Genomic DNA, 56,880 nt, shown 5'->3' with positions numbered 1-56,880 from the left:
ATTGTCTGTAGGTGCATTGTACCAAGGTACAGGAGGGGTCGAGGCGCTGACTGAGAACCCGTCAGAGTGTCTGTCAGATGATGCGGCAATATGCCGACAACGGACGCTTCGTTCCCGGTTGTGGCATCCCAATTGGGCTGCTTTGCTCAGGCATCAACGGCACGTCTAGTCTTTCTGCATTTGAAGTACCGAGGGAAAAAACTTGTCCGGCTTCGTATATGTCGTGGACGACGACGCATCCTTCCGGATGGCGATTCAGCGTCGGCTCAAACTGGCTGGGTATGAAGTTGTGACCTACGCGTCCGCCCAGCAGTTGCTGGATGATCCGCCAGGGTCCGACCATCCGGGATGTATCTTGCTTGATGTGCAGCTTCCTGGCCTGAGCGGGCCGGAGTTGCAAAGCTCGCTCATCCAACGCCGTTCGCCGCTGCCGATCGTCTTCCTGACCGGACATGCCGATACCGCGACGACGGTTCGTGCAATCAAGGCCGGCGCGGAGGATGTCCTTACCAAGCCGGTATCGTCTGAGCAGTTGATCGATGCGATTGAGCGGGCAATGGCTCAACAGGAGGTGGCGCGGAGCCAACAGAGCAAGCTCGATTCGCTACGTACTCGCTTGAGGTCTCTATCGCGGCGCGAACGACAGGTGTTCGACCTGATCGTACGCGGTAAAATCAACAAGCAGATCGCCTATGAGCTCGGAACGACCGAACGCACGGTGAAGGCGCACCGTCACCAAGTGATGACAAAGATGCAGGTACTATCGTTTGCCGAACTGGTGTCCGCTGCCGAGCGGCTCGGCCTTCTGGATTCGGCAAAGGTGTGAACCTCAGGCCGGCGTCGTTACTTCGCCAAGCCTGCGATCAGACCTGTACGATGGGACAATATGAAATGTTATTGACATAATTCGCCCTGGGCCGCCTACATACCGGCGTCGTTAGCCGTCGGATTAGCGCAGGAACCTTTGCCGCGTAGCGTCGTTGCGACGCGAGTGCCAGGTTTCCAATCAGAAAGACGGGTCCATTGTTTGCACGTAAGCCGATTTACGTCGTGGATGATGATTTATCAATGCGCCGAAGCTTGGAGCGGCTGCTTCGAAAGCACGGCTTTGATGCTGTTGCTTTTGAGTCCGCCGCTGCGCTGCTTAGTTATGGCTGCATTGAAGAGGCGTGCTGCATCGTTCTGGATATCAATCTGAACGGAGAGTCGGGTATCTCACTCCGCCGCACGCTCGCGAGCGAATGTGCCAGTGTCCCCGTCATCTACATTACCGGCAACGACTGCCAGGCAAATCAGGCTGCCGCGATTCAGTCCGGGTGCGCCGCCTATCTGGCCAAGCCCTTCGCAGCAAGCGCTCTCATCGATTCCATCGAACGCGCCTGCGCCGACCATGGCTGACCCCGCCGCTGCTCACTCCTCGATGTCCTGCTCCAGGGTCTGTGCGGGGGCGCCATTGTGAACCGAACCAAACTTCGCCAGCGGCAGCGATGTTGTCAGAGACAAAAGGTTGGAATCGGTGACCTCGAGCACCAGCGCCTTGCCGGCTTCCATGTCCTCGATGAACTTGGGATCGGCGGCGTCGGCGGCGATACAGGCATTGCTCAGGCACCAGGTGTAGGGCAACGACCGGGAATTTCCCTGATCAACGGTCAGCTTGGCAGGCTGTTGCAGATACATGCCGACAGGGACAAACACTTGCAGCCGGGCAGTGCGGTCGCCGTCGCGCTCGATCAGGTCCATGCGCACCGCCATCTGGCCCGTTGCAAACTTGCCGGTGATCGAGGTCCGGCACAGCATCGGCGCACCGCCGGGCTTGACGCAAAGCTTCCGCCAGTCGCCATAGGTGATGTCCTTGGCTTCGCGCTGTCCGCGAGGCGCGATTTCGGCGGGTCTGGCCTCGTGCGCGCGCTCCTGCGCTGCCGCGTTCTGGGCTGAAGCCGGTCCGACAAGGGTCGCTGCGAACAAAATCGATAGATTGGCGACCATCTGCCTGAGCCATGGTGTCGAAGCTGCGCTGATCATGGCAGTGTCTCCAGCCGCGCGTCCGCCGCGGCTATTTCTGTGCGTCGAGGAACTGTTCAACGAGCGGTGACCACGTCGGGATCGTATCGGGCGAGCCGATGAAGAAGTGCCCTTCGTTGCCAAAGGGTGGCATCAGATGATATTCGGCCCTGCCGCCGGCAGCGGTGAAAGCGTCGTGCATGCGCTTCGACAAGGCCGGGCCAAAAAACGTGTCATTCTCGATATAGAACCACAGCATTGGCACTCGCGAGGTTCGGCCGAAATCGGCGGTCGCTTCGACCAGCTTGTCCGGTGCGCAATTGCTGTTGGGTTTGCCGTCGACGCGGCCGCCGCGTCCTGCTGCGAACGTGATGATTGCCTTCACCTGTGGCGGGTTTGCGCTCGAGAGCGCAATGGAAGCCCAACCGCCCGCGGACTGTCCGATGACGATCACGTCCTTCGGCAGAACGCGTTTCTCGGCCACCATGTAGTCGATGATCCAGAGATCGACTTGCGCAACGGCACGTCCGGCGTCGTGAAAGTTGGGACTAGTACAGCTTCCGACCTTGGAGAAGAACGGCCCGTAGAGACCATGCTCGGGAACGTCGATGGCGGCTGCACCATAGCCGGTGCCGACGGGGGCCACGACGAAATAGCCGCGCTTTGCGAACCATTTGGCGGCGTCTCGGAATTCCACCAGCGGAAAGAAGCTCCGGTCGACGGGCTTGAGCGACACGCCATGGTTCATGATCGCCAGCGGGAAGGGGCCTTCGCCGACGGGCCGCACCACGTAGGCGAACATCGGCAGCGGTAGCGGCAGCGCCCAGATCTCCTCCTGGAGGCGGGCGTTCTCTTCGGCCCGTGCAGGAGCAAGAAGGCAGGCCAGGATGCTCAAAGCAGTCCATATCCCTTTTAGGTCCAAAGCATGCCGGGAATTCACGTGCGCCTCCTTCAACCGGCGAAAGTGCTGGCGACGATGATGGGGCCAAGCACGGTCAGGACGACGTTGCCGACAGCGTAGGGCACCGCGACCCCGAGCACCGGCGTCTGGCTTTCTGCAACTTCGCAGGCGCCGGTCACGGCTGCGTCGACCGTCATGGCCCCGGCCAGGGCGCCGCAGATGATCACGGGGTTCATGCGGAGCACGCGATGGGCAAACAGGGTCGTCACGATCAGCGGCACGAGCGTGACCACCAGGCCCATGCCCACCAGCAGCATGCCGTGCGACTGGATTGCGACCCAGGCCGCGTGGCCGTTCCCGAGCCCGATCGCGGCGATGAAGCCGCCAAGGCCGAGATCGCTCAGCGTCTGCTGCGCTGCAGGCGGCATTGCGCCCATGGTCGGCCGCCGCGAGCGGAGCCAGCCGCAGAAGAGCCCCGCAATCAGGGCGCCACCGCCACCGCCCAACGTCAGGGGCACCGACCCGATCTTGACGCTTGCGAGACCGGCGAGCAGACCCACGGCGATGCCTGCGGCAAGGAATGCGATGTCGGTGCGGTCTTCGGAGCTCAGGATCTGTCCAACCTGCGAGGCGGCGCGCTCGATGTTGCGGGTGCTGCCGACCAGCGTCATGACGTCACCGACATAGACGCGGGTGTCGGCGCTCAGGGGGACCTCGCGTCCCATCCGCGTCAAGGTGCGCAGGAACACGCCGCGCGCGGCGTCGCCGACACGGTCGGCCATGTCCTTGACGGAGCGGCCGTGGAGCTTGCGATTGTCAACGAGGACGTCGACCACATTGCCTGGAAGAGCCTTCAGGATCTCATCGGCATCGATTTCTGTGCCAACGATCGGCTTTGCGGCGACAATGGCCGCCGTGCGACCCGCGATGACGATGTCGTCGCTCGCTTCAAGCACCGTGTCGCGATGCGGCTCGACGTCAGCTCCCCCGCGTACGATCCGCTCGATCACGCTGCGGCTGCCGATCTCGTCTTCGACGGCGCCGACGGTCCGACCGGCCGCGGCCGACACTCGATAGGCGCGGGCCTGGAATTTGCGATAATGCAGATTCTCAGTTTGTGGCGGGTTGCCACCCGAAAGCTCCGCCTCGAGCTTTGCAGCTTCCGCTTTCAGATCGATCCGCATCAATTTCGGCGCGACAAACGGCACGTACAGGAGCGTGAGGATATAGCCGAGCACGTAGGTGACGGCGTAGCCGGCGGCGATATTGGCGTCCTGCTGCTGCAGCAACTCTTTGGGGAGTCCGAGCTGGGCTAGTGCGCCAGATGCGGTGCCGATGACCGACGATTGTGTCAGGGCTCCCGCAGCAAGACCGGAAGCGGTGCCGGGACCGAGCGCGAACACATGGGCAAATACGAGAACGATGACGAGGCCGGTGCCGCCAAGCACGAGTGCGAGCGCAACCTGCGCCAGGGTCCGGATGCTCAACGAGGCAAAGAACTCGGGTCCGGACCGGTAGCCGATCGTGAACACGAACAGGCTGAAGAGAATGACCCTGAGCAGGGACGGAAACGTGAAGGTGCCGAGCTGCCCGATCAGGACGGCAACGATGAGCGTGCAGGCCGTGGTGCCGATCGAAAAACCGCGGACTCTGACGCGGCCAAGAATGGTGCCGAGCGCGACGGACAGCAGCAGAAAAATTTCCGGAGCGGCGGAGATGATCCATCTGACCGTGCTCATGGTGCAGGCCCTCCAGCCATTTGCACCAAATCTGGTTGGTGATAGCCGGCGATGCTTGATCCAGATCAATCCTCGCGGTCAGCCAGTCGCTCCCTGTTGAGCCGCAGGATTCCAAAGCCGACGTTGGGACATGAGCACGATGGATACCGCCGTTGCTTCGTCGATACGCCGCGACGAAACGGTGCCAGTCGCGCTGTTGCTGGCGTTCGCGGGCGGCTATCTCGACGCCTATACGTGGATCATGCACAGCGTCATGGCTAACGCCCAGACTGCAAATCTCGTGCTGCTGTGGGTCTATGGATCGATCGGCGACTGGACGAAAGCGCTCCACTTCGTCCCACCGATCCTTGCGTTCGCGGTCGGTATTGGCGTCGCGTCATGGCTGCGCCGGGCGGCGCGACAGCGCGCCAGTGCCATCAGCACGCTGGTCGAAATCCTCCTGCTGGTCACCATCGCCATCCTGCACAACCGCTTGCCGGATCTCGCCGGAACACTCGGCATTTCCTTCGTCGCCGCCGTGCAGAGCGCGGTCTTCACGAGGGTCGAGGGCGTGCTCTACAGCTCCGTCATGATCACGGGCAACATGCGGCAGGCGATTGAAGGGCTGTTCGCTGCGGCCTCCGGCAATGGGACGCTCCGTCCCCCCGGCATTTTCGTCACCTTATGCGTCACCTTTGGTCTAGGGGCGGCTGTGGGCGCCTTCGCGACCAAGCAAATCCCAATTCTGGCGCTCGGTCTCCCCGTGATCGCACTGCTGGTCGTGCTGTTGCTCTGCGAAGTCTCAAGCGAGGAGGGCAGGCTCTGATGTCTTCCGGGCGGAAATGGCGCTGGATCTTCCTGTTCCCGCCCGCAACCTGGTTGGCGCAGTATCACCGCGCCTGGCTACGTTCGGACACCATCGCCGGCATTACGCTTGCGGCTTACGCCATTCCGGTGTCGCTGGCCTATGCCACGCTGGCGGGCCTGCCGCCCCAGATCGGAATCTACGGCTACATGCTCGGCGGCATCGGCTATGCGCTGCTCGGGTCGTCGCGCCAGCTTGCAATAGGTCCGACCTCGGCGATCTCGCTGATGATTGCGGCGACGGTTGGGACATTGTCCGGCGGAGACGCGGCGAAATACGCCGAGATCGCAAGCCTGGCCGCATGCGCGGTGGCGCTGCTTTGTCTGATCGCGTGGCTATTCAAGCTCAGCGTTCTCGTCCGCCTGGTGAGCGACAGCATTCTCGTCGGCTTCAAGGCCGGCGCGGGACTCACGATCATGATGAGCCAGTTGCCGAGCCTGTTCGGCGTCGCCGGAGGCGGTCACAATTTCTTCGATCGCGCCATCAAGTTCGCCGGTCAGCTCGGCGGCATCAATTGGCTGGTTCTGGCGATCGGAGCCATTGCGCTCTTGTTCCTGCTGGTGGGAGAACGGCGGCTGCCGGGAAGGCCGGTCGGGCTTACGATCATGGCGTTGTCGATTGTCGTGGCGACATTGCTTGGCCTTCCGTCCCTTGGCGTGCCGGTGACCGGGAAAATCCCAGAGGGATTGCCGGCTATCGGGTTGCCGAGTTTTGGCCTATTGGAGCCCGACGAGCTCTTCCCGCTGGCTGCGGGATGCGTGCTGCTGGCTTATATCGAAGGCGTCTCCGCCGCCCGCAGCTTTGCTGCCAAACATGGCTATGCCCTTGATGTCCGACAGGAGTTTTTGGGGCTCGGCGCGGCGAACCTCGTCACCGCCTTCGGCCACGGCTATCCCGTGGCCGGGGGACTGTCGCAATCTGCAGTCAACGACAATGCCGGGGCGCGCACGCCGTTGGCCCTGGTGATCTGCTCGGCAACGCTTGCGCTATGCCTGCTGTTCTTCACGGGGCTTTTGACGAATCTGCCAAAGGCAGTGCTGGCGGCGATCGTCTTTGCCGCCGTCTACAGGCTGGTGGACATCCGAGCGCTGGTGCGGATGTGGCAAGTCAGCCGCATCGACTTTTACGCTGCGACAATTGCCCTCCTATCCGTGTTGCTCCTGGGGATCCTGCAGGGCGTCCTGCTCGCGGCGGTCGCTTCGATCGTCCTCCTCCTGGCGCGAGCTTCACGCCCGAACGTCGCTTTCCTCGGTCGCCTCCCGGGTACCGGCCGTTACTCCGACGATGCGAGGCACGAAGGGGTCGAGCCATTGGTCGGCATTATCGCCTTTCGACCAGAAGCCTCGCTGCTTTACATCAATGCCGAAACAATCCTGGAAACAGTGTCGGATGCCTTGCTGAAGTCAGCCGATGTCAGACTGGTGGTCTGCGATCTCTCCGCGTCGCCGTACATCGATCTGGCTGGGGCGCGCATGTTGCACGACCTTTACGACAAACTCGCCTCGGCGCATATCGCCTTCTGCATTGTCGGCGCGCACGCACAATTGCGCGATCTGCTGCGGGCTGAGGGATTGGCGGAAAAGACCGACAGTGCGGCTTGGCTTCGCTCGGTCGACGACGTGCTCGGTGAGAACAAGCAATCGTCTGATCCGATATCGCTATTGCCCAGCCAGCTCTGATCCGATCTCCCGCCCGAAACCGGACGCCGGCAGCCACTTTGGCGATATTGCATCGCGAGGTGCATCGCACCTTCTTCAAGATGCGCGTCCGTTGACTTGGATCAATAGACCGACGTGAGCGGGCACCACGATCCCGGCCGAGACGTCGCAAAGAGATCCGGAGAGAGACATGTCCAAGGACGCCAAGGCTGCAGAAAAGCGCATCGATCAGTTCATTTCCGGGCCCGGCGGACGGGCGGACGACTGGCGCGATCTGGTCGAAGCAGCCAAGGTATGGGCGCGCGGGGGCGACCGCGCAAAGTACGATGCGGCGCTGGCCGATCTCTCCGTCATAGAAGAGTTTCACGGCTATCCCGGCCTGCAATTGATGGCAGCGTTGAGGGAGGCGGCGTCGGCTGGGGATGCGGCGGGTTCACTTGGTCTTGCGACGCGGATTACGCAGGCCCTGATGACAAGATCCTTCCGCCAACATGCCGGCGATTGGGATCCCAAGGACGACGGCAGTGGCGATGCACCCGAGCTCGTGTCCTCGACTTTCGGCTCACATGCAGCCCGGCGACCCTATTTCGAAACGCTGGTCGTCACCGGCGTCTCCTCCGAGAAGTGGCCGGCGCTCGCCGCCGAATGGCGCAAGTTGCGCCGTCCGGTCGATTCTTTCGTCTATGAGCCGGTGATCGTCGGCAGTCTTGAAGACGCCTTCTGCGCGACGATGCTCAACCCCAATATCGCCGCCGTCGTCATCAACGAAGGGTTCGGGCTGCGCTCGCGTCACGACGCGCCGGTATTGCGCACCATGACCGCCGCCGCGGGGATCAATGACGAGTCGGACGCGTCCGCTCTCCGGCTCGCACACATCATCAAGCGGGTGCGCCCCGAACTCGACCTTTATCTGATGTCGAATCGCGACGTGGAGGAAATGGCGGGGAACCCCGAGGCCAATGTGGTTCGGCGGATATTCTACTCCATCGAAGAGCTCCTCGAACTCCATCTCTCTATCCTCGAAGGTATCCAGGATCGCTTCGATACGCCGTTCTTCGACAATCTCAAGAAATACGCGCAACGCCCGATCGGGACGTTCCATGCGCTGCCGATCGCTCGCGGCAAATCTGTCTTCAGGTCGGACTGGATCCGCGATATGGGCGAATTCTATGGCTTGAACCTGTTCCTGGCCGAAAGCAGCGCGACTACCGGCGGCCTCGACAGCCTGCTGGAGCCGACCGGCACCATCAAGAAAGCACAGGACAAGGCGGCGCGGGCGCTCGGCGCCGATCGCGTGTTCTTCGTGACCAACGGCACCTCGACGTCAAACAAGATGGCAGTGCAGGCGCTGCTCGGGCCAGGCGACATCGCGATCGTGGATCGAAACTGCCACAAGTCGCACCATTACGGCATGGTGCTGGCCGGCGCCCAGCCGATCTATGTCGAAGCGTTCCCGATGACGGAATATTCGATGTATGGCGCGGTGCCGCTGAAGACCATCAAGCAGGCGCTGTTGAACGCGAGGGCCGACGGCCGGCTGGACCGCGTCAAGATGCTGGACCTGACCAACTGCACCTTTGATGGCCACATCTACAACACCCGCCGGGTGATGGAGGAATGTCTCGCGATCAAGCCCGATCTCATCTTCCTGTGGGATGAAGCCTGGTTCGGCTTCGCGCGCTTCTCGCCGTTCCTGCGTCGGCGGACCGCGATGGGCGCCGCGAATGAGATCGAGACGTGGATGCACGACCCGAAATCGGTCGCGGCTTACGAGAAGCAGCAGGCCGAGCTCGGCAAGACTCCCTCGGACGACGTGCTGCTCAAGACCCGTCTGATCCCGGATCCGCGTCAGATCCGCTTGCGCGTCTACCAGACCAACTCGACCCACAAGTCGATGTCGGCGATCCGGCAGGGCTCGATGCTGTCGGTCAAGGACGTCGAATTCCACACCGTCGAGCAGCAGTTCAAGGAGGCGGTGTTCACGCACGCGTCGACCAGCCCCAACCAGCAGCTCATCGCCAGCCTCGATGTCTCGCGGCGCCAGATGGAGCTCGAGGGCTACGGTCTCGTCGCCAACGCGATCGAAATTGCGTTCGCGATCCGGAGGGCGGTCAACAGCAATCCGCTGATCTCGAAATACTTCCGGATTCTCGGTGCGGACGCGATGGTGCCGGCGCAATATCGCCAGAGCGGCTTCACCGACTATCTCGCAACTGGCATGAACTGGGCGAACATCCTGAAGAGCCTGGACGACGACGAGTTCTGCCTGGATCCGACCCGCATGACCTTGGTGTGCGGCACCGCAGGTTACGACGGTACGCAGTTCAAGGGTATCCTCGCCAACGACTACAATATCCAGATCAACAAGACATCGCGCAACTCGGTGTTGTTCCAGTCGAACATCAACAACACCCGCAGCGACGTCGCGCATCTGGTGAGGGTACTGGCCGAGATCGCGGGAGAGGTCGACCGCGGGTTGGTTCAGGGCGGCGCCAATGCGAAGAAGACCTTCGAGGCGCGGGTCAAGAGCCTGATGACCGATGTGCCCGACCTGCCGAACTTCTCGCAGTTCCACGACAGTTTCCGTGGCGATGCCGGCACCAGGACCAACGAGGGCGACATTCGTAGCGGCTTCTACTCGGCCTATGATGCGGCGGGATGCGAATATATCCGGCTCGGCGATTCCGAGATCGACCGTCGCCTCAAGGCCGGTCCCGACCTCGTCTCGGCCAGTTTCGTGATCCCGTATCCGCCGGGTTTCCCGATCATGGTGCCGGGGCAGGTCATCACCCAGGAAACCATCGACTTCATGCGCAAGCTCGATGTGAAGGAAATCCACGGCTACGACGCCAAGGAAGGGCTGAAGCTCGTGCGTGCCGAGGCCCTGGCGAAGATTGGGCGGCCCAAGCCGGGCGCTGCGCCGAAGCTGAAGGCGGCATCGTAATAAAAGGGGACGGATATGCAGAGCTTTTTCACGTTCTTGCAGCAGAACCCGTTTCTGTTGCTGTTCTTCGTCGTCGGGCTCGCCGTCTGGATCGGCCGGGCCAGCATCAAGGGTTACGGCCTCGGCATGGTCGCCGGCGCCATCGTGGTGGGCGCAGCCCTTTCGGTTTGGGCGTCGGTCTACGGCGTGAAGCTTGAGCTGAACGCGTTCGCCAAGAGCCTGTTCTACTATTTGTTCATGTATGGCGTCGGCTTACGTGTGGGACCGTCCTTCATCAACAGCCTGAAGGGCGATGGTCTCAAGTTCTGCATCCTGGCGCTGGTGTCGAGCGTTCTCGGTCTGGCGCTTGTCGTTATGCTTTCGAAGCTCTTTGCGCTGCCAATTGGTGCTGCCGGCGGCATGCTGGCAGGATCGCAGACCATGTCGGCCGCGATTGGCTCGGCTGAGCAGGCCATCACCTCGGGCGTCGTGAAGCTTCCCGAAGGCATGAAGCCCGAGGACGCGTCGGGCATGATCGCGTTGTCCTACGGCATTACCTATATTTGGGGCACCGTCGGCATCATCCTGATCTGCAAATACTTGCCGCGCTGGTGGGGCGTCGATGCCAAGGCGGCTGCCAAGCAATACGAGCAGGAGTTTGGCGTCAAGGATCTCGAGGGTGGCGGCTTGACCGGCTATCGGCAGTTCGGCCTGCGCGCCTACCGGCTCGAAAATCCGGGCCAGGTCGGCATGAGCATTGCCAAATTCCGTGTGATGAATCCCGAATACCGCATCGTCAACGTAGCGCGCGGCGGAGAACCGCAGGGTGCCGATCCCGAATTCGTCCTGCAAAAGGGCGACGTCGTCGCGCTCGGCGGCTCGACCGAGCATCTCACCGACAAGATGGGCCTGCTCGGTCCGGAAGTTGCCGACGCCAAGGCGCTCGGCATTCCCATGGATCAGGCGGACATCCTCGTCACCAACAAGGCGATGGCCGGGCGGACCTTTGAATCCTTCCGCGAGACGGCCATTGCCGGGCAGTTGCAGGTCACCAAGGTCGAACGTGGCGGCGTGCAGATTCCGGCCGGTCTCAAGACCGAGTTGCAGCGGATGGACATCGTCTCGGTGGTCGGCATCAAGTCGGCTGTCAACGAGCTCGGCGAGATGTGGGGACGCATTGCGCGGACCAACACCTCGACCGATCTGTTGACGCTCGCCGCCGGCATGATCATCGGCTTCCTGATCGGGATGATCGAATTCCCGGCCTTTGGTGCCAAGATCGGCCTCGGCAACGCCGGCGGTCTGTTGCTGTCGGGCGTGATCGTCTCATCGCTGGTCTCCCGGCTGCGCTTTTTCGGCAATACGCCGAACGCGGCACGCAATGTGCTCGAAGATCTCGGTCTCGTGGTCTTCGTCGCCATCGTCGGCATCAATGCCGGCGCGGGACTATTGGCGCAGCTGACCGGGGCCGTGGCGCTGAAGATCTTCGTTGCCGGCTTCATTGCCTGCACGATTCCGCCGTTCATCGTCTGGGCGATCGGCTTCCACGTCTTCAAGATCAACCCGGCCGTGTTGATGGGCGGCGTTGCCGGTGCGCGGTCGCACTCCGGTCCATGCCGCGAAGCCGCGGTGGAGATCCAGAGCTCCGTGCCCTGGATTGGGTTCCCGGTTGGCTACGCCGTATCGGGCATTCTGCTCACCGTGTTCGGCTATTTCGCAATGATCCTGGCTCAATAGCTCGGCGTCACAACCAGAGGAAAGAAAAGTCATGAGAAAAGTTGCCATCTATGCCGCCCTGGTCGCCTCGCTGGCAGGAGTCGCCGGATTCAGCACGCCATCGCGGGCAGAGACCGGCCAAGTTGCCGTTGTCTTCACCAAGGGCGGTTTCATCGTTGGCGTCGGTGGCGGCGAGGGCGTTCTGCTGTATCGCGGCCACAAATATCCCTTCACCGTCTCGGGCATGAGCGTCGGCTTTACGATCGGCGCCTCGACCACCAAGCTGGTCGGTCGTGCCCTCAACCTGAGGGGGCCGGAGTCGATCGAAGGCTCCTACGCTGTCGGCGGTGCGGGCGGTGCTATCGCTGCCGGCGCAGGTGCCGTTCAGCTGCAAAACGGCAATGGCGTGATTCTGCAGCTTAGCGGGCCGAAGGTTGGTGCGGAGCTGTCAGCCGCTGTGGGGGGCGTGACGATAGCTTTGAAGCGGTAGAGCGGCAGTCGCGCCGCTTCGGCGGCCGCGGCGCTCTAGCTGAATGGCGGCTGCTTTTCTCATGCACGTAAGTCAGTGAAGCCGCCGCAACTCAGTGCCAGGTTCGGGTGCCAATCGCGTTCCGCGAGGCATCGTCGAAAGCGGATCACGGCGCCCATATCGAGGGAGGACATGCCATGCTTCGTTATCTTCTCGCTCTCGCTGCGGCCGTCGTTCTTCTCGCGGCCGCGCTCGTTCCCGATGATGCCTATGCCCGCCGCGGAGGTGGCGGTGGAGGCTATCGCGGAGGTGGAGGGGGCATGCGCGCCGGAGGTTTCCATGGCGGCGCCGTTCACGCCGGACGGATCCATGGCGGAGGCGGACGCCATTACGCAGGAGGTCCGCGGCCGAGCCATCCCATAGCCGGTCGTCCGGGCCGTCCAGGTTACCCCGTTGCGGGCCGTCCCGGCCGTCCGGTCGCCGGCTATCCCGGCGGCTATCCGCGATATGGCTACCGAGGCGCGGCTTACGGAGCTGCTGCCGTCGGTGCGGCCGCCGCGGGCGCCTACGGATACTACAATAACAACTACAACAACGGCTGTTATCAGGACACGTACGGCAACTGGGTTTGCCCCAACCAGTATCCTTATTAAAGGAAAGTGCCGCTGACGGGCCAGCGGACCCTCAGCAGCATGGTCAGGTGATCGGGCCGAGCCGGGAGCGCGGCCCGATCACCTCGTCAATATCGCTCGGCGACGAAGTTCATTCCGCGCAGGCCGGCCTGGTCATTGTAGCGTCCTTTGTCGGAACGCTTCGGCAGCCTCACCTTGTCCTTCTTGATCCGCTTGTGGGGGATCGCCGCCAGGATGTGCGCGATGCAGTTCAGCCGCGCCCGCCGCTTGTCGTCGGAGCGAATGATGTACCAAGGCGCGTCGTTCGTGCTCGTCTTCTTGAGCATCAGGTCGCGCGCGCGCGAATAATCATACCAGCGCTTGAATGATTCCAGGTCCATCGGGCTCAGCTTCCATTGCCGCACCGGATCGTCGATGCGGGCGTTGAAGCGGCGCTCCTGCTCGTCCATCCCGACCTCGAGCCAGATCTTGATCAGGATGATGCCGCCGTCGATGGCGTACTTTTCCACCTGCGGGCAGAGCGACAGGAAACGATCGTGCTCGGCGGGTGAGCAGAATCCCATGACATATTCGACGCCGGCGCGATTGTACCAGCTCCGATCGAAGATCACGATCTCGCCGCCGGCCGGAAACTGCTTCATGTATCGCTGGAAGAAAAGCTGCGTCTTTTCGCGATCCGATGGCGCCGGCAGCGCCACCACCCGGAATACGCGCGGGCTGACCTTTTCGGTGATCGCCTTGATCGTGCCGCCCTTGCCGGCCGCGTCGCGGCCTTCGAACAGGACAATGACCCGAAGCTTGTTTTCCTTTACATAATCCTGGAGATGGCAAAGCTCGATCTGGAGCGTTTCGAGCTCCTTCTCGTAGTCCTTGCGTTTCATCCGCTCTGAGGCTTCGTCCTTTGCCATGCCGCTCCGCCTTCTCTTAACTCGGCCGAAACGTGATCAGTCGCCCCAGGAAATGATGACGCCGATGTCGCCGGGCACGCCGTCAGGAAAGTCGACGACCTGGTAGCCGATGCGATAGCCGCGCGGCTTGAGGTATTCGGTCCAGAGTTCGAAGATCTCTTTTGGAATTCCCGTCAGCGTTTTCTCCCAGCCCGCCTCCATTTGGTTGATCGCGCGGCCCTTGTCCGTGCACAGCGTATTCGGGAAGCGATAGACCTGCACTTCGGTCAGGCCGTTGCGAACCGCGCGCTGGATGATGGTCGAGGCGAGCTTGATTTTCTCCTCCTCGGATTTGCCGGACGGTTTGCTCAGCCGTTCGATCAGAGCGCGTTTCTCGGCTTCGGCCGCGGCGGCGAGGCGAACATATTCCTCGGCCTTTCTGGCTTCCTCGAGCGCAGCTTCCTTGCGAATTTGCAGTGCGTTGGGAATGAGCTCATCGATGCCGGGCATGATTGGTGCGTTCCTGGCTTGCTGTGGGATCGGAGTCAGGGCTAAGCTAAGTTTCGCGCCGTTCGGACCTTTGATTCATATCAAGCAATTTTCTCACCTGCGCGGCCACAGTGACGAGCCGGCGCGCAGACCGCCCTGATCCCTTCCGTGGAGGCGACCATTGAGCGAGCAACTTCATCCGATGGCTCCGCATCATCTGCCGTTCTACCTCGCGCCGGGAAGCGGCACGGACGTTCTGATGGTGGTGATGGGGATCTTCCTGATCGGCACCGTACTCTGGGTTGGCACGCTCTATTGGAAGCTGCACAGCCTGCCCGAACGAATGGCGCACAAGTCGCAGAAGCTGCAATTCGAGATCGTGGCCGTGCTCGGCATCATCTCGCTCTTTACGCACATGCACATTTTCTGGGTGGCCGGCCTTCTGCTCGCAATGATCGACTTGCCGGATTTCGGCACGCCGCTGCGGAGTATCGCAGGCTCGGTCGAGAGGATCGCCGACGCCGCGCCCGGCGAGAGCCGCGAGCCAGAACTCCCCAGCTTGCCGCCGGTCGAAAAGCCGATCGTCAAGGGAAAGGAACACAGCCATGTTTGAGCTCATGTTCTGCTCCCTCCTGACCATCCTGCCGGACTACCTCTACCGCCGCTATGCCCAGGGCAAACGTTTCGGCAAGGAAATCACCTTCTTTTCCATCTGGTATGAATTGCGATGGGGCATCACCGGCTGCCTGATGCTGACGATTTCGCTGATCACCATGATCTTCTACTTTCACCCGTCAACGACCTCGGCCGCGCTCTATTTTCGGACAGTCCCGATCCTGCCTGAAGGCTCCGGCCGCGTCGCGGAAGTCAATGTCGGCTACAGCGAGGCAGTGAAGAAGGGCGACGTGCTGTTCAGGTTGGACAGTTCGAAGCAGAAGGCTGCTTTGGAGACGGCCACCCGCAAGATCGCCGAGGTCGACGCCGCGATGACAAGCGCCGAAAACGACGTGGTCAAGGCCGAAGCGCAGATCCAGGAAGCCAAGGCCAGCCTTCAGCAGGCCAAGGACGAGCTGGACGTCAAGACGGAGCTGCAGCGCCGCAATCCCGGTATCGTCCCGCAACGCGATATCGAGAAACTACAGGTCGTGGTCAACCAGCGGCAGGCTGGTGTGGACTCGGCCACCGCGTCCAAAACGTCGGCGATGTTGCGGCTTTCAACGCTGTTGCCGGCCGAAAAAGCGAGCGGCCAGGCGGCGTTGGCTGAAGCGCAGGTCGATCTCGACAAGACCTTCGTTCGCGCCGGCGTCGACGGGCGGGTCGAGCAGTTCCTCGTTCGGACGGGCGATCTCGTTGCCCAGATCATGCGACCAGCCGGCGTGTTGATACCGGCGGATGCCGGCAGGGGTAGGCTGCAGGCCGGGTTTGGACAGATTGAAGCGGGGGTAGTGAAGGTAGGGATGGTCGCAGAAGCGACCTGCATCTCCAAGCCATGGGTGATCATTCCGCTCCTTGTCACCGATGTGCAGGATTACATCGCCGCCGGCCAGGTGCAGGCTGGCCAGGAATTGATTGAAGCTCAGAATGCACGCAAACCGGGTTCGATCCTCGCCTTCCTGGAGCCGCTGTACAAGGGCGGACTTGAAGGCGTGACGCCGGGCAGCAGCTGCATCGTCAATGCCTATACCAGCAATCATGAGGAGATCTCAGCCAAGGAGACCAGTACCAGCCGCGCCATTGCGTTGCATGTCGTGGACGGTGTCGGCCTGGTGCATGCGCTGCTGCTGCGCATCCAGGCGCTGCTGCTGCCGATCAAGACGCTGGTGCTCAGCGGGCACTGACTGGGTTCGATCTCGGCTTGGATCGCACTCCGGTTCAGCAACAGGCCGCAGTTGAGCCGGGCGGGGCGTCAATGAGCCCGTGCGCGGCCGCCGGACGTCCGATTCACTATGAGCGCCACATGGCCCCTGCGAAAATGCCGATCTGGCTTCGTTCCATCATTGTCGCCAGCGCTGTCGTGCTTGTGCTTGGAGCTGGCCTGTTCGGCTACCGGTGGTATTCTCGCCCGACGACGCTGACCATCGCGGTCGGATCGCTGGATGGCGAAGCCACACGGCTGGTATCGGCATTGGCAAGCCGGCTTGCCGCCGTGAACGCCCCGGTCCGGCTCAGACTGGTGGAAACCACCAACGCGGTTGATGCTGCCGAGCAATTTGCGGCGGAAAAGGTCGAGCTTGCTGTCGTCCGCGGCGACGTCGGCGACCTATCGCAGGCGCAGGCTATCGTGGTTCTCGCCCATGCCGTTGTCCTGCTGGTTGCGCCGCCGGGCTCCTCCATTACCGAAATCGCTGGTCTGAAGCGCACCAGCGTCGGCGTGATCGGCGGCGAGATGAATCGCAAGGTCGTCGACGTCCTCAGCGACGAATACGGCCTTGGACGCGCCAACGTGACATTCCGCAATCTCCAACCAGCAGACGCGCGGCGGGCACTCGATGCCAAGGAGGTACGGGCGATTCTGATCGTCGTTCCCCTTGCGGAAAAGTATCTGGCCCTCTTGCGCGGCCTCTTTCTGCAAACGCCGAAGACCGCACCGGTCCTCCTTCCCGTCGAGGCGGCTGGTGCCATCGCGGAAAAGCAGCGCGCCTTTGAAAGCTTCGATGTCCCGAAGGGCACGTTGCGCGGTTCGCCGCCTGTCCCGAGCGAGGATCTCACCACGCTGCGGGTGTCGTTCTATGTGGTCGCGCAAAAGCAGCTCAGCGCAGAGGTGGCGGGCAGCCTGGCCGACGCGCTGATGAAGGCGCGCAGGGACCTGCTCGGGGAATTGCCGATCCTTTCGCAAATGACTGCGCCGAGCACGGATTCGGACGCCTTCCTCCCGGTCCATCCTGGCGCCGCAGCATTCTACAACGGAACACAGCAGAGCTTTCTGGACGAATGGGGAAACGCGATCTTCCTCGCGCCCATGATTTTCGGCGGCCTCATCTCCATATTGGCGGCGGCTTGGAAATTCCTTCAGGTGCGTGATCCCTCTAAAGACGAACGGGGCCTGGACTTGCTGTATGCGCTGGGCGCGCGGATACGCAGGACGGAGGCGGAGGCCGAACTGTCCGATATCGAGGTCGAGATCGACCGGGTGCTCCAGGGCCAGCGCGCCAAGGCCGCTGCAGGAGACGAGAATGCGCTCGATGTCACGACGTTGAATGTCGCTGCGCATCGTCTTCAGAGCCTGATTCACGACCGTCGGATCCTGCTGTCCGCGAACGGACATGAGCAAGTGCTCGGTCAGCCAGTTGACCGCACCTGATGGTGGTCACTCCAGACCAAGCCGAATCACGGCCGAACCCAAGCTCAGCGACCTTGATCTTGATCAAACCCTCGGGCCGCCAACCCCGTTTCCTTCGGTAATCGCGTCATGCGAAGGGTGCGGGACATCAGGGGGATAGCGGACGGGCAATGAAGCGTCGTGAGTTCATGGCCTTGGTCGGGGCTGCAGCCGCTTGTCCGGTTTTCGCGCACGCTCAGGACGGGGCACCGCGGCCGATGCCGTCGGTCGGCGTGCTGACTGGCAATGTGGTGGGCGATGGCGGCGCTCAGATGCGCGTCAATGCCTTTCAGCAGGGTCTCGCCGACCTCGGCTGGATCGCCAATCAGAACTACCGACTCGATGTGCGCTGGCCGGGTTCCAATCCGACATGGCAGGAACGTGAAGCTCGCGAACTTGTTGCCACCGGACCCGACGTGCTGTTTGCGACCAGCACGGCGACGACACGGGCGCTGCGGGCTGCAACGCAGGTCATTCCGATCATCTTTGTCGGGCTCTCGGATCCGGTCGGGACAGGCCTCGTCGTCGATCTGGCAAGGCCGACCAGCAATCTTACCGGCTTCTCGCTTTACGAGCATGCCATGAGCGGGAAATGGCTGAGCCTGTTGAAGGACATGGTGCCCGGCATGAGCAGTGCGATGCTTCTGTACAATCCCGAAACCGCGCCATATGCGCCGCTTTATCTTCAGGCCGCACACCAGGTGGAAAGTCGCCTGCGTATGACGGTTGCCGGCGCCTCCGTCCGCAGCGGCGCCGAGATCGCGGGGGTCATCGAGACGGCGGCGCGGAATGGCAGCGGGCTCGTCGTGCTGCCGGATGGCGGTTTCTTCAGTACTCAGAGCGCCATGGCAATCCCGTTGCTGGCCCAGCGCCGCGTGCCGGCGATCTTCGCCGTCCGCTTCTATGCTGTGAATGGCGGGCTGATGTCTTATGGCGCCGACCTGACGCAACAGTTTCGCGACGGCGCTGGGTATGTCGCTCGCATTCTTCGCGGCGCCGAGGTTCGCAGTCTTCCGGTGCAATTCGCCACGAGGTTCGATCTCGTCATCAACATGAGAGCCGTCCACGCCCTCGGACTGGCGATCCCGGAACGATTGCTGATGGAGGCTGAGCTGATTGACTAGCTTGCTCGGGCGTCGCGGGGGATGAGGCAGCGTTTCGTTGATCTCGATCAACAAACGCCAGCTCTCGGGTCTGATGATCGCCGGAACATGTGTATGGAGGATCTGATGTTTTGCTGCGGCAGGACCTTGATGGCGCTTGCGCTCGTGATCGCGGTTCCGCTGGCGGCGGCGGCGCAGACCGCAGATAAGGCGCCCGCCTCCAGCCCGCAGCAGGCAAATCCCCCCGCGCAAGCCGCAGAGCTTCTGAAACCGGAGCAGCTCGAAGCTCTGGTCGCGCCGATTGCGCTCTACCCCGACGAGTTGCTTGCCAACGTGCTCGCGGCTTCCACCTATCCTCTGGAAGTCGTTCAGGCCGATCGCTGGCTGAAAGAGCGCAAGACTCTGAAGGGTGATGTCCTGAAGACTGAAGTCGAGAAGCAGCCGTGGGATGACAGCATCAAGGCGCTGGCCTCGACTGCTGAGGTCTTGGCCATGATGAGCGACAAGCTCGACTGGACCAAGGCGCTCGGCGACGCCGTGCTGGCACAGCAGCCGGATGTGATGGATGCGGTCCAGCGGCTGCGGACCAAGGCTTATGACAACAAGAAGCTGGTGACCACCAAGCAGCAGAAGGTGAGCGTCAAGACCGAGGAAAGCAGGCAGGTGGTCGTGATTGAGCCTGCGGTTCCCGATACGATGTATGTGCCGTATTACGAGTCTGCGACAGTCTACGGCGCGTGGCCCTACACCGAGTATCCACCATATTACTTCGGCTACCCGTCCTACATCGGCGCAGGCGTCGTCGCGGCGGGTCTCGCCTTCGGCACGGCCTGGGCCATCGGTCGCTGGGGCAATTATTGGGGCGGCGGCTGCAACTGGGGCAACCGCAACGTCTATATCAATCACCGGACCACGAATATCGGAAATGGGTGGCAGCACAATCCCTCGCATCGCCAAGGGGTACGCTACAACAACGCCAACGTTCAGCAGCGCTTCGGCAATAGCAATCTGAAGGCCGGCGCCGCCGACCGGATGGATTTCCGCGGCCGCGACGGACAGCAGAAGCCGGGACAGGATCGGCCAGGTGCGGGAGATCGCGCAGGAGATCGTGCCGGCGACCGCGCAGGTGATCGAGGTGGTGACCGACAAGGCGCGGGGGATCGTGCCAAGGCGGGAGGCGATCGTGCCAAAGGTGGCGGCGATCGCGCGGCCAAAGGCGGTGGTGCCAAGAATGCCGGCGCAAAGAGTGCTGGCCCTAAAGCGGGCGGTGCCAAGGGCGGCGGCACCAAGGCCGCGAACCGCGGTGGTGGCGGCGGCGCCCTGAACGTATCGTCGGGCCGCTCGGCGGCCGCAGCGTCGGCCCGTGGCCAGGCGAGCATGGCGAGCGTGGGACCGCGCGGTGGCGGCGGCGGAGGTGCGAGCTTCGCCGGCCGAGGTGGCGGCGGAGGCTTCCAGGGTGGAGGTGGCGGAGGCCGGGGTGGTGGTGGTGGCGGCGGCGGACGGCGTTCCGATATCGCGCTGAAGCACGATGTCGTTCTACTCGGCCATCTCGCAAGCGGCCTTGGTTATTACCGCTTCAGCTATATCGGCAGCGACAGGGCCTATGTCGGGGTCATTGCGCAGGAAGTCCAGGAGGTGAAGCCAGTAGCCGTTACCCGCGGAGCCGATGGTTATCTCCGGGTCTATTACGAGAAGCTCGGTCTAAAATTCCGTACGTATCGGGATTGGCTCGCCGGCGGCGCGACGATTCCTGCGCAGGTGATGCCATGATGAGCTTCAAGTCGCTTCATCGCGTCGCGTTGCCGGCCATCATGGCGCTGGCGCTCCTGAATTCGCCGTCCTTGGCGCAGCGGTCCTATCCGACACCGGAGGATGCGGCAGCGGCGCTCGCTGCCGCCGTGAAAAGCGGGCCGGACCGGGCCATCCTGAAAGTGCTCGGCAGCGCTGCCGAGGACATCGTCTCGTCCGGTGATGAGGTCGCCGACGTCGACATTCGGAAACGCTTCACCTCGATGTACGACGCCAAGCATTCGATCAAGGCGGAGGGTAACAAGAAGGCAATGCTGATGTTGGGTCCGGACGACTTCCCGTTCCCGATCCCGCTCGTCAACACCAGGACCGGCTGGGAATTCGATGCCGCCGAAGGCCGCATCGAAGTGCTGTATCGCCGCATCGGCCGCAATGAGCTCGACGCCATCCAGACCAGTCTCGCCTTTGTCGATGCCGAGAACGACTACGCCGACAAGGATCGCGGCGAAGGGGCCGGCGTGTACGCACAACGCATCGTCAGCAGCGCGGGCAAGAAGGACGGGCTGTTCTGGCGTGACGACAATGACCAGAGCCCGCTCGGCGCATTGGCAGCGCAGGCTTCGGCTGAAGGCTACAAGGCCGAGGAGGGGGCGGCGCCCTACCACGGCTATTATTTTCGGATCCTGAAGGGGCAGGGGTCGAACGCGCCGGGCGGCGCGCTCAACTATGTGGTCAAGGGCAAGATGATCGGAGGTTTTGCACTGGTCGCCTGGCCTGCCGAGTACGGCAATTCCGGCGTCATGACCTTCCTGGTCAACCATGCGGGCGTTATCTACCAGAAGGATCTCGGTTATCGGACCAATGTTCTCGTTTCCCGCATGACTGCATTCGATCCGGACCAGACCTGGAAGAAGGTCGATGGTGCAAAACCCTGAGCGACGCACGCAGATAGTGCGTCTGGCACCCTCGTATCGGTCGCCAACCTCAGCACGATCATGATCTCTATGAAGTGAGCGAAGGCGGAACGATCGTGACGGTCTCGTAGTGTCATTGCGACGAAGCGGGAGCGGAGATTGGCATCTCTAACTCGAAAACGGAGCCCCTGACGTCCGATTTGATCAGCCTCAGCTTTCCTCCACACCTTGCAACCAGGTTGGAGGAGATGGCCAGTCCCAACCCCATACCGCCTTGCTTCGTCGTGAAGAAAGGGTCGAAGATGCGCTCTTGATGACGCGGTGTGATGCCGGTGCCCGAGTCCTCGACGGACAAATGAACCGCTGAGCCACCATCGAGGGCAGTTTTCAGACGGAGCTCTCGTTGGTCGGCGGGGACAGAGCTCATTGCGTCAATCGCGTTTTTGCAGAGGTTCAGGACAATCTGCTGAAGCTCAGTGCCGTCCAGTGCGACTGGAGGTATGTTGCCCTGAAGCTCCGTCGTCACTGATACGCCATTGGCCAGGAGATCGTGCTTCAACAGTCTCAGCGTGAGCTCCGCGATATCCTCAACGTTTGCCGAAGCGCCGCCGCGCGCCGTTTTGATTGTCATCTCGCGAATGCTCGATATGATGTCAGCCGCCCGATCGCCGTCGGCTTCGATGTCACAGAGGATGTTCTCGAGTTCCTCGAGTTCGGGGGAGGCAGCTCGCAAGTGACTCAACCCTGTCGCAGCATTGAGCGAGATGGCCCCCAATGGCGATCTCAGCTCATGGGCGATCGCGCCAGTGACCGCGTCGATGCTGAGAAGCCGGTTCGCTCGTTCGCGTCGCTGTAGGGCAATGACGCTGGCAAGGCGCGAATAGATAAACATCGTTTCGATGAGCAATACGGTCAGCAACATGCAACTGCCGACCAGAACGAAACCGCGTGCTGCGTACCAACCGATGGTGAAGCGAACCGAGCTGCCGATGATCGCTACCAGAAAGTTCGGCAAGTAGGCGAGCAAAGTCACCATCAGCCAAAGGTCAAGAATGGTGCGCATGCGCGCAAACAGGACAGTGAGAGCAGTCACATTCCAAAGCAAAAGTATCAGGTTGACCTGATTACCGAGAGGCGTCTGATGCCTGACGTCGTTCACGTAGAAGCTAGGGAGAAATTCGGTTTTCGCGGTCACCATCCACGTCAGTGCTGCCACGGTGGCAGCGATGCAGCCGAAGGCTAGTACGATCGCGGCTATTGCGGGTCTGCCTGGTCGGCCTGCGGTGGAGTGATCCTTTGTGAATCCGTACACCAGGATAGCCGCGGGAAAAGCCGTGTGCCAAAGCACGTAAAGCCAAGCGGGGCTATCCAGTCCATTTCCAATGACACCTGCGGTAGCGTATCCGTTCGGAAAGGCGAGCGTTTGCAAGAATGCGAACGATCCGCTGAAAACGTATCCACTTGCGAGTGCGAGAAGTGCCCGTTGGGGCTGGATCGAAAATTGAGCAAACAGCAGGGCTGCCGTGATAAACTCGGCCAGGGCCAACGCGGTCTGCAATACTGGAACGAAACCATTGATCTGGCCCAATTGGATCCGGGCGAACGGCGCGATGGCCGCTGCAAGGACGATGAGCAAGACGGCGACACCCACCGCCCAGGCCTTTTGGCGAGGGGTTGCGGGCATGTTCGCGATGATCAATGGGAATTCTTGCTCATCATCGTAGGGGGGCTCGGCGGCTGCATTGGCCGATCGCTGGCTCGCTCGCGCAATGCCCGGCCCTGATGCTGTCGCACCGCCGCCAAGTCCCATGAACTTGCGCTGGCTCATTCCGCCTCCGGGACCACGAGACAGCATCTTACTCGTCCCCGCGCCCGTTGAAAGCCCATAAGCGGGATCGGCGTGTTCGGAAGAGACATCTGACGGCCGGACTTATGTTCGCAACATGGCCTCGATCTCTTGCGCTGCTTCAAGCAGCGTGCGGTCTTGTCCGCGCGCGGCGATGACCTGAAGGCCGAATGGAAGTCCGCACCGATCCGTTCCGCACGGTATCGAAATCGCCGGCAGGCGGGCATGATTGACAAAGGGAGTTAACGCCGCGTGCGCGCGCGGACTCGCCACGCGGCCACCGATCGTGTCGGGTCCGGACTGGGTGAATGGCCAGGCGACACAGGGCACGGTTGGCGCCAGCAGCAGATCGACCTCCGTGAAGAATGCAGCGAAAGCATTGGCGATCGCGGCGCTTGCCAGCAGCGCACCGGCAACGTCGGCGCCCGACCACGACAGCCCTCGCTCGATCTGCCTGGCGATGTCAGGATCGAAGACGGCCGGATCCTCGCGGAACGCGTCTCGGTAGAGTGCGGCGAGCCCGGCGTGCTGAAGCGGCATGATGGCCTCTTCCGTCGCGCCCGCCGGCCAGACGGGATCGCGCTGCGCGATGCTGAGGCCTGCGGCGGAGAGACGCGCGATTGCGAAAACGAGCCCGTGAGCGACAACATCATCAACGGCGACGTCGAGCCCAAGCCGTGGCGAGAACGCGATGCGCAGACCGGCGATGTTTTTGGCCTCTTGAGCGATGGGGGCGGAATCCGGGTCGCGCGGATCGATACCGGCCATCGCCTCGAACGCCAACGCGATATCGGCGATAGCGGTGGCGATCGGCGCGATGACGGAGAGGCCGAAGAACGGTTCGGCGAAGCCGGGCCCATAGGGGATCGCGCCATACGACGGCTTGAACCCGGCGATGCCGACATGAGCCGGCGGCCTGCGGCTCGATCCGCCCGCATCGGTGCCGATCGCCAGCGGCACGAGGCCGGCCGCAACCGCGGCAGCAGGGCCGCCCGACGAGCCGCCGGGCGTCAAGGTGGGATCGAGTGGATGCCGCGTTGGCCCATACAGCGGCGAGGTTGTCACGCCCTTGCAGGCGAATTCTGACGTTGCGCCGATGCCGACGACGACGGCGCCGGCCTTGCGCAGCCGCTCGATCGCAATCGCGTCCCGCGGTGCGACGAATTCGGCGAACAAGCGCGAGCCCTGTGTCACACGCCAGTCGCCGACCCAGATGTTGTCCTTGACGATGACGGGGACACCGGCGAGCGGCATCGTCTCGCCGGCACGCAAGCGATCGTCGACCGCTGTGGCATCGGCAAGCGTACGTGCGGGAGCGGTCGTCACCACCGCGTTCAGCGCCTTGGCGGCCTCGATGCGCGTAAGCGCGGCCTTGGCAGTCTCGACCGCACTCGTTCGACCGGCAGAAACGTCGGCCGCAATCTCGCACGCGCTACTTTTTCCCTTTGTCATGGCATCCCCAGATCAGTGCCAATGTGCCGCAGAGGGCGAGGCACGCCAAGGCGACGAAGGCGGCACCGAGACTGGCTGCGCCGTCCAGGAGCGACACCAGCGCCGGCGCCGCCAAGAGGCCGGCATAGGATGCGGTCAGCACCGCGCCGGTCGTTTCGCCAATCCTGTCCTGCGGGGCGAGGCGTGCGATCTCGGCCACGAAGACACCGTTCCAGCCCGAGGCCGTCAGGCCGAACAGAGTTGCAATCGCAAACTGGCCCGTCCGTCCGAGCGATGCGCCGTCGAGGCCGAGCAGCGCGGCGCAGAAAGTCATGCCGAGGCCGATGACGACGAGAACTCCGCGTGAGGCGTTGAGGCGCATTGCGACGAGGCCCCAGCCGAGCCGGCCGACTAGCCCGCCGGCCTGGGCGCAGGCAAGCGCCATGCCGGCCTCGACATGGCTGAGGCCGAGTTCGCGGGTGCCGAGCGTGACGAAGACCGTATTGAGCGACACCTGCATCGCGCTGAACGGCATCGAGGCCAGCGCCAGCATTGCGATGCGCCGGTCCGCGGTCACCAGTGCCAGCCGCGTTCGAAGGCCAAGCTCCGGCAGTGGAACGACCTTCACGGCGTAGGCCGGCCGCAGGCGCTCGAACCATGCTGTCGCCAGCAGCGCACAGGCGCCGACGACTGCGTAGCACCAGGCCGCTCCCAGCGAGATTGCGATCACGGGCAGAACCAGCGAGCCGCAGACCGCGCCGATCTGGTTTCCGGTCTGGCGAACCGAGAACACGAACGCGCGCCGCTCGGCCGTCACGAGCCGCGCCAGCAGCGCCGCGCTTGCGGGGGTCTCCGGTCCGAAGGCGAGGCCAAGACAGAGGCCGGCTGCGAGCAGGGCCGCCGTCGAGCCGAGCGAAGCCAGCGCCATGCTAGCGATGATCGCCGCCGCGCAGAGGCTCGCGATCCGCAGCGAGCCCAGGCGGGCGATGAAGCCGCCACCCCAGAACGAGGCGGGAATGCCGACCGCGAACACGGCGCAGGAGAACATCGAGAGCTGCCAGACCTCGATATGGGCGCGCGGTGCCACCACGCCGGGCGCGAACAGAGCCAGCGCCACCAGCGCCTGCAGCGAGGTCATGGCGCCAAGCGCCGGCAACAATGCGGGCGCTGGCCGAACGGCCGTGTTTGCGTCTACCATGGCGCTGCGTTCATTGGAGGAACATCGTGGCAGGCGGCATTTCCATTCACGCGGTCGATGTGGCGAGCGGACGCCCGGCGCAGGGTCTGCGTGTCGAGATCTGGCGGATCGATCCGGACTCGCTGCGCGTCGCCGACGGACGGCTTGCTGCCAACGGCGTGCTCGATCATCCCGTTGCGCAGGGCGCGGGCGTGACGGCAGGCGAGTACGAGGTCCTGTTTCATCTCGGCGAGTTCTTTGGCGAGCGCGACGGGTTTCTCACGGTGACGCCGTTCCGCTTTCGCATCGAGAATGTTGACGAGCATTTTCACCTGCCGCTGAAATTCACGCGCTGGGGCTATTCGCTGTTCCGCGGCGCCTGATCAGTTGGTCAGCCGCCGCGACAACCCCGTGACGCGCTCCATGATCGCGACCAGCGCGACGGTCGCAATGATCAGCACGCCCGACAGCGCGGCGATGGTGACGTCGAGCTTGCCCTCGAGGTCCTGCCACATCCGGATCGGCAGCATGTCGGTGGCGGCATCGCGCAGGAACAGCGACACCGGCACGTTGTCGAACGACGACATGAAGGCGATGAAGGCGCCCGCGATGATGCCCGGCCGGATCAGCGGCAGCACGATGCGCCGGAACGTGTAGATGCGGCTGGCGCCCAGCACGGCCGAACTTTCCAGCAGGGTCGGCTCGAGCTGGGCCAGCGCCGCAATCGTGTTGCGCACGACATAGGGAACGCACACCACGGTATGGCCGATCACCAATGTCAGCGGCGACACCGGCAGTCCGACCAGAGAGAACAGCATCAACGCGGCGAGACCGAAGGCCAGCGCCGGCAGCACCAGAGGGGACATGAACAGGGAATCGAGCAGCCGCGCCGACAGCTTCGGCGAGCGCGAGATCGCGAGCGCTGCGGCAACGCCGAGCACCACGGACAGTCCCGTCGCCCATACCGCCACGATGAGGCTGTTCTTGGCCGCGAAGTGCAGCTGCCAGGCGTTCCACAATTCGGCGTACCAGCGCAGCGAATAGCCCGGCGGCGGGAAACGCAGCGAAAAGCCGCTGGTGAAGGAGACGGTCAGCACCACCAGCGACGGCGCGATGATGATGACCAGCGCGACGATCGCGACCACGGTCATGACCAGCTCGAAGCTAAACGCCTCCAGGGTACGCTTGCGCCCGCTCATCACGCACCTCCATAGCCGCGCGACAAGCGGCCGAGCGTGGTGAAGATGGAGACGACCGCGAGAACGGCCAGCAGGAAGATGATCGAGATCGCGGAGGCAAACGGCCAGTTTTGCAGCGTGGAGGCCTGCTGGTAGAGATACATTGGCATGAACAGCATCTGCCCGCCGCCGATCAGCGACTGGGTGATGAAGGCTGTGATCGCCGCGGCGTAGGTCAGCGTGCAGCCGGCGATCACGCCGGGCAGCGACAGCGGCAACACGATCCGGAAGAAAGTGCGCCAGCTCCCGGCCCCGAGCGAGCAGGAGGCGTCGTCGAGATTGGGATCGATGCGCCCGAGCGCGGTGATCAGGGGCAACGTCATCAGCGGCATCTGCACCTGCGCCAGCGCGAGCACCACGCCGAACTGGGTGTAGAGCAGTCTTAGGGGCGTATCGATGATGCCGAGGGATTGCAGCGTCGCGTTGATGATGCCCTGGCGGCCGAGAATGACGATCCACGCGAAGGTCCGGACCACGACGCTGGTCAAAAGCGGTAGCAGCACGATCAGGATGATGATGGTCTGAAGCCGCGGCCCGACCCGCTGGTAGAGCCAGGCGATGGGAAAGCCGAGCACGAGGCAGACGGTAGTCACCTCCGCCCCCAGCAGCAGCGTCGAGCCGAGCACGCTGAGGCTGAAGGGGTCGGTGAGGAAGTGCAAATATTGGCCGAGCCCCCAATGAAGCGCGGCCGTGTCGTTGTGGAGCGACAGCCAGAGCAGTTGCAGCAGCGGCGCCACGAAGAACACCAGGAAGAACAGCGCCAGCGGCACTGCCAATCCCATCCCGTAGGAGGTCACGTCCCGTGGTGCCGGTGCTGCGCCCATGGTCAGGTCCCTGAAGCTCTTAGATCTTGATCTCGCGGTTGAAACGCTCGATCCAGGCCGAGCGCTGCTCGTTGATCTTCTTCCAGTCCTGGAACACGAATTTCTGCTTCAGCTCCGCGGTGTCCTTGGCGAGCACGCGCGCGATCTCGCCGCCCATCGTCACCTTGGAATTGGTCGGCACGATTAGATAGGGCGGGTTCATCAGCGTGGTCTGCACCTCGGGCGTCAACGACGCCTCGATCAGCTTGAAGGCGAGCTCGCGGTTGGGCGAGTTCTTGACGATGTGGATCGTGGTCTTGAAGGCGATGGCGCCTTCCTTCGGGGCCACGAACTCGACCGGCACGCCGCGCGCTTTCAGGATCTGGATGGCGTTGAAATTGCCGGGCGAGATGTCGATCTGGCCCTGCTGGAACAAGGTCGCGAGCGCGCCGGGATTGGCGGCGACCGCGGCGAGATTGGGCTTCAGCTCCTCGATCGCCTTGAAGCCTGGATCGACATTGGCTTCCGAGCCGCCGCGCATCTTGGCGATCTCGACCAGCCAGCCGGTCCCGAGCGTCGAGTTGAGGTTGGTGATGCCGACGCGGCCCTTGAACTCGGGCTTCCACAGATCGGCCCAGGAGGTCGGCGGCGTCTTGACGGCCTCCGGATTGTAGGTGAGGCCGACGACCTGGAAGAACGGGGCGGGGCCCATCGGCTCCTGTGCCTCGGCGATCAGGTCCTTGTAATAGGCGCTCTTCTCGACCGGATAGGGCTCAACCAGGTCCTGGCCGATCGCGACCAAAGCGGGGCCGGGATCGTGCAGCATGACGTCGATCGGCGGATTGGCCTTGGCGGCGTTCACCTTGGCGATCTGGTCAACCGAGAGCATGGGGTCGAGCACCATCGCGGCGTCCGCGTTGGCCTTACGGAAGGCCGGCACTAGCACGGCCTTGTGCGCCTCCTCCCAGCTTCCGGTGAAGGTCGCAAACACCAGCGGGCGGGCCTGGGCATAGCTCAATCCGGGAAACGCCTTCATGGCACCGAGTGTGAGTGCGGTCGTCATCAGGCTTCGGCGGTTCATGATCATGGTCGAACTCCCTCTGGACAAAGACTGGATCTAAAGCGTTGCAGGAAAAGCGTTGGCCAGCGACGGGGCGAGCGGCGCGAGGCGCACCGCGGCGCCGCTCTCCAGCGTGCGCGTCTCGCCGATGCGCGCCTGCGAGATCTTGACGCCGGAGCCGTCGGCGGTGGTGACCTCGTGCACGACCGTGGCCCCGAGCGGCAGCGACATGCCGACCACGCCGGCAAAGCCGGTCTCGTCGCCAACGAATTGCAGATGCTCGGGTCGGATACAGACGGTGACGCGGCCGCCTTCGGTGAGAGCGCCGCCGGCGGGACGCGCGATGATTTCCGCGCCGGCGTCGAGACGGACTTTTGCTGCCGTCCGATCCGCCGAGACGACCACGCCGGGCATGCGATTGCTGGCGCCGACGAAGGTGTTCACGAACAGCGTCTGCGGCCGGTCATAGACGTCGGACGGCGATCCGAACTGCTCGAGCTTGCCGTGGCTCAGCACCGCGACGCGGTCGGCCATCGACAGCGCTTCTTCCTGGTCGTGGGTCACGATCAGCGTGGTGATGCCGGAGACGCGCTGGAGCCGCTTGACCTCGATCTGCATGTCGAGTCGCAAATTTTTGTCGAGCGCGGCAAAGGGCTCGTCGAGCAGCAGGATCGACGGCTTGATCGCCAGTGCGCGAGCGAGCGCAACGCGCTGCTGCTGGCCGCCGGAGAGCTGCCGTGGCAGTCGTTCCGACATGGTCGGGAGCTGCACCAGATCCAGCAGGCGCTGCGCTTCGCGCTGGCGGGTCGCCTTGTCGATGCCGCGCGCGGCAAGCCCGTAAGCGACGTTCTCGCTGATGCTGAGATGGGGGAATAGTGCGTAGTTCTGGAACACAATGCCGACCGCGCGACGGTTCGGCGGCAGCGCGTCGACGATGTCGTCGCCGATGATGATCCGCCCCTGCGTCTGCGCGATGAAGCCGGCGATAATGCGCAGCAGGGTGGTCTTGCCGCAGCCGGAGGGGCCGAGCAGGGCGATGATCTCGCCACCCTTGATGTCGAGATTGATGTTCTCGACCGCGAGCGCGCCGCTCGGATAGCGGTGGGTGACGGCGTCGACGACGAGGGATCGGCCGCCTTGCGCTTCAGCCATGATGTTGCCTCCCATTGTCCCGAGGAAGAAAGCAAGTCTCGTGCCCGCGCCGGTCGCTTTTCGCTGCGAGGTTTGGCATTGTGGGGCGATGACATCGATTTGCGATCTCACCGCCACGGCCCTCGCGCGCGCCATCGCGAAGGGCGAGCTGTCGTCGCGCGAGGTTGTCGAGGCGCATCTCGAACGGATTGCGCACCGAGACGTGCAATTGGCGGCATTTATGACTGTCGATGCGGAGGGCGCCCACCGTGCCGCGGAAATCTGCGATGCCGCGCCCGCGCCGTTCGGTCCGCTGCACGGTGTGCCCGTAGGGATCAAGGACCTCACGGACACGGCGGGGCTCGCGACCACCTATGGGTCGGTTCTGTTTCGTGATCACGTCCCGGCCGAGGACGATCTCGTGGTCGCGCGGCTGCGGCGTGCCGGCGCGATCATCCTGGGCAAGACCAACACGCCGGAATTCGGCTTCGGTGCGGTCTGCACCAACAAATTGTGCGGGCCGACTCGCAATCCGTTCGATTCCGCGCTGACCTCGGGCGGTTCGTCCGGCGGCTCCGCTGTCGCGGTCGCGGCCGGCATGGTGCCACTGGCGCACGGCACCGATTTCGGCGGCTCGGTGCGCACGCCTGCGAGCTTCTGCGATGTCGCCTCGATCCGGCCGACGGCCGGCCGCATTCCATCGCCGCGCCGCCCGCTCGGCTGGGACATGCTGGCCTCCCACGGTTTTCTGGCCCGCGGCGTCGACGATCTCGAACTTGCGCTGTCGATCTGTGCGGGAGGCGATGTGCATGACCCGCTCTCGATGGGCGTCGTCAATGACGAGCGGCCGGTTGCAGCACGTCCCCGGATCGCAGTGACGCCCGATTTCGGTGTCGCGCCCGTTGCGCGCGACGTCCGTGCGCGTTTCGCCGCGGCCTGCGAGGCGCTCGCGGGCGTTGCCGATGTCATGCCGTCCGCGCCCGATTGCGGCGGTGCGATCGCGACATTCCGGACGCTGCGCGCCGCGCACATCGCCAACAGCCATGGCGAGCTGCTGAGGACGCGCCGCGCCGAGCTCACGCCCACCGTGATCTGGAACATCGAGGCGGGCGCAAAGCTCTCCGCGGAGGACTATCTCAACGCCGAGCGGCGCCGCACCGACATCTACCGCAGCTTTCGCGAGCTGTTCACCCGCGCCGACTTCCTGGTCGCGCCGGCGGCGTCCGTCTTGCCCTGGCCGAACGAAATCAGCGATGTCACCGCGATCGACGGCGCAGTGCTGGAGACCCCGATCGACTATCTCGCCGTCACTTTCATCGTGTCGCTGGTCGGTTTCCCGGTGCTGACCCTGCCGGCGCTGCGAGCGGAGAGCGAGCTGCCGTTCGGCATCCAGATCATTGCCCCACCGGGATGCGAATCCCGTCTGTTTGCCTTCGGCCGTGCCATCGAGAACGAACTCGGTTTTTCTCATCGCTGGCCGAAGCTCCCCTAGCTGTCGCGATGCTCGAGCCGGGCGGCGAGCGCGTCGGCAAGGCCAAGGGTGGGTTTGGCGGCGGGGCGGCGGTATGTGCCTGCAGTTGCCTTGCGCAGGCGTAGCGCCACCAGCGCCTCCGCTTGCTTCACTGCTGCGACGACCTGATCGACGACAGGAACGGGGATCCGTTCGGCGACGCGCTCGGCAAGGCCCGAAAGTGGCGCGCCCGCGAAAATCAAAACATCGGCGTCGTTCTCGACGATCGCACGCTGAGCAAGTCCGACAAGCACATCTTCCTTCTCGGTGCCGACCTCCGAGATCGCCTGGAACGGCGTATCGAGCATGCGGATACCGGCGCAGCGCTCCCACAGCCCGTGGGCGCGGACGCATTCCTCGTACCAGGGGCCGAGCGCCTGGGCGAAGGTGACGATGGCAAAGCGGCGCCCGGCCATGCAGGCCGTCAGCATTGCCGCTTCCGCCATGCCGACCACGGGAATGTCGAAGGTTTCGCGCGCGGCGAACAGGCCGGGATCGCCGAAGGCGGCGATGATCGCGGCGTCGACCTTGCGGTGCTGCTCGGCCAGCATTTCCAGTGCGATAGCGCCGCCGATCTGCGCCTCGGTGCGCGTCGAGATGTAGGGCACGCCGCGGGTCGCGGTGCAGGGGATCAGCTCGGTCCCGGGCGAAGCCGCGCGCTGCCCGACATCCGTCATCAACTGGGTGACAGCGGTGCTGGTGTTCGGGTTGAGCAGCAGCAGCTTCATGATTACGCCGCCGTCTGCTTAGCTTGGGAGGCTGCGATCACTTCGAGCAGAGCTGTGCCGGTGCGCCGGACATGGGCGCCGAGCAGGCGTCCTGCGGTTTCGCTATCGCGCGCCTCGAGCGCGGCAAGGATGCCGGCGTGCTCGTCGACCGAATTGCTCCAGCGGCGGTCGGCGCCGAGCGCGAGGTAACGCGCGCGTTCGGCGCGGGAGATTAGCGTCTCGTGCGCCTCGCGAAGCGGCGTGTTGCGCGCCATGCGGACGATGGTGTTGTGGATCTCGCCGTTGATAGCGAAGTACTCGTCGAGCTTGCCGTTGCGATGATGACCTTCCATGCGGGTCTGGAGCGTGCGCAGGCGGGCGAGATCGCGCACGGTGGCGCGCTCCGCGGCGAGCTCGGCGGCCAGCCGCTCGATGCCGGCCAGCGCCTCGAACAATTCCGAGATGCCTTCGACCGCGAGGCTCGCGATGCGCGGGCTGCGGTTGGGGCGCAGCTCGATCAATCCCTCCGCAGCCAGCACCTTCATCGCCTCGCGCAGCGGCGTGCGCGACACGCCGAGCTCCTTCGACAGCCTGGTTTCCTGGGTCTGCGATCCCGGCGGCAGCTCGCCGCGAATGATCATCGTCCGCATCCGCGCGGCGGCGCGCTCGTGCAGGCCCATCCGCTTGAGTTTGGGCGACTTTCGGCCTGGAATCGGTTCGGATTTCTGCTGCACGCCGACCTTCCTGCTGACGTGCGATCGTAGCCAATTTCCTTTGTGTGAGGTGCCCAAATAGAAGACGTATATGGCTCAAAACACATGCATATCGAATAAATTGTATGCAGCATGCAGATTGCGGGTTGCGTGGACGGATGCGGACGCGGATGATCTTTTGAGGAAGCGGAGGAGCGCTTTCGCCGCAACGGAGCGACTGCGATCGATGTCAATTATGCGCAAACGCCTCGGCATGATCACGCCCTCCTCCAATTCGGTGCTGGAGCCCGTCACCAGCGCGATGCTCGCCGGCGTCGACGGCGTCACTGCGCATTTCTCGCGCTTCCGGGTCACCGAGATCGCGCTCGACACCGCCGCGCTGAACCAGTTCGATGCCTCGGTGATGCTGCCGGCGGCGGACCTGCTCGCCGACGCGAAGGTTGATGCCGTCGCCTGGAACGGCACGTCCGCAAGCTGGCTCGGCATCAGCCGCGACCGGAGCCTTTGCGCGGCAATCACGGCGCGCACAGGCGTGCCTGCGACAACGTCGACGCTTGCCTGCATCGATGCCGCCCGTGCGCTCGGCGCCAAGCGCGTTGGTCTCGTATCGCCCTATACCGACGACGTGCAGCGGCGTATCGGTGACGTCTGGGCCGAGGAGGGGATCGCCCCGCACGCGGAGCGGCACCTCGGACTGCGCGACAATTTCTCTTTCGGCGAGGTGGCGCCTGCGACGATTGCTGGCATGATCCGCGCGGTGGCGGCTGACGGCGCTGATGCTGTCGTCATCCTCTGCACCAACCTCGATGGCGCCGCGCTGGCGGCCTCGCTCGAACGGGAATTGAATGTCGCGGTGCTCGATTCAGTCGCGGTCACGCTGTGGCGAATCCTGGAGCTCGCCGGCGGCGGCGCCGGGGCTCTTGCCGACTGGGGGCGGATCTTCCAGACATCGACGGTCATCAAGTGATGGAGACTCCTGTGACGCAGCTCGATCTCGCTATTCGCGGCGGCACCATCGTGACCGCCAGCGACGAGTTCCGCGCCGATATCGGCATTCGCGACGGCCGCATCGTCAGCATTGCCGATCATCTCGATAGCGCAGCGCGCGAGATCGACGCGACGGGTCTGCTGGCGTTGCCGGGCGGGATCGACAGCCACGTCCACATCTCGCAACCGTCCGGCCCTGACGTGGTGATGGCCGACGATTTTGCATCCGCAACGCGTGCGGCTGCTGCCGGCGGCAACACCATGGTCCTCCCGTTCGCGCTTCAGGAGAAAGGCACGTCGCTGCGAGCCTGCGTCGAGAACTATCGCAAGCTCGCCGAAGGCGAGTGCTATATCGATACGGCGTTCCATCTCATCATCTCCGATCCGACCGCGGTCGTGCTCGGGCAGGAACTACCGGCGCTGGTCAAGGACGGCTACACCTCATTCAAGGTGTTCATGACCTATGACGACCTCGTGCTCAGCGACAAGCAGCTGCTGGAGGTCTTCGAGGTCGCGCGCCGCGAGGAAGCGCTGGTGATGGTTCATTGCGAAGGCTACGACGCCATCCGCTTCCTGACCAACAGGCTGGAACGCGAGGGCCATATCGCGCCCTATTATCACGGCGTGTCGCGGCCACAGGCGGTCGAGCGCGAAGCCACGCATCGTGCCATCAGTCATGCCGAGGTGATCGGCGTTCCCATCATGATCGTGCATGTCTCCGGGCGGGAGGCGATGGAGCAGGTGCGCTGGGCTCAGCAGCGCGGATTGCCCGTGCATGCCGAGACCTGCCCGCAATACATCACGTTGACGGCCGACGACATGAAGGGCCTCAACATGGACATCACGGGCGCGAAATACGTCTGCTCGCCGCCGCCGCGCGATGCCGAAAGCCAGCAGGCGATCTGGGAGGGCATCACGTCAGGCGTGTTCCAGACCTTCTCGTCCGATCACTGCCCGTTCCGCTACGACGATCCCAAGGGAAAGCTGACGCCGAACGGCCGTACCTCGTTCCGTTGGGTGCCGAACGGCATTCCGGGTGTCGAGACCCGGCTGCCGATCCTGTTCTCCGAAGGCGTGTCGAAGGGACGGATCAGCCTGCAAAAATTCGTCGAGCTGACCGCGACCAACCATGCGCGCATCTACGGCCTCTATCCGCGCAAGGGCTCGATCGGCGTCGGCTTCGATGCCGATATCGTGCTGTGGGACCCCAAATTGAAGAAACCTATTCGGCAGGCCGATCTGCATCATGGTTCGGATTACACGCCATGGGAAGGCTTCGACGTCACGGGATGGCCGGTAACGACGATCGCCCGTGGGCGGGTGGTGTACGAACACGGCAGGATCGTCGGCGCCAAAGGTGCAGGCGACATTCTCAGCCGCGGCAGGTCGAGCCTGATCTGATCGAGCTCAACACATTGCTGCTCAACTGTGCCGCGCGTGCGCGGGCGCGATGGCTGTCTCAAGTCCGGTCATGCTGAAGTCGGAAAAGAACCCGGGGTGGGCTGCCGATCGAGGTGTTCGACGGATACCTTCTGTCTGCGCCATGACCTAGTATCCGCGAGGGCTCCGATTTGATCTTTCAATCCTGTCCTTCTAGCCTCACGGTGACGTCTCCCTCGCACGGGTGGTGCGAACGCAAGGGCTTGTTCAGTGAGGATTCTGATTGTCGAGGACGATGCCGCCATGGCGCGGGGCCTTGCCGAGCGGCTCAAGCTGTCCGGGTTCGCCGTCGATATCGAGGCTGACGGGGCTTCGGCGGCGCAGACCGCGTTGCTGGAACCCTACAGCCTCATCATCCTGGACATCAACTTGCCGAACGTGTCGGGTTTCGGAGTCCTGCACAAGATACGGCAAGCCGGGTCGACTGTTCCGGTCATGATTCTGACTGCCCGTTATACAGTCGGCGACAAGGTCAGCGGGCTCGATCTCGGCGCTGACGATTACCTCTCCAAGCCGTTTGATATCGCCGAGTTTGATGCCCGCGTCCGTGCGCTCGTGAGAAGAGGGCAGGGGCTGCCCAATCCGACCTTGATCTGTGGCCCGCTCGCGTACGACCGCGCCGCGGGCACGATTACGCTGAGCGGCCGGCCGCTTGAGTTGCGACGGCGCGAGTTTGCCGTGTTGGAAGTGCTGATGACCCGCGCCGGCAAAGTCGTGTCCAAGGAGCGTCTGATCGCGGAGGTATTTGGCTTCGACGAGGCGGTAGCGCCGAACGCGGCGGAACTCTATGTTGGTCGCGTTCGCCAGAAACTCGGTCCCGACGGGCCGCGGATCCGCACCGTCCGCGGGCTAGGGTATCTGCTGGAGGTATAGTGATCGCCACCTGGCGGCCGTCGTTGAGGCGAACGCTCCTCACCAATCTGGTGGCGCCCGCCATTGTATTGGCGATCGTGCTTGGAATCGGCGGCATGTTGCTGATCCAGCGCGTAGTCCAGACAGTCCATGACCGGTTGCTCGATGGGTCGGTTCTCGCCATCGCCGAACGTGTCGGCGTGGAAGATGGCGAACTGACCGTCGACTTGCCGCAGGTTGCGCTCGGCATGCTGGAAAGCCAGTCGCACGATAGCATTTACTACAGCGTGACTTACCTCGGCGAATTGATCACCGGGTACAAGGATCTTCCATTGGCCGGCTTCGATCGATTGAAGGCTGGCGAAACCGGCCATCGAGATGGTGCGTATCGCGGCAAGACGGTTCGTATCGGCGCGCAGGCGCGGCAGGTCTACGGCAGGCCAGGGCTGGTCCTCGTCGCAGTGGCCGAAACGGTGCAGGCGCGCCGCGTCGTCGAACGTGAAATGCTGATCGGACTGGCGATGCTCGAGGCCGGGTTGATTAGCCTCATCGCTTGCCTCGGCTGGTACGCGGTCGATCGAGGCCTGAGGCCGCTTGGCGAACTCAAGCAAGAAATCGACGCGCGCGGTATTCAGGGCGGTCCAAATCTCAGTCCGCTCGACCTTTCCCGGGTGCCGCAGGAAGCTTTAGCACCGGCGCTCGCGGTAAATTCCCTGCTACAGCGGCTGGATCTGGCCATTGGACTGGTGCGCCGATTCACCGCCGATGCCTCGCATCAGATGCGAACGCCGTTGGCGATATTGCGGACGCATCTCGATCTGGTGCGACGCCTGGGCTCGGAGACGCCGGCGGGCCAATCTGCTCTCAACGAGGTCGATAACGCCATCAACCGCCTTGAACGGCTGCTCGGGCAGCTCGTGACACTGGCGCGGGCCGACGAGCAGAACATTGCGCAACCGGCCGCGGAGAACGTTGACCTGAACGAGGTCGCCTTCAATGTCCTGTCGGAGCGTGCCCCACAGGCTTTCGCGCGCGACATCGACGTCCAGTTCGATCGATTTGACGGTCCGGCGGTCATCGCCGGCAATACCGTCCTGATTGGCGAATTGCTGGCAAACCTGATCGACAATGCCATCCGCTACAACCGCCCCGGGGGGATGCTCCTGGTTCGCGCGGTTGTTGACGCCACGACCGCGCGAATTGAAGTCGAGGATACCGGTCCGGGAATTCCGGAGGCCCATCTGGCCCGTGTCTTCGAGCGTTTTTATCGGATTCCGATGGCGAACGGCCCTGAGGGCAGCGGCCTTGGACTGGCCATCGTGAAAGCGTTGTCGGACCGTCTCGGGGCTCATATCGTGCTTGCACCTGGCCCGGAAGGCCGGGGCCTGCGGGTTTCCGTGAGCTTTCCTCTTGCCAAGCGTGATGGTGAAAGCTCAAGTTAGGCCTGATTGTGCGCTGCTGTAGAAGTGGCTGCAGTCCTGAACAAACTAAAGTCCGCAAAGCGGCTCATGGACGAGGAAACGTCACGATGGGGGCTGCCAAAGCCTTGGCCTTGTGCGTTGGAATCTTGCTGGCGTGGCCTGCCATGTCGGAGCAAGCGCAGCTCGGCCCTCGCAAAGGGCAACCATCCGCTACCGCCGGAGCTCGAGAGCAACTCAACATCGTATCGACGACCCAGGACGCGGACGTCGCCGACCTGCTTGCCGATTTCCGGGCAGGCCATCCGGACATCGAGATCGTCCATACAAAGATCAACTCGAACGATATCTACAATCAAGTCGTGGATCCCTCGACCTCCAGCGCAGCACCCGGAGACATTGTCTGGAGCTCCGCAATGGATCTGCAGATCAAGCTCGTCAATGACGGCTATGCGCAACCCTATGTGTCGAAGGAAATTGCGCATATCCCGGATTGGGCAATTTGGAAAGACGAAGCCTATGCCATCACGGCGGAGCCGATTGTCATTGTTTATAACAAGAACCTCGTTGCGGAGTCCGACGTTCCCCGAACCCGCGCTGATCTGAAGAGCCTTCTAACCCGAAAGCCTGATACCTATCGGGGCAAGATCGCAACCTACGACCCGGAGCAGAGCGGGACCGGATTCCTGTTCATCACGCGCGATGCCGGAATCACCAGGACGACGTGGGATTTGGTCCGTGCCTTCGGCGGCGCCGGTATCAAGCTCTACTCGACCACCGGAACGGTGCTGGATCGGATTTCATCCGGCGAACATCTGATTGCCTATAATATGATAGGGTCTTACGCGATCGAACGGGCCAAGGAAGATGCCTCAATCGGAATCGTGTTTCCTGCCGACTACATCACGTTGATGTCGCGCATAGCCTTCATACCGGTCGCCGCGCCGCACCCAGAATCCGCGAAACTGTTCCTCGATTACTTGCTTTCGGAACGCGGTCAGAAGTTTCTCCTGGCCCGATCGGTCGGTCCTGTGCGCCTCGGCCTCGGTGCAGAAGGTGTCATACCTGCGGATCGCAGCAACGCAGTCAAACCAATCCATATTGGTGCGGAATTGCTCACCTATCTCGATCAAGCAAAACGAGCGAGCTTTCTCAAAGAGTGGCGCCGCGCATTGCAGGATCCATAGAGATCCACGGATTTGGATTTCGAACGGAATAACATCCGAGAGAAACCCCATATCTGCCGGCTCGCCAAGCGCACCGTCTTCACTCCGACTTCGACCAGATTTTCCTGCAGGGTGCATCAGCGACAGGTTGATGACAGGCAGCTGATATACGGTGAGGCAGCCTAGCTTGAACGATAGCGCCTCGCGTATCGGTCAATCCGGCCGCGATCAAGTTTGCAACACCTGCCAGACGGGTGAACAAGACAAAGAATCACAAACGATAAAAAGGGAGGACGGCATGACGGCTACCACCGGACAGTCGAAGCTTGGCATGGTGCTCCGCGTCACCAGTGGCAACTTTCTTGAGATGTTCGATTTCTTTCTGTCAGGCGTCTACGCGTCGTACATCGCCAAAGCATTCTTCCCGCTGGAAAATGAATACGCGTCACTGCTGCTGACCTTTGTCGCGTTTGGCGCAGGCTTTCTGATGCGTCCGCTCGGCGCCATCATCCTCGGCGCCTACGTGGATCGGATCGGCCGGCGCCAAGGCCTGATCGTTACATTGTCCATCATGGCTGCCGGGACGGTGCTCATCGCGTTCGTGCCAAGTTACGCAACCATTGGCATATTGGCCCCGATTCTCGTCTTGATTGGACGCCTGCTGCAGGGCTTCTCGGCTGGCGTCGAGCTTGGTGGTGTTTCCGTCTATCTCTCGGAAATGGCCACACCGGGAAAGAAGGGTTTTTACGCCAGCTGGCAATCGGCAAGTCAACAGGTCGCGATCATCGTCTCGGCCTCGCTGGGTTTCGCTCTGAATGCCTGGCTTGCACCGGCGCAGCTTGACGATTGGGGCTGGCGCATTCCGTTCTTCATCGGCTGCCTGATCGTTCCTTTCGTATTTTTCATTCGACGCTCGCTGCAGGAAACCGATGAGTTCCTGGCGCGGAAGCATCATCCGACACCCCGCGAGATCTATCGCTCCATCCTCGCAAATTGGAGCATTGTTCTTGCCGGGATGATGATGGTGATCATGACCACGGTGTCGTTCTACCTCATTACCGTCTACACGCCGACATTCGGCAAATCGGTCCTCAAGCTGACCGCGGCCGATGGCCTGATCGTGACGATTTGCGTGGGAATATCGAACTTCATCTGGCTTCCCATCATGGGCTCGTTGTCCGATCGGATTGGTCGTCGGCCGATCCTCATCGCCTTTTCGACTTTGGCATTTCTGACTGCATATCCCGCGCTTTCCTGGTTGGCCGCAGGCCCGACGTTCCCGAAGATGTTGACGGTCCTGCTTTGGTTGTCTTTCATCTACGCCAGCTACAACGGCGCGATGATCGTCGCATTGACCGAAGTCATGCCGGTAGGTGTACGAACGTCGGGATTCTCCCTCGCATATAGTCTGGCAACGACGTTCGGTGGGTTTACGGCAGCGATCTGCACCTGGCTGATCGCTGCCACTGGTGACAATGCGTCGCCGGGATATTGGATGAGCGCGGCAGCACTCTGTGGTCTGGCCGGGACGTACCTCGTTTACAGGCCGCAGGAACGACGCGCGCTATCCGGGGCCAATTCGGCCGAGACGGTGATAGGGACGTGACCACCAAAGTACTCGATGACGTCGATCGTCATCGAGCAAGCACAGTCCCTGAATAATTGCATCGAAGGAAATTGCCGATGACGATCGTCGTGCGCAGGCTAGTTGCGCTGAGCTTGCTGATTGTTTTGACGGCCGCGGCGGGACTAGCCGGGGCGTCCGAGGTCAGGGTCATGATCTCGGGAGGCCTGGCGACGCCTTATAAGGAACTCGTACCGCAATTTGAACGCGCGACGGGAAACACGGTCGTCACGGCCTATGGCCCTTCGATGGGTAGGACGGAGAATGCCATCCCCGTGCGACTGGCACGCGGGGAGGCAGCGGACGTGCTCATCATGGTCGGCGACGCGCTTGGCGAAATGATCGAGCAGGGCAGGGCGGTCGGAACCAGCCGGGTCGACCTGGTACGCTCGCCGATCGGGATCGCGGTACGCGCCGGCACGCCAAAGCCTGACATCGGTACGCCTGATGCATTGAAACAGGCACTGTTGAACGCGAAGTCGGTCGCGTACTCCGATAGCGCCAGCGGCGTCTATGTCGGCAACGAGCTGTTCAAGCGTCTCGGGATTGCCGCCGAGATGAAGGCCAAAGCCAAAATGATTCCGGCTGAGCCGGTCGCGAGTGTTGTTGCGCGCGGTGACGCCGAACTCGGCTTTCAACAGATCAGTGAGCTTCTGCCGATCGCTGGAGCCGATCTTGTCGGGCCGCTCCCGCCAGACGTCCAGAAAATCACGATCTTTTCTGCAGGCATAACCTCCAGTGCCAGTCAGCCGGAAGCCGGACGGGCTCTCATTGCCTTCCTCGCTTCAGCTGCAGCCGCTCCGACCCTGAAAAAAGCGGGTCTCGATCCCTTCGCGGCATCGGAAAAATAGACCGGCTTCAGATCTGCGGGAGGAGAGAGGACGCCATGACTTCAACTGCTGCGCGGCCATCGCACATTGAAAAGGAAACGATGCGGAAGGTGACGTTCCGCATCATTCCCTTCCTGATGGTCTGTTACTTCATCGCGTTCGTCGACCGCGTCAACGCCGGTTTCGCCGCGCTGCAAATGAACCAGGATATCGGCCTCTCGTCGGCCGCGTTCGGCCTCGGAGGCGGGCTGTTCTACATCACCTATGTCCTTTGCGAGGTGCCGAGCAATCTGGCGATGGAGAAGGTGGGAGCCCGGCTCTGGATCGCGCGGATCATGATCACATGGGGCATCGTCGCCGCATGCATGGCGCTGGTGGTGGGGCCAAACTCGTTTTATCTCGTGCGAATGCTGCTGGGGGCTGCCGAGGCAGGGTTCTTTCCGGGCGTCATTCTCTACTTGACCTATTGGTTTCCCGCCGAATACCGCGGCCGGATCGTCGCGATCTTCATGGTTGCGATTCCGATCTCGAGTTTCCTCGGCTCGCCGATTTCCGCCTCGTTGCTGCAGCTTGAGGGATATCTCGGCTATCACGGCTGGCAGTGGATGTTCGTGCTGGAGGCAGTACCTGCGGTACTTCTCGGCATCGCCTCGTTCTTCGTGCTGCCCAACGGGCCTGCCAATGCGCGATGGCTCACCGATGCGCAGCGCAACTGGCTGGCCAATCGACTGGCCGCCGACACTTCTTCGCCGAAAAAGGCCGCGGCGCATTTGTCGCTTTGGCAGGTCGTGTCGAACAAATATGTTCTCGCCGCCTCGCTGATCTATGCCGGCGCGTCCGGCTCGAGCCAGGTTCTTTCGCTGTGGCAGCCCCAGATCATCAAGTCGTTCGGCCTGAGCAACATGGAAACCGGATTGGTCAATTCCATCCCGTTCGGAATTGCATCGGTGCTGATGGTGCTCTGGGGCCGGAATTCGGATCGCACGCGCGAGCGAACCTGGCATACAGCGATTCCGCTGCTGCTATTGGCGATCAGCCTTTCGGTCGCTCCATTCACCAGCGCGCTGCTTCCGGTTGTCCTGTTGCTGTGTGTCTCCGTCACGGCCACCTACATCGTCAAGGGGCCGTTCTGGGCCCTTGCCACGGAATGGATGTCGGCTGGCGTTGCTGCCGCTGCGATCGCGCAGGTCAACGCGATCGGAAACATCGGCGGATTCCTGGGGAGCTATCTTCTCGGCGTCATCAAGGATGCCACCGGAAGCTACTCACTGGGGCTGTTGCCGCTTGCCGCTCTGTCCGGCGCGGGGTGCATCATGGTGCTGGCGCTCAGCCGAAATCCACAACGCGACGCTGTGACCGTGCAGGAGCCGGTCCATTGAACGCGGGGCCAACGTTTCGAAGGACGCCGGCTGAAAACGCCGTTTCATTCAAGGGGATTTGCGATGACCACAGCTAGATCACTGCAGAAGCGGCCCGCTACGCTCATTCCAGGCGATGGTATCGGCCCCGAGATCCTGAAATCGGCCGTCGACATTCTCGAAGCGCTCGGCTCTCCATTCGAATGGGACATCCAGCAGGGTGGCCTGGCAGCGATCGAGGCAAGCCGTGATCCGCTGCCGCAGGCGACGCTGGACAGCATCCGGCGCACGCGGCTCGCCCTGAAGGGCCCGCTAACGACGCCGGTGGGGGGAGGATTCCGGTCGATCAATGTTCGTCTGCGCGAAGAATTCGGCCTATACGCCAATTTGCGGCCGGTTCGAAGCATGGTTCCCGGAGGACGATTCGACGAAATCGATATCGTGCTGGTGCGAGAGAATCTCGGCGGGCTCTATGTCGCTTTCGAACATTATATCCCGATCGGGGAAGATCCGCACGCGGTGGCTATTTCGACCGGGGTCAATACCCGCGAAGGATCGCGCAAGATCATCGAATTCGCATTCGACTACGCGCTCAAAAACGGTCGCAAGAAGGTGACCGTCGTACATAAGGCCAACGTGCTGAAGGCGCTGACCGGCATCTTTCTCGAGGTCGGTCACGAGGTTGCAAAGAAATACGAGGGCAGGGTCAAAATGGACGATCGCATCGTCGATGCCACGGCGATGCAGCTCGTCATGAATCCCTGGCAGTTCGACGTCATCGTCACCACCAATTTGTTCGGCGACATCCTGTCCGATCAGCTCGCCGGGTTGGTCGGCGGTCTCGGCATGGCTCCCGGTGCCAACATTGGACCGGATGCGGCCATCTTCGAGGCCGTGCACGGCTCGGCGCCGGATATCGCCGGCAAGGGAATCGCCAATCCGCTCGCTTTGCTGCTGGCGGTCGGGCTGATGCTGGAGCACATTGATCAGCCTGATCTTGCGAACCGTCTCAGAACGGCGATTGATCAGGTTTTACGGAAGGACGGAGTTCGTACTCCGGATCTTGGGGGTAAAGCATCCACCACCGATTTCACCCAAAGCATCATTCGTCGGTTGGGATAACCGGCAACTGGGAGAGCCGTCCTCGCTTGAGCACGATTGGTGCCACCTCGTTACCGCAAGATCAGGAGAATAAGATGCCGAAGGGTTCAGATTTATTGGTTGCCGCACTCGAGAACGAGGGCGTCGACCGGATTTTCGGCGTTCCCGGTGAAGAGAACCTCGATGTCGTGGAAAGCCTGCGCAACTCGTCGATCAAGCTGATCCTGACACGCCATGAGCAGGGCGCGGCCTTCATGGCCGCGACTTATGGACGACTGACCGGCAAACCCGGCGTGTGCATCACCACGCTGGGCCCGGGCGCATTGAACCTGACGACTGGCGCCGCCTATGCGCTGCTCGGCGCCATGCCCATGATCATGCTCACGGGCCAGAAGGGCATCATGAGCAGCCGGCAGGCCAAATTCCAGATCGTCGACGTGGTCAGCGCTTTCAAGCCGTTGACCAAGCTGTCGCTCCAGATTGTCAGCACGACCAGCATTCCGACGATCGTTCGCGATGCCTTCCGGATCGCCATGGAAGAACGCCCGGGTCCGGTGCTGCTCGAATTGCCGGAGGACATCGCCGGCGAAGAATCCGAGGACGTCGCGATGGTGGCGCCGCATCCGATCGAGATCCCGGTCGCCCATCGTGCCTCGCTGGATCGCGCTGCCGACATGATCCTCAAGGCCAAGCGGCCATTGATCATGCTCGGTGCCGCGGCATCCCGGCCGCGGAGCACGGTGGGCATCGGCGGGTTTGTCCGCCGCACGCAGATTCCGTTCTTCACGACGCAAATGGGTAAGGGGACCGTACCCGGGGGCGGCAATCTCTATATGGGGACGGCGGCGCTCAGCGAACGTGACTACGTTCACGAGGCCGTTGATCGTGCCGACCTCATCATCGCGATCGGCCACGATACGATCGAGAAGCCGCCGTTCATCATGGGGCCGAAGGGTCCCCAGGTGATCCACGTCAGCTACACGCCGGCCAATGTGGAGCGGGTCTACTTTCCGCAATGCGAGGTGGTTGGCGATGTAGGGCCCAGCCTGGAACTGCTAGCGGATCGCGTGGAGGGTCGGCTGCACAACGCCGGCGCGTTGCTCGGGCTTCGCGAAGGCATTTTGAAGCGGATCACCGACCGCAATACCGAGGATCGCTGGCCGCCGACCCCGCAACGCATCGTGCACGATGTGCGAAAGGTCATTCCTGAGGACGGCATCGTCGCGCTGGATAACGGGATGTACAAGATCTGGTTCGCCCGCAACTACCGCACCTATGTGGCGAACACGCTGCTGCTGGACAATGCGCTGGCGACAATGGGCGCCGGGCTGCCATCCGCCATGATGGCGGCGATGCTGCATCCGGAACGTCGCGTGCTCGCGGTCTGCGGCGATGGCGGCTTCATGATGAATTCGCAGGAAATGGAAACCGCGGTTCGCCTCAAATTGAATCTCGTCGTGCTGATCCTCGAAGACTCTGCTTATGGCATGATCCGCTGGAAGCAGGCGGTCGACAGTTTCCCGGACTTTGGCCTCACGTTCGGCAATCCGGATTTCGTCAAATATGCCGAGAGCTACGACGCGAAAGGCTCGCGGGTCGAAAGCACGGGTTCATTGATTCCGACGCTCGAAAACGCCTTCAAGGGTGGCGGTGTGCACCTCGTCGTGGTGCCGATCGACTACAGCGAAAATACCCGAGTGCTGGTGGATGAACTTCGCGAGAAGCTGAAACAGGTCGTTGAGCCGACCGCGTGAGCCGTCGGCAAGGGCCGATTGATGAGCTGAGCGGAAATTGGCGTGGTCGCAAACGCCGGCAATGGAGAGTGCAATGAGTGAGCAGATCAGCGAGCAGGCCGAGAAGATGCGCGAAATGGCGCAGACCACGCTCGATAAGGCGAAAGAGGCTGTGTCGAAGTACATAACCGAATCCCAGAAATTGAGAGAGAAGGCCGATTCCAGCGTTCGCTCAACCTATTCGGCGGCGAAGGAGATGAACGAAAGGGCAGTCGCGTTCGCCGAGGAAAATGTGGCTTCGGGCTTCGAGCTTGCGCAACGGCTGTTGCAGGCCAAGGACCCGCAGGAAATGGGCGCAGTTTATCAAAGCCATCTCAAGGAGCAGATGGAAAAAATGAACGCGCAGTTTCGCGAGCTTGCGAGTGCAATGGGCCAGCCGCCGACGGTTGACCTGAATAAGTAGGGCCGGTCGCCTCAGAGCGAAATCAAATCGCTTGATCACGGGATGCTGCCTGGACGCGGTCCGAGCGCGGACGATCTGCGCCGGCTGATCGTCGAGGCGATCGCGCGGGCAAAGAGCTGAAACCGAGATATGGGCAACGATATGAGACTGGTTCTGTTGGGGCCGCCAGGCGCAGGCAAGGGCACGCAGGCGACGAGGATCGTCACTCGATTTGCCATCCCGCAATTGTCGACCGGCGACATGCTGCGCCAGGCGGTCGCGGAAGGCACGGCTGCGGGATTGCGCGTCAAGCACATCATGGATCGCGGTGAACTTGTGCCCGACGACGTTGTGGTGTCCGTGATCGCCAACCGTATCGATCATTCCGACGCGGCAAACGGCTTTGTCCTTGACGGCTTCCCGCGCACGGTCGCCCAGGCCGAAGCGCTCGATCGGGAACTCGCTATCCGGGGCATCAAGCTCGACGCGGTACTCGAGCTCGAGGTCGACGAAGATGCACTGCTCGAGCGCATCAAGGGGCGCGCCGACGAGGCGGCAAGCCGAGGCGAGCCGGTGCGCCGCGACGATAATCCCGAGGTCTTCAAGACCCGGCTCGACGTTTATCGCGAGCAAACTGCGCCGGTCACGGAATACTACCGGTCGCAGGGACTGCTCAATCTCGTCGACGGTTTGCAGCCGATTGACGCCGTGACCGAACAGCTCGCCGCGGCGCTTGCGGCAGTAACGTCCGATTAGATCAGGAGTGATGTCAGATGAAAGCTTTTACCTTCCAGGCACCGCCCAACATTCTGTTCGAGGCAGGCGCATCGAAGAAGCTGGCGGAGTTGGTCGCGGGATACGCGGCAAAACGTGTCCTGCTGGTTACGGATAAGGGCGTACGCAATGCCGGCCTTACGACAAACGCCGAGGCTGGCCTGATTGCCGGCGGCTGCGAACTGACAATATTCGAAGATGTGGAGGCGGATCCGCCGTCGCATATCATCGAGCGGGCGGTCGCACTTTGCCGTGACAAGGACATCGAGCTGGTTGCCTCGATCGGCGGCGGCAGCGCGCTCGATACCGCGAAGTTGGTGGCCTATCTGGCCAAGACGCCTGATCGCCTCGAAGATATCTACGGCGTCGGTCTTGCGAAGGGCGAACGCCTTCCGCTGCTGCTGGTGCCGACAACGGCCGGAACGGGCTCGGAGGTGACACCGATCGCGATCGTCACCACGCCGACGACCGAGAAAAAGGGCGTCGTTGCGCCCCGCCTGCTTCCGGACTGGGCCATCCTTGATCCGGAGCTGACGCTCGGCCTGCCCGCGCCTGTCACCGCGGCGACCGGCATCGACGCCATGGTCCATGCGATCGAAGCCTATACCAGCAAGCACCGGAAGAATCCGATGTCGGACCAGTTGGCGCGGCAGGCTCTCGCCCTGCTGTCGGCGAATGTCCGGACGGTCTGTACGGACGGATCCAATCTGGAGGCGCGGTCGCAAATGCTGCTGGGCTCGATGCTGGCCGGCATGGCCTTCGCCAATTCGCCGGTCGCCGCCGTACATGCGCTGGCCTATCCGATCGGCGCGCTGTTCCATGTCCCGCATGGCTTGTCGAACGCCTTGGTCCTGACGCAGGTGCTGCGCTTCAATTTGCCGGAAGCGGAAGGGCTCTATGCCGAGCTGGCGCCGATCGTGGATCCCAAATCGCAGGGAATGAACGTCGGTCAGCGGGCGCGGATCTTCGTCGACGCCATCGCGGCGATCTGCCGGGATTGCAATGTTCCGGCCTCGCTGGCCGATGTCGGCATTGCGAGGGGCGACCTGAAGAAGCTTGCCGAGGACGCGATGAAGCAGACGCGGCTTCTGGTCAACAACCCGCGCGAACTCAGCTTTGACGATGCGCTGGCGATTTACACCGAGGCGTTCGGCAACCGCGCGGCGGCCTGAGCGGCACAAAGAGTGAGTAGCATGAGCGATAAGGACAAATCGGCTTCCGCGGATTCCGATCCCGGCCTCGAATGGGCGAAGCTATGGCAGACGATGGCCGAATCCTCGAACCGCATGGTCGAGGCGTGGTCGGGGTCGATGGCACCGTTCATGCTGGCGCGTCTGTCGGAAAAGCCGGGTGGTTTTGGCGACGGCAACGAGTTGTCGGCGGCGATCGAGCGAATGGCGCAGGGGCCGCGGCTTGCCGACGTCTGGGACATCGACCGGAAAATGGCGTTGGCCTTTGGCGCCTGGATCGAGATGCGTCAGCGGCTTGCGAGCTACAATGCGGTCGCTGCCGCGCCTTGGCCTGAAGCGTCGAAGCGATTTTACGAGACGATGTCCGCAAGCGGTAGCGGTGGCTCCCCGCATCCGGAGTGGCGCGAGGCGTTCGCCAAATGGAGCGAAATCTCCAACGAGGAACTGATCCGTAACCAGCGCACCGACGGATTTTTGCAAGCTCAGAAAGAGTTGCTCCAGGCGGGCCTCAAATTACGGAGCCGGCAGGATGACGTGGCTGAAGCGGCGTCAGCCATGTTGGGTCTACCGACTCGCAAGGATTTCGACGATGTGACGCGGCAATTGACCGAACTCCGCCGTGAAGTCCGCACGCTCACCCGCCAGATGCGCGACCAGAAGAGCGAAGGCACACGATGAGCGACCAGGAGAATCAGACCTCGCGCTTCGCCCGCGACATGGCGGCCAACGCCGAGAAAATGTTCAAGGCGACACAGCTGATCGCCAACACGCGGGATGAAGACGTCGCCATCGGTACGACGCCGAAGCATCTGGTCATGCGCCGCGACAAGGTCGAGCTGTTCCATTACGAGCCGATGGCGCAAGCCAGTGCGAAGACGCCCGTCCTTTTGGCCTACGGCCTGATCGGGCGGTACACCATGGCTGATTTACAGCCCGACCGCTCGCTGGTGCGCAGCCTGCTCGCAAAAGGACTCGATCTCTGGCTGATCGACTGGGGTCAGCCGGGCCGAACCGAGCGATGGCTGAAAATCGATGATTACGTCGATGACTACATCGATGCCGCAGTCGACCGCATCGCGCAGGAAACCGGCGATGACAAGATCACGCTGCTCGGCATCTGCGAAGGCGGCGTCTTTACGACGTGCTACGCTGCTTTGCACCCGGAGAAGGTGAAAAATCTCGTCATCACCATCACGCCGATCGACTTCCATGCCGATGTCAAGGACAAGGCCGTGCACCACGGCTTCCTCAACCTCTGGACCCGCAGCCTCGATCCTGATGACATCGACAAGCTGGTCGACACCTATGGCGTGCTGCCGGGCGAGTTCATGAGCTCGGTGTTCTCGATGATGACGCCGATGCGCTCACTGACGAAGTACAATGTCGATCTCATCGACGTCGTCGATGACGAGGCGAAGTTCATGAATTTCCTCCGCATGGAAAAGTGGCTCGCGGACCGTCCGCATCATCCCGGCGAAGCGGCAAAGCAGTGGCTGAAGGATCTCTACCAGGAGAACCGCCTGGTCGATGGCAGTTTTGAATTGTCCGGCCGTCGGGTCGATCTGAAGTCGATCGCGGCTCCCGTGCTGAATGTTTTTGCGCTGGACGACCATATCATCCCACCGGATTGCTCGCGCGCGCTCGGAGCGAAGATCGGCAGCACGGATTACACCGAAATTCCGCTGCCCGGCGGCCATGTCGGCCTGTTCGTCTCCAGCAAATCGCAGGGCAAGCTGAGCCAGAGCATTGCCGACTGGCTGGTCGCCCGCGACGCCAATGCCGGAAGTGAAGCCTGATGCGCAACAAGATCGTCGACGCCGCGGAGGCGGTGGCCATCATCCGTTCCGGTGACACCGTCGCCTCGTCCGGCTTCGTCGGCGTGGGAACGCCTGACGAAATTATCAAGGCGCTGGAGCGACGCTTCGTCCAGACCGGAGAGCCGCGGGATCTTTCGCTGGTGTTCGCGGCGGCGCCCGGGGACGGCGCCGATCGCGGCCTCAACCGGCTGGCGCATCCCGGCCTGATCAAACGCCTGGTCGGCGGACATTTCGGCCTGGTTCCGAAGCTCGCCCGGATGGCGGTCGACAATCACGTCGAGGCCTATAACTTGCCGCTCGGATGCGTATCGCATCTGTTTCGCGAAATTGCGGGGCGCAAGGCCGGACTTCTCTCCAAGGTCGGGCTCGGCACCTTCGTCGACCCGGCCAATGGCGGCGGAAAGCTGAATGCGCGCACCACCGAAGAGCTGGTGCGGTTGATCGAAATCGACGGCGAACAATGGCTCTTCTACAAGGCATTTCCGATCAACGTTGCGATCATCAGAGGTACCACCGCCGACCACAATGGCAATATCTCGATGGAGAAAGAGGCGTTGACCCTCGACAATCTGGCGTTGGCAACGGCCGCCAAGAACTGCAAGGGATTCGTCATCGCGCAGGTGGAGCGCATCGCCGCCTCCGGCTCGCTCAATCCACGTCATGTCAAGATTCCGAGTGTCTTGATCGACTGCGTCGTCGTTGCCCAGCCCGAAAACCATGTTCAGACCTATGCCACCGGTTACAACGGGGCATTTTCGGGCGAATTGCGCGCGCCGGCCGATCGCAATGTTCCGATGGCGCTGGACAACCGCAAGATCATTGCGCGCCGCTGCGCCCTGGAATTGCCAATGGGCGGCGTGGTCAATCTCGGCATCGGCATGCCCGAGGGCGTTGCGTCGGTTGCCGCCGAGGAGAAGCTGTTCGACTTTGTGACGCTGACTGCCGAGCCCGGCATCATCGGCGGTATTCCACAAGGCGGCCTCGATTTCGGTGCTTCGATCAATGCAGAATCGATCATCGACCAGAATCAGATGTTCGATTTCTACGACGGCGGCGGGCTCGATCTGGCCTGTCTCGGCATGGCCCAGGTCAATGGCCGCGGCGACGTCAACGTCAGCCTGTTCAACGGCCGCCTGGCCGGCGCCGGGGGCTTCATCAACATCTCGCAGAACGCGCGGCGGCTGATCTTCGCAGGCACCTTCACCACGGGTGGGCTCAAGACATCGGTCGCGGATGGTCAGCTCAAGATCCTCAGCGAAGGCAAGTCCTCGAAATTCATCGACAAAGTGGATCAGATCACGTTTTCGGGCAAGCTTGCCGCAACCAACAGGCAGCCGGTTCTCTATGTGACCGAGCGATGCGTGTTCAAGCTTACCCAGGAAGGTCTCGAACTGACGGAGATCGCGCCGGGTGTCGACATGGAGCGCGACATTCTCGCGCTGATGGGCTTTCGCCCCATCATCCAAGCGCCGAAATCCATGGATGTTTCGCTGTTCAGCGAAGCGCTGATGCAGCTAGACGACCGGCTGCTCAATCGGCCGCTGGCGGAGCGGCTGTCATACGATGCCGATCGCAACACGCTGTTTCTCGGTCTCGACGGCTATCGGGTCCATGGAGATGCCGAGGTCGAGGTAATCCGGGCGTCGATCCTCGAGCTCTTCCATCGTGTCGGACGCCGGTTTTCCGCAGTCGTCAATTACGATTCGTCTTACATCGCTCCCGACATGGCGGAGAAATGGTTTTCGATGGCCGCGGAGGTCGAGCGGACCTGCTACGATCATGCCTCGCGCTACACCACCAGCGCATTCATGCGCCTGAAGCTCGGCGATGCGCTCTCCCGCCGCGACGTCGCGCCACATATCTTCGAAACCTCGGCCGACGCCCACCGCTTTGTCGAATAGACCGATGCGGCTGAAATCCACCGAGGTGCGCCCCGCGGATTGGCCTGAAGGACGGCAGATGGCGCCCGACCGTATCGGATCGGTGCGCGGGCTGACCCGCCGCAGCTTCCATCGCATGGCATTCACGGACTGGGGACCGGCGTCCGCGGTGCGGCCAGTACTCTGTGTCCACGGATTGACGAGAAACGGCCGTGACTTCGATCATCTCGCCGCAGTGCTCGCCAGCGCGGGCCGGCGCGTCATTTGCCCGGATTTGCCGGGCCGGGGACAAAGCGAGCGGTTGCAGGACAGCAGCGACTACGCGTTGCCGCAATATTGCAGCGATATGACAGTGCTGATGGCAGGACTCGGTGCAACGGAGATCGACTGGGTGGGCACGTCGCTCGGTGGCCTGATCGGGATGGTGCTGGCCGCCCTTCCGGGCAGTCCGATCCGTCGCATCGTCATCAACGATATCGGACCCTATTTGCCCTGGGCCGGATTGCTTCGCCTCGGCGCCAATCTCAACGATGCGCCAAGATCCTTTGAGACGATCGAACAGGCCGAAGGCTACTACCGGCGGGTTCTCGCGCCCTTCGGGCGATTGGAGGATGCGCACTGGCGGCATCTGACAACGCATAGTGTGAGCTGGAGCGCGGAGGGGCGCTGCTTCAGGCCGCTGTGCGATCCGAATATCGCCCATGCCTTTCGAAACCCCTGGCACTACAGCGTCGATCTCTGGAAATACTGGGATGCGATCGATGTCCCCATTCTTGTGATACGCGGGCAGCAATCGGATTTGCTTCCCGAAGCCGTCCTCAGGGACATGATGCGGCGCAATCGCAATGTCCGCGTCCACAGCGTCGCTGACTGTGGGCATGCGCCGGCGCTGATCGCTGACGACCAGATCGAGGTCGTTGCCACGTTCCTCAGCAGCGAGCGCGGAACGCTTTAAGCCGGTTTTGCGCTGGTCGCGGATCGATTCACTCTATTCATTTTGGCTGTCTTCATCATGACTTCGAAACTCACGCTCAAGGATCCGACCCTGTTGCGCGATGCCTGTCCGGTGGCGGGTGCGTGGGTAGCTGACGATAACGGCGCCACCATCGCAGTCGATAATCCCTCGACCGGCACCGTGGTCGGGCATGTCCCTAACGTGGGATGGCCGCGACCCGGCGGGCGATCGAATTCGCCAACGCCGTGCTACCGGCGTGGCGCGCCCGGACCGCGAAAGAGCGCGCCGTGATCCTGCGACGCTGGTTCGATCTGATCATGGCGAACCAGGACGATCTCAGCGCGATCCTGACGGCGGAGCAGGGGAAACCGCTCGCTGAAGCCAAAGGCGAGATCGCGTATGCCGAAGCGTCATCGAGCGGTTCGGCGAGGAGGCAAAACGCGTCTATGGCGATACTATTCCAGGCTTCACGGCCGATCGCCGCATCATCGTGCTGAAGCAGCCGATCGGCGTTTGTGCCGCAATCATCCCGTGGAATTTCCCGGCCGGGATGATCACCCGCAAGGCCGGCCCGGCGCTTGCTCGTTGCAGGTGAGCTGAGCAATCAGCTGAGCCAGACGATTGATCCAGTTTGGTCAGGCCGTTCACCTTCTATTGAGGCGCTTCCTCAATCACGCTGAAACTGGTCCATCATCGATCTCTCACGGATGAGCTTGATCGATACGGATCTTGTTGCGGAAGACGATCTTTATTCCGGTTGAATGCTTGAGCTTCTCCCGTTTTTCATCTCGCCGCTCGCTAGCGTGAGTAAGTGGGACGGAAGATGTTTCCAGCAAAAATCTACATCGGTCAGATTACTGTCGTCTATTGCCGCCGCCGGCGGCATCGCAGACGTGCTCCTTACGATGCAAGCGGAGCTTCGACGATCCGTTGCGGTCGATATTGCGCTCCATCTCGACCGCCCATTCTTCTCCGTCCTTGCACCGTCTGAAGGTCTCGGCCACATAACGGGTCTTGCGGCGGACTTGGACGCGCCAGTTTCCAGATGCCAATTGAGTGAAAGTCGCCACGCGTGTGCACTCCGGCTTTCGTGTGCACTATGTGTGCATCGAGAGGTCAAAACGGGTACAAACGTGTGCAATTTCGTCTAGTTTGGAGTGCACACGTTCGTGCTTCATCCCATTGAGAGCGTAGGGTAAATAATTGGAATCGCAAGACTATCGCTTTTCTGTGGCGCCCATGATGGATTGGACCGACCGGCATTGCCGGGTGTTCCACCGTCACCTGACGCGGCGGGCGCTGCTCTATACGGAGATGCTGACCACCGGTGCCATCATTCATGGTGACCGGGAGCGGCTGCTTGGGTTCGACGTGGTCGAGCACCCGGTCGCGCTTCAGCTCGGCGGGTCGGATCCGCGCGAGCTGGCGCTGGCGGCGCGGATCGGCGAGGAGTTCGGTTATGACGAGATCAACCTCAACGTCGGCTGCCCCTCCGACCGCGTGAAGGACGGCCGTTTCGGCGCTTGCCTCATGGCGGAGCCTGATCTGGTGGCGAGGTGCGTCGAGGCGATGAAGGGTGCGGTTGCCGTGCCCGTCACCGTGAAGTGCCGCATCGGCATCGACGACCAGGATCCGGAGGTCGCGCTCGACAACCTTGCGCGCGCGGTCGTCGCTTCCGGCTGCGATGCGCTGATCGTGCATGCCCGGAAAGCATGGCTCAGCGGTTTGTCGCCGAAGGAAAATCGCGACATCCCGCCGCTCGACTATGATCGCGTCTATCGCCTCAAGCGCGCGATGCCCGATGTGCCTGTCATCATCAACGGCGGCATCCCCGGTGTCGACGAGGCCAAAGCACATCTCGATCACGTTGACGGCGCGATGCTTGGACGCGCCGCCTATCAGGAGCCATGGCGGCTGCTTTCGGTCGATACCGACATTTTCGGCGAGGCGGCGCCGCATGCCTCGATGCGGGATGCGCTCGAAGCGATGATGCCCTACATCGAACGACAGCTCGCGCGCGGCACGCGGCTGCACTCCATGACGAGGCATTTCGTCGGCGCATTCCATGCCGTGCCCGGCGCGCGCGCCTTCCGCCGGCATCTTGCCGAGCAGGGGGTGAAGCCGGGCGCCGGCCTCGAGGTGCTGCGTGATGCGATCGCGCGTGTCGGTGCCCGCGCGCCGACGGAGGCGGCGGCCTAGCCGGAGTCACATGACGAGCCGGATTGCAGAAGTCTAGTCGACCGCGAGTCGAGGACGGCGGTGACTGGTCTGGAGTTCCGGATAACCGGTGAGCATCAGCTTGTCGGCACGCACGCCCCAGCTCTCCAGGCGATCGAGGAAGCTCATGCCGAGCAGGTTGGTCTTCATCTGCCCGCGCGGCACGACGAGGGCGGGGACCGATTTCTCGACGAGGTGGCCGACCGAGAGGCGATCGATCGTGAGGCGGGCCGCCTTGGTGCGACCGCCCGCGGTTTCGAGATCGACGTCGTATTCGAGCATCTCGAGCGGCAGCCCGATCGCTTTCGCAGTCTCCCAGGTCAGCACCACCGAAGTCGCGCCGGTGTCGATGACCATCGGTGCGGCCACGCCGTTGATCTTCGCGCGCAGCGCGAATTCGCCGCCCTGGCCGCGCGGGATCTGCACGGCGGGGGCGGGCGCTGCGGTCTGCGTGCGAAAGATATGCGAGACCTTGCTGCTCGCGCGCGCGATCTGGTCGGAATCGCCATAGGCGACGACGGCACCGGCCGTGCAGGCGAGCATGGCGAGAACAAGCAGGAACCGGATCATTGCGCACCTCCCGATGCGCTCAGGCCGGTCAGGTGTCTTTCGGCGATCCTGCAATGGGCGCAAGTCCAGCCTGATTCATGCGCGCCGGCAACAGCGCCATGACCGCGAGCCGTTCCGCGCTCTCCATGGCGTGCCAGCGCGCGATCTCCGGCAATGTGCGTCCGCAGCCGAAGCACAGCCTGGTCTTGGGATCGATCATGCAGACGGCCACGCACGGCGTTTCTTTGCTCATTCGGACATAGTGGCGGATGGTCAGGCATGTCTGCAAGCATCTCGTTACGAGCCCGTACCTGCGCTCATGATCGGCTTGCGACGGGGCCGGCGCTTCTCGTCCGCTACCGCGGAACTCTCGGGCTGGAGCGGCGGAGAATCATCCGACATCGGCGCCAGCGCGCTCATCACGCGCTCGGGCGGGAAGGTGACGATCACTTCGGTGCCGATGCGCAGCTTCGATTTCAGCGTGAACGTACCGCCATGCAGGTCGACCAGATTCTTGGCGATCGGCAGGCCGAGACCGGCGCCCTGTTCGGCCGACTTGATCGAGTTGGAGCCTTGGCCGAACGAGGCCAGCACGACCGGGATCTCGTCCTCGGGGATTCCGGAGCCGGTATCCTTCACCGAGAGATATTGTCCGCCTGAGGCCGTCCAGCCGGCCTTGAGCCAGATCTCGCCGCCCTGCGGAGTGAACTTGATCGAGTTGGAGAGCAGATTGAGCACGACCTGGCGGATCGCGCGCTCGTCGGCCCACAGCCGCGGCATCGCCTGCTCGAACACCTCGTGGATGGTGATGCCACGGCTCGAGGCGCGCAGCTTCATCAGATGATGGCAGTCGGCGACAATGCCGACCAGCGAGACCGCTTCCTCGTTGAGCTCGTAGCGGCCGGCCTCGATCCGCGACAGATCGAGGATCTCGTTGATGAGGTTGAGCAGGTGGACGCCGGAATTGTGGATGTCCGCCGAGTATTCCTTGTAGACCGGCACGGCATGCGCGCCGAAAATCTCGCTCTTCATCACCTCGGAGAAGCCGAGGATCGCGTTGAGCGGCGTCCGCAGTTCATGGCTCATCTGCGCCAGAAAGCGCGACTTGGCGACATTGGCGGATTCGGCGCGGTGGCGCGCCTCGTCCGAGATCGCCTTGGCCTGTTCGAGCTCGCCGATCAGCGCGTCCTTTTCGGCGCGCGCCTCGAGCGTGGCGAAGGTCGAAGAGTGCAGGCGGTGGGCCAGCAGCACGAAATAGCCTTCGGCGGCGAGGGCGAGCGCGGCCAGGATGTAATTGTCCAGCGAGCCGGTTATCACGAAGCTCAGCGCCATCGCGACCGCGACCGGTGCGGTGGCGGCGAGGGCGGCGATCGGCAGATTGGCGGCGAGCATGCTCGATACTGCGATCACCAGCAGCATCAGGAACATCATCAGCGATTCCGTGATCATGTCGAGCACGGGATGGATCAGGATCGCCATCCAGCAAAGGCCATAGAGCAGGTCGAGCACGACGAAGCGCGTCTGCCATGCGCGCGTTGCCGCGGGCGAGGCGGGCTCGGCCAGGAAGCGGTGGCAGCTGCGGATCAT

General features: G+C 62.7%; 51 protein-coding genes and 1 pseudogene (1 of these 52 only partly in view). 35 read left to right on the top strand and 17 right to left on the bottom strand.

Annotated elements, in window-relative coordinates; all coding sequences use genetic code 11:
- The first annotated feature begins 202 nt into the window (after nucleotides 1-202).
- Both AC0L3J_RS07745 and AC0L3J_RS07740 read left to right on the top strand, forming a co-directional pair.
- Complete coding sequence (locus AC0L3J_RS07745; RefSeq protein WP_473346711.1) at nucleotides 203-826, top strand: response regulator transcription factor; 624 nt, start codon at nucleotides 203-205, stop codon at nucleotides 824-826.
- A gap of 197 nt (nucleotides 827-1,023) precedes the next feature.
- The gene (locus tag AC0L3J_RS07740) at nucleotides 1,024-1,398 is read left to right on the top strand and encodes a response regulator (protein ID WP_473346709.1); all 375 of its coding nucleotides are present in this window, start codon (nucleotides 1,024-1,026) and stop codon (nucleotides 1,396-1,398) included.
- Between the two features lie 12 nt (nucleotides 1,399-1,410).
- Here AC0L3J_RS07740 and AC0L3J_RS07735 read toward each other — a convergent pair whose 3' ends face one another.
- From AC0L3J_RS07735 to AC0L3J_RS07725, 3 genes are read right to left on the bottom strand one after another with little or no spacing between them, the layout of a single operon-like run.
- Nucleotides 1,411-2,022, bottom strand: coding sequence for an invasion associated locus B family protein (locus AC0L3J_RS07735; RefSeq protein ID WP_473346708.1), 612 nt, complete (start codon nucleotides 2,020-2,022; stop codon nucleotides 1,411-1,413).
- 31 nt (nucleotides 2,023-2,053) lie between these two features.
- The gene (locus tag AC0L3J_RS07730) at nucleotides 2,054-2,896 is read right to left on the bottom strand and encodes an alpha/beta hydrolase family protein (protein WP_473346706.1); all 843 of its coding nucleotides are present in this window, start codon (nucleotides 2,894-2,896) and stop codon (nucleotides 2,054-2,056) included.
- Between the two features lie 56 nt (nucleotides 2,897-2,952).
- Entirely contained in the window at nucleotides 2,953-4,641 is a 1,689-nt protein-coding gene (locus AC0L3J_RS07725; RefSeq protein WP_473346704.1) for an aspartate-alanine antiporter-like transporter, read from the bottom strand.
- 130 nt (nucleotides 4,642-4,771) lie between these two features.
- Here AC0L3J_RS07725 and AC0L3J_RS07720 point away from each other — a divergent pair, with 130 nt between their 5' ends.
- The 6 genes from AC0L3J_RS07720 to AC0L3J_RS07695 all read left to right on the top strand — a co-directional run bounded on the left by AC0L3J_RS07720 (nucleotide 4,772) and on the right by AC0L3J_RS07695 (nucleotide 12,904).
- A complete protein-coding gene (locus AC0L3J_RS07720; protein WP_473346703.1) occupies nucleotides 4,772-5,446 on the top strand; it encodes a YoaK family protein in 675 nt (224 codons plus the stop codon).
- Entirely contained in the window at nucleotides 5,446-7,164 is a 1,719-nt protein-coding gene (locus AC0L3J_RS07715) for a SulP family inorganic anion transporter (RefSeq protein ID WP_473346702.1), read from the top strand. Before AC0L3J_RS07720 ends, AC0L3J_RS07715 begins: the two co-directional genes overlap by 1 nt.
- Nucleotides 7,165-7,333: 169 nt before the next feature.
- A complete protein-coding gene (locus AC0L3J_RS07710) occupies nucleotides 7,334-10,087 on the top strand; it encodes a decarboxylase (RefSeq protein WP_473346701.1) in 2,754 nt (917 codons plus the stop codon).
- A 15-nt stretch (nucleotides 10,088-10,102) separates the two neighbouring features.
- A complete protein-coding gene (locus AC0L3J_RS07705) occupies nucleotides 10,103-11,803 on the top strand; it encodes an aspartate:alanine exchanger family transporter (RefSeq protein WP_473346700.1) in 1,701 nt (566 codons plus the stop codon).
- Between the two features lie 31 nt (nucleotides 11,804-11,834).
- Nucleotides 11,835-12,272 (top strand): hypothetical protein, encoded by a 438-nt coding sequence (locus tag AC0L3J_RS07700; protein WP_007592965.1) that lies wholly within the window; start codon nucleotides 11,835-11,837, stop codon nucleotides 12,270-12,272.
- A gap of 176 nt (nucleotides 12,273-12,448) precedes the next feature.
- On the top strand, nucleotides 12,449-12,904 hold the full coding sequence (locus AC0L3J_RS07695) for a hypothetical protein (protein ID WP_473287403.1): 456 nt from the start codon (nucleotides 12,449-12,451) through the stop codon (nucleotides 12,902-12,904).
- 86 nt (nucleotides 12,905-12,990) lie between these two features.
- On the opposite strand, the gene ppk2 is transcribed toward AC0L3J_RS07695, so the two are convergent.
- Together ppk2 and AC0L3J_RS07685 are read right to left on the bottom strand one after the other, a co-directional pair.
- Nucleotides 12,991-13,791, bottom strand: coding sequence for a polyphosphate kinase 2 (gene ppk2, locus AC0L3J_RS07690; protein ID WP_473346699.1), 801 nt, complete (start codon nucleotides 13,789-13,791; stop codon nucleotides 12,991-12,993).
- 36 nt (nucleotides 13,792-13,827) lie between these two features.
- Nucleotides 13,828-14,280: a hypothetical protein gene (locus AC0L3J_RS07685; protein ID WP_085351234.1), complete on the bottom strand. Its 453-nt coding sequence runs from the start codon at nucleotides 14,278-14,280 to the stop codon at nucleotides 13,828-13,830.
- Between the two features lie 181 nt (nucleotides 14,281-14,461).
- On the opposite strand from AC0L3J_RS07685, the gene AC0L3J_RS07680 reads away from it, so the two are divergent.
- The 6 genes from AC0L3J_RS07680 (at nucleotide 14,462) to AC0L3J_RS07655 (ending at nucleotide 21,365) form a co-directional block, all read left to right on the top strand.
- Nucleotides 14,462-14,872, top strand: a complete 411-nt coding sequence (locus AC0L3J_RS07680) for a hypothetical protein (RefSeq protein ID WP_456769659.1) — start codon at nucleotides 14,462-14,464, stop codon at nucleotides 14,870-14,872.
- Nucleotides 14,865-16,097: an HlyD family secretion protein gene (locus AC0L3J_RS07675; protein ID WP_473346698.1), complete on the top strand. Its 1,233-nt coding sequence runs from the start codon at nucleotides 14,865-14,867 to the stop codon at nucleotides 16,095-16,097. Before AC0L3J_RS07680 ends, AC0L3J_RS07675 begins: the two co-directional genes overlap by 8 nt.
- Before the next feature lie 119 nt (nucleotides 16,098-16,216).
- Complete coding sequence (locus AC0L3J_RS07670) at nucleotides 16,217-17,560, top strand: TAXI family TRAP transporter solute-binding subunit (protein WP_473346697.1); 1,344 nt, start codon at nucleotides 16,217-16,219, stop codon at nucleotides 17,558-17,560.
- A 149-nt stretch (nucleotides 17,561-17,709) separates the two neighbouring features.
- A complete protein-coding gene (locus tag AC0L3J_RS07665) occupies nucleotides 17,710-18,702 on the top strand; it encodes an ABC transporter substrate-binding protein (RefSeq protein WP_473346696.1) in 993 nt (330 codons plus the stop codon).
- Nucleotides 18,703-18,807: 105 nt separating this feature from the next.
- Nucleotides 18,808-20,451, top strand: coding sequence for a DUF3300 domain-containing protein (locus AC0L3J_RS07660; protein ID WP_473346766.1), 1,644 nt, complete (start codon nucleotides 18,808-18,810; stop codon nucleotides 20,449-20,451).
- Entirely contained in the window at nucleotides 20,448-21,365 is a 918-nt protein-coding gene (locus AC0L3J_RS07655) for a DUF2950 domain-containing protein (RefSeq protein ID WP_473346695.1), read from the top strand. The genes AC0L3J_RS07660 and AC0L3J_RS07655 overlap by 4 nt, the downstream gene beginning before the upstream one ends.
- A 112-nt stretch (nucleotides 21,366-21,477) precedes the next feature.
- Here AC0L3J_RS07655 and AC0L3J_RS07650 read toward each other — a convergent pair whose 3' ends face one another.
- The 3 genes from AC0L3J_RS07650 to AC0L3J_RS07640 form a co-directional block, all read right to left on the bottom strand.
- Nucleotides 21,478-23,172 (bottom strand): MASE4 domain-containing protein, encoded by a 1,695-nt coding sequence (locus AC0L3J_RS07650; protein WP_473346694.1) that lies wholly within the window; start codon nucleotides 23,170-23,172, stop codon nucleotides 21,478-21,480.
- A 102-nt stretch (nucleotides 23,173-23,274) separates the two neighbouring features.
- A complete protein-coding gene (locus AC0L3J_RS07645) occupies nucleotides 23,275-24,642 on the bottom strand; it encodes an amidase (RefSeq protein WP_473346693.1) in 1,368 nt (455 codons plus the stop codon).
- Nucleotides 24,623-25,819, bottom strand: a complete 1,197-nt coding sequence (locus AC0L3J_RS07640; RefSeq protein ID WP_473346692.1) for an MFS transporter — start codon at nucleotides 25,817-25,819, stop codon at nucleotides 24,623-24,625. Before AC0L3J_RS07640 ends, AC0L3J_RS07645 begins: the two co-directional genes overlap by 20 nt.
- A gap of 26 nt (nucleotides 25,820-25,845) precedes the next feature.
- Between AC0L3J_RS07640 and AC0L3J_RS07635 the strand changes: the two genes are divergently transcribed.
- The gene (locus AC0L3J_RS07635; protein WP_473346691.1) at nucleotides 25,846-26,181 is read left to right on the top strand and encodes a hydroxyisourate hydrolase; all 336 of its coding nucleotides are present in this window, start codon (nucleotides 25,846-25,848) and stop codon (nucleotides 26,179-26,181) included.
- Here the strand turns inward: AC0L3J_RS07635 and AC0L3J_RS07630 are convergent, their stop codons facing one another.
- From AC0L3J_RS07630 to AC0L3J_RS07615, 4 genes are read right to left on the bottom strand one after another with little or no spacing between them, the layout of a single operon-like run.
- Nucleotides 26,182-26,997 (bottom strand): ABC transporter permease, encoded by an 816-nt coding sequence (locus tag AC0L3J_RS07630; RefSeq protein ID WP_456764918.1) that lies wholly within the window; start codon nucleotides 26,995-26,997, stop codon nucleotides 26,182-26,184.
- On the bottom strand, nucleotides 26,997-27,860 hold the full coding sequence (locus AC0L3J_RS07625) for an ABC transporter permease (protein WP_473346690.1): 864 nt from the start codon (nucleotides 27,858-27,860) through the stop codon (nucleotides 26,997-26,999). The genes AC0L3J_RS07630 and AC0L3J_RS07625 overlap by 1 nt, the downstream gene beginning before the upstream one ends.
- Nucleotides 27,861-27,879: 19 nt before the next feature.
- Nucleotides 27,880-28,926, bottom strand: coding sequence for an ABC transporter substrate-binding protein (locus tag AC0L3J_RS07620; RefSeq protein WP_008138281.1), 1,047 nt, complete (start codon nucleotides 28,924-28,926; stop codon nucleotides 27,880-27,882).
- 30 nt (nucleotides 28,927-28,956) lie between these two features.
- Nucleotides 28,957-30,051, bottom strand: a complete 1,095-nt coding sequence (locus tag AC0L3J_RS07615) for an ABC transporter ATP-binding protein (protein ID WP_354204391.1) — start codon at nucleotides 30,049-30,051, stop codon at nucleotides 28,957-28,959.
- A gap of 88 nt (nucleotides 30,052-30,139) precedes the next feature.
- Between AC0L3J_RS07615 and AC0L3J_RS07610 the strand changes: the two genes are divergently transcribed.
- On the top strand, nucleotides 30,140-31,522 hold the full coding sequence (locus AC0L3J_RS07610; RefSeq protein ID WP_473346688.1) for an amidase: 1,383 nt from the start codon (nucleotides 30,140-30,142) through the stop codon (nucleotides 31,520-31,522).
- Here AC0L3J_RS07610 and AC0L3J_RS07605 read toward each other — a convergent pair.
- Together AC0L3J_RS07605 and AC0L3J_RS07600 are read right to left on the bottom strand one after the other, a co-directional pair.
- Nucleotides 31,519-32,268, bottom strand: a complete 750-nt coding sequence (locus AC0L3J_RS07605; RefSeq protein ID WP_473346687.1) for an aspartate/glutamate racemase family protein — start codon at nucleotides 32,266-32,268, stop codon at nucleotides 31,519-31,521. The genes AC0L3J_RS07610 and AC0L3J_RS07605 overlap by 4 nt on opposite strands.
- 2 nt (nucleotides 32,269-32,270) lie before the next feature.
- Nucleotides 32,271-32,981: a GntR family transcriptional regulator gene (locus AC0L3J_RS07600; protein WP_473346685.1), complete on the bottom strand. Its 711-nt coding sequence runs from the start codon at nucleotides 32,979-32,981 to the stop codon at nucleotides 32,271-32,273.
- Between the two features lie 205 nt (nucleotides 32,982-33,186).
- Between AC0L3J_RS07600 and AC0L3J_RS07595 the strand changes: the two genes are divergently transcribed.
- From AC0L3J_RS07595 to dusA, 19 genes and pseudogenes are all read left to right on the top strand, one after another.
- Nucleotides 33,187-33,927 (top strand): maleate cis-trans isomerase family protein, encoded by a 741-nt coding sequence (locus AC0L3J_RS07595; protein ID WP_473346684.1) that lies wholly within the window; start codon nucleotides 33,187-33,189, stop codon nucleotides 33,925-33,927.
- Nucleotides 33,927-35,348 (top strand): dihydropyrimidinase, encoded by a 1,422-nt coding sequence (gene hydA, locus AC0L3J_RS07590; RefSeq protein ID WP_473346765.1) that lies wholly within the window; start codon nucleotides 33,927-33,929, stop codon nucleotides 35,346-35,348. Before AC0L3J_RS07595 ends, hydA begins: the two co-directional genes overlap by 1 nt.
- 249 nt (nucleotides 35,349-35,597) lie before the next feature.
- Complete coding sequence (locus tag AC0L3J_RS07585) at nucleotides 35,598-36,260, top strand: response regulator (protein WP_473287386.1); 663 nt, start codon at nucleotides 35,598-35,600, stop codon at nucleotides 36,258-36,260.
- Nucleotides 36,260-37,681, top strand: coding sequence for a sensor histidine kinase (locus tag AC0L3J_RS07580; RefSeq protein ID WP_473346682.1), 1,422 nt, complete (start codon nucleotides 36,260-36,262; stop codon nucleotides 37,679-37,681). The genes AC0L3J_RS07585 and AC0L3J_RS07580 overlap by 1 nt, the downstream gene beginning before the upstream one ends.
- Nucleotides 37,682-37,767: 86 nt before the next feature.
- On the top strand, nucleotides 37,768-38,844 hold the full coding sequence (locus tag AC0L3J_RS07575; protein ID WP_473346680.1) for an ABC transporter substrate-binding protein: 1,077 nt from the start codon (nucleotides 37,768-37,770) through the stop codon (nucleotides 38,842-38,844).
- Between the two features lie 277 nt (nucleotides 38,845-39,121).
- The gene (tcuC, locus tag AC0L3J_RS07570) at nucleotides 39,122-40,429 is read left to right on the top strand and encodes a tricarballylate/proton symporter TcuC (protein WP_473346764.1); all 1,308 of its coding nucleotides are present in this window, start codon (nucleotides 39,122-39,124) and stop codon (nucleotides 40,427-40,429) included.
- Nucleotides 40,430-40,500: 71 nt separating this feature from the next.
- Complete coding sequence (locus tag AC0L3J_RS07565) at nucleotides 40,501-41,298, top strand: substrate-binding domain-containing protein (protein ID WP_473346678.1); 798 nt, start codon at nucleotides 40,501-40,503, stop codon at nucleotides 41,296-41,298.
- Between the two features lie 35 nt (nucleotides 41,299-41,333).
- Nucleotides 41,334-42,656: an MFS transporter gene (locus AC0L3J_RS07560; protein WP_473346676.1), complete on the top strand. Its 1,323-nt coding sequence runs from the start codon at nucleotides 41,334-41,336 to the stop codon at nucleotides 42,654-42,656.
- Between the two features lie 63 nt (nucleotides 42,657-42,719).
- Nucleotides 42,720-43,757: an isocitrate/isopropylmalate dehydrogenase family protein gene (locus AC0L3J_RS07555; RefSeq protein ID WP_473346674.1), complete on the top strand. Its 1,038-nt coding sequence runs from the start codon at nucleotides 42,720-42,722 to the stop codon at nucleotides 43,755-43,757.
- Between the two features lie 74 nt (nucleotides 43,758-43,831).
- On the top strand, nucleotides 43,832-45,490 hold the full coding sequence (locus tag AC0L3J_RS07550) for an acetolactate synthase large subunit (RefSeq protein ID WP_473346673.1): 1,659 nt from the start codon (nucleotides 43,832-43,834) through the stop codon (nucleotides 45,488-45,490).
- A 73-nt stretch (nucleotides 45,491-45,563) separates the two neighbouring features.
- Complete coding sequence (locus AC0L3J_RS07545) at nucleotides 45,564-45,932, top strand: phasin family protein (RefSeq protein WP_473346672.1); 369 nt, start codon at nucleotides 45,564-45,566, stop codon at nucleotides 45,930-45,932.
- Between the two features lie 141 nt (nucleotides 45,933-46,073).
- On the top strand, nucleotides 46,074-46,667 hold the full coding sequence (locus tag AC0L3J_RS07540) for an adenylate kinase (RefSeq protein WP_473346671.1): 594 nt from the start codon (nucleotides 46,074-46,076) through the stop codon (nucleotides 46,665-46,667).
- Nucleotides 46,668-46,684: 17 nt separating this feature from the next.
- On the top strand, nucleotides 46,685-47,857 hold the full coding sequence (locus tag AC0L3J_RS07535) for an iron-containing alcohol dehydrogenase (protein WP_473346669.1): 1,173 nt from the start codon (nucleotides 46,685-46,687) through the stop codon (nucleotides 47,855-47,857).
- 21 nt (nucleotides 47,858-47,878) lie between these two features.
- A complete protein-coding gene (locus tag AC0L3J_RS07530; RefSeq protein WP_473346668.1) occupies nucleotides 47,879-48,553 on the top strand; it encodes a poly(R)-hydroxyalkanoic acid synthase subunit PhaE in 675 nt (224 codons plus the stop codon).
- Nucleotides 48,550-49,671, top strand: coding sequence for a class III poly(R)-hydroxyalkanoic acid synthase subunit PhaC (gene phaC, locus AC0L3J_RS07525; RefSeq protein WP_473346667.1), 1,122 nt, complete (start codon nucleotides 48,550-48,552; stop codon nucleotides 49,669-49,671). Before AC0L3J_RS07530 ends, phaC begins: the two co-directional genes overlap by 4 nt.
- Entirely contained in the window at nucleotides 49,671-51,593 is a 1,923-nt protein-coding gene (locus AC0L3J_RS07520) for an acyl CoA:acetate/3-ketoacid CoA transferase (RefSeq protein ID WP_473346666.1), read from the top strand. Before phaC ends, AC0L3J_RS07520 begins: the two co-directional genes overlap by 1 nt.
- A gap of 4 nt (nucleotides 51,594-51,597) precedes the next feature.
- Nucleotides 51,598-52,527: an alpha/beta fold hydrolase gene (locus AC0L3J_RS07515; RefSeq protein ID WP_473346665.1), complete on the top strand. Its 930-nt coding sequence runs from the start codon at nucleotides 51,598-51,600 to the stop codon at nucleotides 52,525-52,527.
- Between the two features lie 57 nt (nucleotides 52,528-52,584).
- A pseudogene (locus AC0L3J_RS07510) lies at nucleotides 52,585-53,110 on the top strand (aldehyde dehydrogenase family protein); the annotation flags it as partial.
- A gap of 620 nt (nucleotides 53,111-53,730) precedes the next feature.
- The gene (gene dusA / locus AC0L3J_RS07505) at nucleotides 53,731-54,726 is read left to right on the top strand and encodes a tRNA dihydrouridine(20/20a) synthase DusA (protein ID WP_473346664.1); all 996 of its coding nucleotides are present in this window, start codon (nucleotides 53,731-53,733) and stop codon (nucleotides 54,724-54,726) included.
- Between the two features lie 33 nt (nucleotides 54,727-54,759).
- On the opposite strand, the gene AC0L3J_RS07500 is transcribed toward dusA, so the two are convergent.
- The 3 genes in view from AC0L3J_RS07500 to AC0L3J_RS07490 are tightly spaced (at most 44 nt apart) and all read right to left on the bottom strand, a layout consistent with a single transcriptional unit that may run on beyond the window.
- Nucleotides 54,760-55,314 carry a TIGR02281 family clan AA aspartic protease gene (locus tag AC0L3J_RS07500; RefSeq protein ID WP_473346663.1) on the bottom strand — a complete coding sequence of 185 codons (555 nt, stop codon included), beginning with the start codon at nucleotides 55,312-55,314 and terminating at the stop codon, nucleotides 54,760-54,762.
- A 28-nt stretch (nucleotides 55,315-55,342) separates the two neighbouring features.
- The gene (locus AC0L3J_RS07495) at nucleotides 55,343-55,546 is read right to left on the bottom strand and encodes a DUF1289 domain-containing protein (protein WP_473346662.1); all 204 of its coding nucleotides are present in this window, start codon (nucleotides 55,544-55,546) and stop codon (nucleotides 55,343-55,345) included.
- A gap of 44 nt (nucleotides 55,547-55,590) precedes the next feature.
- Nucleotides 55,591-56,880: the 3' portion of a sensor histidine kinase gene (locus AC0L3J_RS07490; RefSeq protein WP_473346661.1), read on the bottom strand. The gene runs 306 nt beyond the window's last position; only the last 1,290 of its 1,596 coding nucleotides appear in the window; its start codon lies beyond the right edge, outside the window — the gene reads right to left on this strand; its stop codon occupies nucleotides 55,591-55,593.

Source organism: Bradyrhizobium sp. Kon37 (assembly GCF_055807535.1).
This window is presented reverse-complemented; position numbering and strand designations above follow the sequence as displayed.

Bases quoted from the DNA above. Each gene is read 5' to 3' on its own strand.
- AC0L3J_RS07735 (WP_473346708.1), bottom strand. From the start codon at position 2,022: ATGATCAGCGCAGCTTCGACACCATGGCTCAGGCAGATGGTCGCCAAT.
- AC0L3J_RS07725 (WP_473346704.1), bottom strand. From the start codon at position 4,641: ATGAGCACGGTCAGATGGATCATCTCCGCCGCTCCGGAAATTTTTCTG.
- AC0L3J_RS07720 (WP_473346703.1), top strand. From the start codon at position 4,772: ATGAGCACGATGGATACCGCCGTTGCTTCGTCGATACGCCGCGACGAA.
- AC0L3J_RS07715 (WP_473346702.1), top strand. From the start codon at position 5,446: ATGTCTTCCGGGCGGAAATGGCGCTGGATCTTCCTGTTCCCGCCCGCA.
- AC0L3J_RS07710 (WP_473346701.1), top strand. From the start codon at position 7,334: ATGTCCAAGGACGCCAAGGCTGCAGAAAAGCGCATCGATCAGTTCATT.
- AC0L3J_RS07705 (WP_473346700.1), top strand. From the start codon at position 10,103: ATGCAGAGCTTTTTCACGTTCTTGCAGCAGAACCCGTTTCTGTTGCTG.
- AC0L3J_RS07700 (WP_007592965.1), top strand. From the start codon at position 11,835: ATGAGAAAAGTTGCCATCTATGCCGCCCTGGTCGCCTCGCTGGCAGGA.
- AC0L3J_RS07695 (WP_473287403.1), top strand. From the start codon at position 12,449: ATGCTTCGTTATCTTCTCGCTCTCGCTGCGGCCGTCGTTCTTCTCGCG.
- ppk2 (WP_473346699.1), bottom strand. From the start codon at position 13,791: ATGGCAAAGGACGAAGCCTCAGAGCGGATGAAACGCAAGGACTACGAG.
- AC0L3J_RS07685 (WP_085351234.1), bottom strand. From the start codon at position 14,280: ATGCCCGGCATCGATGAGCTCATTCCCAACGCACTGCAAATTCGCAAG.
- AC0L3J_RS07680 (WP_456769659.1), top strand. From the start codon at position 14,462: ATGGCTCCGCATCATCTGCCGTTCTACCTCGCGCCGGGAAGCGGCACG.
- AC0L3J_RS07675 (WP_473346698.1), top strand. From the start codon at position 14,865: ATGTTTGAGCTCATGTTCTGCTCCCTCCTGACCATCCTGCCGGACTAC.
- AC0L3J_RS07670 (WP_473346697.1), top strand. From the start codon at position 16,217: ATGGCCCCTGCGAAAATGCCGATCTGGCTTCGTTCCATCATTGTCGCC.
- AC0L3J_RS07665 (WP_473346696.1), top strand. From the start codon at position 17,710: ATGAAGCGTCGTGAGTTCATGGCCTTGGTCGGGGCTGCAGCCGCTTGT.
- AC0L3J_RS07660 (WP_473346766.1), top strand. From the start codon at position 18,808: ATGTTTTGCTGCGGCAGGACCTTGATGGCGCTTGCGCTCGTGATCGCG.
- AC0L3J_RS07655 (WP_473346695.1), top strand. From the start codon at position 20,448: ATGATGAGCTTCAAGTCGCTTCATCGCGTCGCGTTGCCGGCCATCATG.
- AC0L3J_RS07650 (WP_473346694.1), bottom strand. From the start codon at position 23,172: ATGAGCCAGCGCAAGTTCATGGGACTTGGCGGCGGTGCGACAGCATCA.
- AC0L3J_RS07645 (WP_473346693.1), bottom strand. From the start codon at position 24,642: ATGACAAAGGGAAAAAGTAGCGCGTGCGAGATTGCGGCCGACGTTTCT.
- AC0L3J_RS07640 (WP_473346692.1), bottom strand. From the start codon at position 25,819: ATGGTAGACGCAAACACGGCCGTTCGGCCAGCGCCCGCATTGTTGCCG.
- AC0L3J_RS07630 (WP_456764918.1), bottom strand. From the start codon at position 26,997: ATGAGCGGGCGCAAGCGTACCCTGGAGGCGTTTAGCTTCGAGCTGGTC.
- AC0L3J_RS07625 (WP_473346690.1), bottom strand. From the start codon at position 27,860: ATGGGCGCAGCACCGGCACCACGGGACGTGACCTCCTACGGGATGGGA.
- AC0L3J_RS07620 (WP_008138281.1), bottom strand. From the start codon at position 28,926: ATGATCATGAACCGCCGAAGCCTGATGACGACCGCACTCACACTCGGT.
- AC0L3J_RS07615 (WP_354204391.1), bottom strand. From the start codon at position 30,051: ATGGCTGAAGCGCAAGGCGGCCGATCCCTCGTCGTCGACGCCGTCACC.
- AC0L3J_RS07610 (WP_473346688.1), top strand. From the start codon at position 30,140: ATGACATCGATTTGCGATCTCACCGCCACGGCCCTCGCGCGCGCCATC.
- AC0L3J_RS07605 (WP_473346687.1), bottom strand. From the start codon at position 32,268: ATGAAGCTGCTGCTGCTCAACCCGAACACCAGCACCGCTGTCACCCAG.
- AC0L3J_RS07595 (WP_473346684.1), top strand. From the start codon at position 33,187: ATGTCAATTATGCGCAAACGCCTCGGCATGATCACGCCCTCCTCCAAT.
- hydA (WP_473346765.1), top strand. From the start codon at position 33,927: ATGGAGACTCCTGTGACGCAGCTCGATCTCGCTATTCGCGGCGGCACC.
- AC0L3J_RS07575 (WP_473346680.1), top strand. From the start codon at position 37,768: ATGGGGGCTGCCAAAGCCTTGGCCTTGTGCGTTGGAATCTTGCTGGCG.
- tcuC (WP_473346764.1), top strand. From the start codon at position 39,122: ATGACGGCTACCACCGGACAGTCGAAGCTTGGCATGGTGCTCCGCGTC.
- AC0L3J_RS07560 (WP_473346676.1), top strand. From the start codon at position 41,334: ATGACTTCAACTGCTGCGCGGCCATCGCACATTGAAAAGGAAACGATG.
- AC0L3J_RS07555 (WP_473346674.1), top strand. From the start codon at position 42,720: ATGACCACAGCTAGATCACTGCAGAAGCGGCCCGCTACGCTCATTCCA.
- AC0L3J_RS07550 (WP_473346673.1), top strand. From the start codon at position 43,832: ATGCCGAAGGGTTCAGATTTATTGGTTGCCGCACTCGAGAACGAGGGC.
- AC0L3J_RS07545 (WP_473346672.1), top strand. From the start codon at position 45,564: ATGAGTGAGCAGATCAGCGAGCAGGCCGAGAAGATGCGCGAAATGGCG.
- AC0L3J_RS07540 (WP_473346671.1), top strand. From the start codon at position 46,074: ATGAGACTGGTTCTGTTGGGGCCGCCAGGCGCAGGCAAGGGCACGCAG.
- AC0L3J_RS07535 (WP_473346669.1), top strand. From the start codon at position 46,685: ATGAAAGCTTTTACCTTCCAGGCACCGCCCAACATTCTGTTCGAGGCA.
- AC0L3J_RS07530 (WP_473346668.1), top strand. From the start codon at position 47,879: ATGAGCGATAAGGACAAATCGGCTTCCGCGGATTCCGATCCCGGCCTC.
- phaC (WP_473346667.1), top strand. From the start codon at position 48,550: ATGAGCGACCAGGAGAATCAGACCTCGCGCTTCGCCCGCGACATGGCG.
- AC0L3J_RS07520 (WP_473346666.1), top strand. From the start codon at position 49,671: ATGCGCAACAAGATCGTCGACGCCGCGGAGGCGGTGGCCATCATCCGT.
- AC0L3J_RS07515 (WP_473346665.1), top strand. From the start codon at position 51,598: ATGCGGCTGAAATCCACCGAGGTGCGCCCCGCGGATTGGCCTGAAGGA.
- AC0L3J_RS07500 (WP_473346663.1), bottom strand. From the start codon at position 55,314: ATGATCCGGTTCCTGCTTGTTCTCGCCATGCTCGCCTGCACGGCCGGT.
- AC0L3J_RS07495 (WP_473346662.1), bottom strand. From the start codon at position 55,546: ATGAGCAAAGAAACGCCGTGCGTGGCCGTCTGCATGATCGATCCCAAG.